Raw genomic sequence first — 56,130 nt, forward strand, 5'->3', positions numbered from 1 at the left:
TGGCGTCATGAATCGGATCCTCAACCGAGTACCGCACATCAATCTGAGCTGCCAGATGGAAAATCACCTCCGGGCGATGTTCAGCCAGGAACGCGTCGAAGTCCAACTCCAAGATGTCAGCTTCAACGAAAGTGCACTTCCCGGTGGCTTGGGCCGCGGCAAGGTTCTCGGTTCGACCGCGGCTGAGGTTATCCACCACAACGACATCGTGGCCCTTCTCAATCAACAGATCCGTCAAATGAGAACCAATAAACCCGGCCCCGCCGGTAACAAGAGTGCGCATGAGCTCCACCTTAGTGGAAATAGAAACCCCGAAACGGAAACACTCCCAGCCCACTACCAAAAGCAGGCCTCCCGGAAACCGGAAGACCTGCTTTTATTCTTGAGCCGCCTGCGAGAATCGAACTCGCGACCTTTTCATTACGAGGGTTGAACTTTAGGCGTTTCCCGATTTCCATGTGTGTAATGCTTGCCAGTTATTGCAGCTAGTAGCACCTTTTGCGTTTCAGGAAATTGGGGGCAACTTTTCGTGTAGCGGACTGTCAGCGGACTGACTACAGTCGCAATCCACTGTTCAGCACTCTAATGTCGCCACCTCGCGTAATTATGTGGTCAATATCTTCACCCGATTCAATTTTCTCCAGCAGGTATTCAATGTCGACACCTTCAGAGACAGCCAACGAAGCTGTCGAATGAAAATCAAGAATGCCCTCCATTAGCTTCAGCGACTCCTGAAGATGGGCATAAGCCCCTCGAAGAATGTTCAAATCCTCGGGCAACCGCTCGATCACCACCCTGATGCTCTTGTCGCTTTCATACTCGAGGCTTGAGTGGCGATCATTGAACCGATTCAGAAATTCCTCTACGACTTCAAATGACTTCATTGCTTGTTGCTTTACTGCCAGGACCGCCGAAAATTCCACATCCGTGATCCTCTCCAGCTCATCCTCGACAGATTGAGGGGCGAGCAAGTCAAAGAATGTCCTCCAGTCGATATTCAGGATGTCTGCAACCTGGACAGCTTCATCAAGGCCAATTGAACGTTCGCCGCGTTCAATCTTGCCGATAGTTGTTTGTATGATCTTGCCGTCAAGACGCTCATCCAATGAGGCCGCTAGATCAGATTGAGATAGTCCACGAGCTTCCCTCGCTTCGCGAATGATTTTTCCAATCGAGACTGCCTTTTCTTTCATAGCTCCATAGTGTCAGCCAACAGGTCAGTCAGCCTATTATCGGCCACCATTGCCTACCCCATATTAGGGCACATTACGCACATGAGCCTAAATTCGGTTAATTAGCCTCTGCCAGCATAAACAACACAAACTCCACCAATTGACACGCTGACACAAACCCATCATCGGCTATCAAGCCTTGTATCGGTCTACTTTCCAGCTAAAATAGTGCATATCGGAGCAAGTGCTTCGGTCGCCACCAGGGAAACGAAAGCTTCCAAGGCTGGGGTGTTAACCACAAGGCAAGGGAGATTTATATGTTCGACGTTTTAGAACTCACCAAGGCGGCAGCAGGATTTGCCGACAGCAACGGGATTGGCCTCGGATTCCAGCGCTGCCGAAAGATCGTGCTGAAGGAGATTCGGATTTACGAGCGCGAGGTTGAGCGCACGTCCGGGCTTTGCTTTGAGACATCTGATGATTACAAGACCACCACCTACAGCGACCCAACCGGCGAGACTGCGGTGCGGAATGCCATCCGCTCGCTTATCGCCCGGTCTGTTCGCGCCGAAAACCTCTAAGCCACCAAAACAAAACACAAGGAGAAAACAGATGCAACCACTACTCGGATCAAACGAAGTCGCACAGTACCTCGGCGTATCCCCAGCCACCCTACGAACCTGGCGCTCCCGCAACATCGGCCCAGCCAATTTCAAGATCGGACGAAAAGTCGTCTACAACCCCGAAGACCTCCAAAACTGGCTCAGCGAACAACGACACACCACTGCTCGCGGTGACGTTGCATAACTGAAATTAACAACAGCCAAAACCGCCAAGGGAAAAGAAAATCCTCGCTTGCACACCACTGCAAGCGAGGAACCAAGAAAAGGAATTAAACCAATAATGAGTGTACCAAACACTAAGGCGCTCGGAAATGTGCTGGAACAAGCAACAAAACTAATCCGAAAGTATGTCATCCTCCCCGGCGACCATGATGCAGAAGTCGCGGCGCTGTGGGCAGCACACACCTGGGTAACACCAGCGTTCTACACCACGCCACGGCTCGTGTTTTCAAGCCCCGTACCGGGCAGCGGAAAGACAAGGGCTATCGAAGTGCTGGAGCTAATCAGCTTCAATCCCCGGACTGTCATCTCATCTTCGCCAGCGGCACTATTTCGCAGCATCGGCAAAGCACACAAAGAAGGAGTGACACCACCAACGATCCTCTTCGATGAAATTGATGCAGTATTCGGCAATAGCAACCCTTCGGAAGGTTCCGAGCAACTACGGAGCATTATGAATGCCGGGTACAAGCGGGGAGCAACGGTCGCTCGATGTGAAGGCTCAGCGGAAGTCATGTCTGTGGTTGACTACCAAATCTTCTCAGCGCTTGCCCTCGCAGGGATCGCAGGGAAGCTCCCAGACACGATCCGCACCCGAGCAATCATCATGAACATGAAGAAGCGACTCCCCCACGAAAGAGTCTCCCCGTTCAAGTCTCACAAGGCCGCGAAAGAGGCTCAATCGATTGTCGCCGCATTTGACAGCTGGGCACCATCAGCGATCAGCACTCTGATGGATGTGGAGCCGGACATGCCCCCAGGCGTTGTGGATCGCCCAGCGGAGGTTTGGGAGCCACTCGTTGCTATCGCAGATATGGCGGGCGGTAAGTGGCCTGAGATTGTTCGGACAGCTTGCCTCGATCACATCCATGCGCCGAAAGATGATCGCGGTTCAATGAGTCTTGATTTACTCTCCGACATTCGGGATGTGATGGGGCATGGAAATGATGCGAACTATTTCCGAGTGGACAAAGTGAAGTCGAAAGAATTGCTCGGCCTGTTGCATCAGATGGAGGATTCTCAATGGGGTTCACTTCGTGGTGGTACGTCTCTTGATACTCGGTTCATGGCGAAGCTTTTGTCAGGCTACGACGTGCGCCCGATCAAGTTTAAGGACGATATAAATAAGGCTGTTTCGGGTTACACCTTATCGGCCGGACAAGGGCAGGCTGGACTTGCCGACGCATGGAGCCGATACCTGCCCGCCCCATCCACCCCAGAAAATGCGGTAACCACGGTAACCCAAGTAACCAAGCAGGTCAGAGGCCTAGAAGCGGTTCCCGAAAGTGGCCAGGTTACCGATGATCTAAGTAACCGAACACTGTTTGACAATGATTCCCAGCAAGGCGGTTCCCGCAAATCTCGGGTAACCAACACCAAAAAGGAACCAAAAAACATGCCCTCTACCAGCATGGTTACCGCAGTTACCGCAGTTACCGCAGATTCTGGGGGGCATCCATCAGGCGCGGGCGAAGAATACGCGGGAGGAGCTGTCAGCTGGTAAATCAAGACCCTCAAAACACGGCACTAAAAGCCGCAAATAAAGAAAAATGAAATCAAAAAGAATGCATTAAACAAAGGAGAATGAAATGCAAACTGTAAGCCAAATCGCAACGATTGCGCTAGGTGAATTGCTCGTTGGAAAGTATCTCACTTCCGAAGAACTGGATGCCGGGCAAGATGGCTCAAATCCGAGTCGCGAGCAACTGGAACGTGTCCTGAAAGCCAGCGGGTTGACGTGGCAAGATTTCACGTACCGAATGAGCCTCGTTATCGAGGATGCGGTCTAACGAAGATGATGCTCGATGGAATCGGGCTGCGGATTCTGATCCGTGACTCCAGGCTCTTGATTGAAGAATGGCGGACGTTGCGCGAAGCGCGGGAGTTGTGCGAAGACGGGCGTGGATTGTTTTATCGGTCATTGACAGATCAAGGCATCGACCGGGCCGATCTTGAGGGCCGCTATCTCGCCGAGTTGGGGCGTTACGCGTTGCAGTGCGGATATATCGAACCGCTAAGCCTTAATTGCTTTGTATGGCGCGGTGGTGAACGGTATGTAGGACTGCGGACGCTCGACCAGGATTGCTATCCCGGCTTGTTGCGTCTCGTCCGTGCGTTGCAGGATGCATCCGAGGCGCTGGCCGCTGATCCTCTCGTCGGTGAAATCTTGGAGGATTGGGATGTGGTTCATTGGTGGGCTGCTCAGGCGCTTCCCGGCTTCAACGATCCAAAGTGGCTCAGCGAAGCTCAGGCATGTCAATTGGTATGGCGTGGCCGCAGTACTTTGAAGCGCTGGCGACTGTCAGGAAAAGTGCGAAGCAAGGGAGAGGGCGCTCAGAGGCTTTACGCAATGGATGATTTGGTGACATGCGCCAACAATATGACAGAGAATCAGTTGACACCCCTCAAGCAATATTCGCAGGTCAAGACCGTTTAGTCCGGTCGTTGATAAAATGGAATTGTAGGGTTTTTGAGGAAGTGCAGGCTCCGAACTGGCCTTGCCTCAACTGTTGTTAATAAGTTGGGTTGACTCGCGCCCCCTGGAAAAGGGCGCGGGTCTTTTTTAATGCCCAATATCGACCAACGGAAATCAAGGGAGGTGAACCGTGAACAACGTCAATCAACTGCAACCAGCGGAAGAAGTGGCGGCAAGGCTCGCAGTATCAAGACAGACATTGCGACGCTGGACAAAACAGGGAACTTTCCCCGATTCAATCCGCATTGGCCGCAACAGCTACTACCCGCCTCAAACAGTAGAGCACTACTTAGAACACGCGCTTACAGGATAAGGAAAAACATGATCGTTGAAGCTACAGGACAACGAGGAACAATCGCCGTAATCATCGAGGATGACCTCAAGGAAAAGCAGAATCTGTTCATCAGAGCAACACGCGCTTACTCGTTGAACGAGCTACAGGCACGAAGTTTTGCCGACACTCTGAACCGAGCAATTTTTGAAAAGTGGGGCGAGGCATGACGCCCATTGCATTAGCACCAAAGAACAGTCTGCCAGCGGAAAACAAAGGAAAAGCTATGACACTCAACCCAATCCAAAAAGTTGAATACGCTATCGGTGAAGCAATCGCAGAGAACGGTATGTTCTTATTCGAGTCATGCTCCACGGGACACGGCACACATCGAAAGATCGCAGTGCGCATCTATGACGCCGATCATGAAGAAGCTCCGTTCGAAACTTTCGAGATGCCCTTGTCGATGGTTACTTCGATGCATCAAGATCAGTTGAACCGCCATGTCCGCCGCATCATCGCCCTAAAGTTCCCTCCTGCATGGTCTGGGGACTTCCTCCCAGTTTTCCGGGCCACACAGGAATTGCTATCGGAATTGAGCATTGGTTTTCCTCAATGGGGAGAGATCATGCTCAAGCATCAGCAGCATTACGAAAGTATGTGGGCAAATGCTTTTATGCGGATGGGTGAAACTCCGGAACAGATCGCTCGCATGGGCAAGGCGTACCTGAGCGCTAGTCCCGCCGACTCGATGCCACGCCCCGGCGATCTATTCCATGCGTATTACGACGAGCTGGAGCGTGCAGGAGCAGGGCAATGAGACAGCTAGCGCAACCTGACCCGCGTGGAGTGCTCGCACTCATCGAACTCACCAAAGACATTCGAGACGCCGAACTCGCAACCCAAGCCGCAGACAAACTACGCCCCGCCAACTGCACCATGTGGTCGGAACAGCACCAGCGCAATCTACCCGCACACAGGCGACAGGCCACCCCAACAGAGCTGCACCTACTTGAACAGCTCGGATACGACACCACCGGCATCGAAACCACCTACATGTGGTGGATCACCCCAGGGGTTCGGTTTCGTTGGTGGGCTGAGATTGACAAACAAAACAAGGAGAAACAACAATGACCAGCGAAAATGACGAAACTGCACAAGCCCCTCAGGCTGATTCAGAGGTACTAGCACCCCAAGGGGATACCTCCAACGCCTCTAACGGCGAATCTGACCAGGCAAAACAGGAAAACCATGTTGCCGAAGCGAAGAAGTACCGCAAGCGCGCCCAGGAAGCCGAAGCGCAACTTGAGACAGCCCAAGCACGATTCAACTCACTAGCGCGGTGCGTAATCGACGCTGAAGTTACCCGCCTCGGAATCAAGCCCGCCGCACTCTGGGCAACCGGCACCACCATAGAAACACTCCTAACCGAAGATGGCGGGATCGACTACACAGCCCTACAAACAGCGGTCGACACCACAGCCGAATCACTAGGCATCACCAGGGCACAACCCGCCTACAGCCCCAACCAAGGCAAAGGCACGGAACCTATCAAAACCGCCTCATGGGGATCAATCTTCACCCGCTAGCCCGTATCATCCCGCATCACCTCGTGGTGTGGGGTCATATGCGCTAGACACTGGCAGTCAGCCACCTCAAGCACATAAGCACACAGGGCAGTGAAGCCCTATCCGCCGCACGCAGTACGCCCGGCAGATCAAACCATTCACATTTTCTAGTGCCCTCGAAAGGACACATCATGCTTACTACCGATAAGGTAATCCTCTCCCCGGATCAGATTGAATCCCTGCTGATCAACCCGGTCTTGGAGAACTCCATCGCCGCACAGGTATCCGACACCATCAAGACTGACTCCCCTCGCGTCGTGTTCCCACGCATCGGAGACATCGCCGCCGATTGGGTACCAGAGGGCGAAGAAATCCCGCTCTCTGAACCAACTAAGAACGAGGTTCTTGTTGTCCCCCGCAAGGTTGCATCCCTGATCGTTACAACCACTGAAGGGCTTGATGACTCTGCCACCGGCTACTTCGACTCTGTAGGCTCCACGATGGTGAGCCAGCTCATCAACAAGGTCGATGAAGCATACTTCACTGCTGTAGCTGATCCCGCACCAAAGGGAATCGCCGCAGTCGCAGGCGTCACCCCACTTACGGGCGACCTCGCAGACCTTGACTTGTTCGCACAAGCCCGCGCCTCCATCGCGTCCGCTGGATTCGTGCCCGGCTTCTTTGCAATCAACCCCGCCGACGCTCTTACCCTGAGCACTCTCAAGGAAGCCACCGGCAGCAACAAAACCCTGCTCGATGTTGACCCAACTTCGCAGCGCTTCATCGTTGCAGGCACTCAGGTAATCGTGTCCAAGCACGTACCAAAGGGCACCGGATACGCAATCCCGAAGGGCGTTTCTAAGCTCGTTGTACGCCGTGACGCTGAAGTAACCGCCGACAAGTCCGCATTCTTCACCCGCGACAGCGTCGGCATCCGAGGCACCATGCGCGTTGGATTCGGATTCGTAGACGAAGCCTCCATCGTGAAGCTCACCTTCGGAGCAGCCGCCTAACAATAGGCAAACAGCGTGAGCGGCCCCCTCCCCGGTTCAAGGCCGGGGCACGCACATGTACAGCCACAAATACTCAGAGGGACAGGCCCACACACGAAGCATCAACATCAAGCCGCACAACGATACCCAAGGCCTACGAATCCGCATGAAATACGGCAAGAGAGCCACCTTCATCATCCTGCCTCATGAAGAAGCCATTGACCTCCACGCCACACTCACTGACCACCTCGAAGCCCTCTAACCAGAGGGCTTTTCCCTTACCTCGCAGGAGATACGCATTGACCTACGCGCCCTGGACATCCAAACGCACCATGAAGCGATACCTCGAAGACTTCAAGATGAGTGGCACATCCAAGCACGCTAAACGCCCCTCTAAACCCCCAACGGGTCGAACATAGGTTCGAGTATGGGGAACGCGAGAAAACCACCCCAGGGGGGCATAAAACGCCAAATAGAGGGCACACAGCCCGATGGCTTAGGCGTTCGTTGTTTCTACATATCTGGGGGTCATGGCTGAAAACTGTTTTCATTACTGATTTTGATTTGTGAGGTGTTGTTATGGCCGGGATTGGTGCCCCGCCTAAGCTCAATTCGATCCGCCGCAAAGGGCAGGGATTCCGCGTGTTTCACGGGAAACCGGGTGCTCAACCGTCTTTAGAGTCGGACTTTGGTGAACTTAACCCGGTTACACTCACGCGTTGGCATCCGTCGACCTTGAGGTTCTGGGATGAGTTGGGTGACCTTGAGGTAACGCGGGATTTGATGGATGCTCAGTGGTCGCTTCTGGCTCGCGCGGTGATGTTGGATGATGCGGTGCTCGCGGGGCGTGTGTCTTTGGCTTCGGAGGCTAGGCTACAGCTCCGAAAGTTCGGCATTGCGCCTAGTGATGCGCTTCGTCTGCGGCAGGGTGGATAAGGGTCGGCCCTGGCGGAGCCGGGGGGCTTCGACGCCAGGGCCTCGCCGCGTACGGGGGGATTGCGACTGTGTCTATTTTGGCATGAGCGTTGGAGTGTTGCACGGGGAACAATCCGAGCGGAAATATAGCACTGGCCAAATATGCCCCTGACCTGCGCTTTTATATCAGCTTATATGGCCCGTAGAGCGATTGACCCCACCTAGGGTACGCACTGCGGGCCTTCAAAGCCTTAAACAGCCTCCTAGAGACAGCATCTTCAGCTAAAAACAGACTCATAAATGTAGACAAAGGAAAAGTGATGGCACAGCAACGACGAACACCGGGAAATGTCCGCATCGAGGATCGGTGGAAGACGAAGGAAGGCAAACCAACCGTTCGCCACGGGAAGGGCAATCGGTGGATGGTCCGTTGGGTTGAACCGACCGGCGATGAGAAGTCGCGGAGCTTTTCCCGAAAGGCTGATGCCACGAATTATGCCGGTCACGTCACTACACAATTGACTCGTGGTGAGTACACATCACCGGAACTCAGACAAACGACTATCGGTGTCCTCTTTGAACAGTGGGAGGCGATCAAGGAGACGGAGGTGACCGGGCAGAGCATGATGGGGCGGCGGAGCGTCTGGAGGAACCACATTAAGCCCACTTGGGAGAAGGTTGAAGTAGGTGTGGTTCGCAAGGCTCATGTGACTTCCTGGATCGCTGAGAAACGCAAGGAAGGTGTGGGAGCATCAACGCTTCAGCTCGCTCTCGTTGTTCTTCGTGGCATCCTGGAGCACGCTGTTGATCTTGGGTACATCACGGCGAATCCTGCTCAGCGGGTCAAGGTTGCCAGCGAGGATAAGCCTCCCCGCAAGATTCTCACTGTGGCGCAGGTTGAAATGCTCGCTAACAAGGTGGATTATCTGCCCGAGTTGGTGCGGTTCCTGGCCTATACGGGGATGCGCTGGGGCGAGGCCACTGCCTTAACGGTTGATGATGTTGATCTGGAGAAGCGACGGATACGCATCATTAAGCGGGTTCAATCTGCGGGCGGGAAGCTCACGATTGCTCCTGCGACGAAGACCGGCGAGAACCGGGTTGTTGTGTACCCGGACGAACTGGACACCTCGATCCGAACTGTGCTCGATGGCCATGTTTGGGAGAACCGGTTGTTCAGTTCGGTTGAAGGGCACTTGCTACGCAATGGGCAGTACATGAAGAAGTTCTTCAAACCGGCACTGGAGGCATGCCAGGATGAGGTGGAGGGTTTTCCGGATGTGACTATCCATGACCTCCGACATACTGCCGCGTCTCTTGCTATCAGTGCCGGGGCTAATCCGAAGGCAGTTCAACGGTTGCTGGGCCATAAGTCGGCAACAGTGACTATGGATACATACTCGGACTTGTTCCCGGATGATCTTGATGATGTTGGGCTGCGGATGGGTGAGCTAATCCGTAGCGGACTGTCAGCGGACCAGGACGAAGATGGGAATGAGTAAACCCCAGGAGAAACAGTGTTCTACCTGGGGATTTAATGGAGCCGCCTGCGAGAATCGAACTCGCGACCTTTTCATTACGAGTGAAATGCTCTACCGACTGAGCTAAGGCGGCACCGATGCACACAGCATCGTCGTTAAAGCTTACCGCACGGTAGATTAGTTCAAAAAACAGCAGGTTACTGCACCTGGCATGCCTTCCGCAGTCGCCCCACTAAGCCACTGAGGGCAACCACTGGACGCACATTGTGCCCAAGTGATTCTCGGCAAAGATTGATCGCTTCGAGGCAATCAGTGAGCGCCTCCGGCGTATTTTTCCCAGCCAGGTCCGTGGACAGTCCATCAAAATCAGGATGAGTCAACTGTATCGACGCACCCGAAGCCTTCAAGAGGGCATCGCGGTAGAGGCCAGCAAGGTCGATCAACGCTAGATCAAAAGCATCGCGCTTGGCGCGAGTTTGTCGCTTCTTGTGCACTGCTTCCAGCGCCTTGACCTCCGTTTCCATCCCTTTTGTCATCCTCGCCGTGCCTTTACCCTTAACACCGGCTCCGAAGGCATTGCGTAGCTTATCCAGTTCTTGCTCTTCGGCGGGGGCAAGATCGGTCTTCACCTCATCCTCCACGGTCTTTACCAGTGCGCCGACCTCCTGGAAAGCCGCCTCCTTGTGGTACACCAGCTCCGCCAGATGTAACACCTGTGCTCGACGCGACTGGGCGGCCGCGGAGTGAGCCAAGTGTCGAGCGCGACCGATGTGGCCGGATGTTGCGGCAGCCGCCAGCCGAGCAGCTTCTTCGTTCACACCACCCTCCGCCAGCAGGATCCGGGTGGCGTCCTCAAGCGAAGGCGTGGGCACGTACACATGCCGACAGCGGGATCGCAAGGTAACGGAAATATCGCGGCGATCGGTGGAAGGAGCACACAACATGATCACTGTGCGGGCAGAAGGCTCTTCAACCGTCTTGAGCAATGCATTCGCGGCACCGTCCGATAGCCGGTCCGCATCCTCGATAATGATGACCCGCCAGTGCGCCAGTGTCGGCAGCGCAAGCGCCGGCCCCACTACCTTCTCTCGCATCAGATCTACGCCAATCGATAGCTCTGTGGGAACCACGTGGACAAGATCGGGGTGCTTGTCCGCCATCACATCGCGGCAATTCTGGCACGTTCCACAACCGACCTCGGTTGGGGAAGTACACATCAGCGCAGCAGCAAATGCCCGCGCCGCATTAGAACGACCGGACCCCGGAGGCCCCGTAAAGAGCCAAGAGTGGGTCATCGCCGCCGCAGTGGCCCCCTTTTCACCCCCGACGCCGGCAGCCAGCTGACGAGCTGCGGAGGCGGCGTCGATAAGCGTGCGGCGGAGTTGTTCGGCCCCGGATAGCCGATCAAAGACAGAATTTTCGCTCACCCAACCCACCCTATATTGCAAGCCAGATAAAGTAAGAGGCATGACTCGTTTTGTGCAGATCGTGAAGTGGCTATGGAAGACCTCCTGGCCGCTCTACGCTGCCACCATCTTCTTCTCCAATGTGCTGGGCGCCATCGCCACAATGATGTTCTTCCAATGGCTCATCCCGATGCCCGGAAAGAATGAATTCCTCAGCTTCAGCGGCCCTTTACCCACGGTCGGGATCGGGTACCTGGTTGTCGGCTCGCTGGTCGGGGCCGTGTTGTCTTTCCTGCTCTTCCGACCCGTACTGGCCTGGCAGCACAGCCCGGAAGACCACGATCCGAACATGATTCGCAACCTCGTCATGCGCATCCCCGTGTATCAGGCGATGCTCTGTGCCGCGATGTGGCTGATCGGAATCATCATCGTTACCCTCATGGCAACCACCCACGGTGGTCGAGTCGCACTGGTCCTCGGCTTGGCATCCCTGCTCGGAGGCTCCGTTGTCGTCCTGCTCACCTATCTGGAGGCAGAGCGGATCGTGCGCCCCGTCGCAGCTGAGGCACTAGCCAAACGTTTCGAGGACTCCACCCTAGAACCACCAGTTACACAGCGTCTTCGCTTCACCTGGCTCGTCACCTCAGCTGTACCGCTAATAGGGATCTGCCTCCTCGTCGTTGGACATCACTACCACTACTTCACCGATGACGCCGCCGACCTACTGCCCGCGATCCTTGCTCTTGGCGCTACCTCGCTCCTAGCCGGCTTCGCAGCACAAACGCTGGTGATTATGAGCGTGGTCGACCCCATTCATGAGTTGCAAAGCGCCATCAACCGAGTGCGACGCGGCGAACTCGACGTAGCCGTAGATATCTACGATGGTTCCGAGATCGGCGTGTTACAGGCAGGCTTCAATGAGATGATGCGCGGTCTACGGGAACGGCAGCGGGTGCGCGATCTCTTCGGACGCTACGTAGGTACCGAGGTTGCCCGCCGGGCCATGGAGGAACGCCCTACCCTAGGTGGTGAAGACCGCAGCGTCGCGGTGCTTTTTGTCGACGTCATTGGCTCCACCACCTTCGCCGTCAATCACACCCCAGAAGAGGTCGTTGCTGCACTCAACAAGTTCTTCGAAAAGGTCGTTGATGTTGTTCACGAACACAAGGGTGTCATCAACAAGTTCCAGGGTGATGCCGCGCTCGCGATCTTCGGCGCTCCGCTACTGCTTGCCGACGCCGCTGGCATGGCCCTCGCGGCCGCCCGAGAGCTCCGCATCGAACTCAAAGACATGGATCTAGCCGCGGGCATTGGCGTCGCCTCTGGGCACGTGGTCGCTGGCCACATTGGCGGACACGATCGCTTCGAATACACCGTCATCGGTGACGCGGTGAACCAGGCTGCGCGCCTGACCGAACTAGCCAAGGACACACCGGGCCGAGTGCTCACCTCCGCCTCTACCCTGCGCGCCGCCAACGAGGCCGAGCAGGCGCGCTGGACGGTCCTCAAATCGGTGGAGCTGCGCGGACGAGGCGAACTCACCCAGCTGGCCCGCCCGATCCGTCCGACGCTCGCAGACCGGTCTTAGGCTACTGTTCGCTACTTCCAACCTTTCCGATATAGATCGGGCAGGGCACACTTGGGTATCTCCCACTTATCCGACCACCCCTAATTGGCCTTTTACCTGCTATAAAGTTGGATTGATTCCAGAACATGCCCCTGCATCACTACTTCGATCTGGCGAGCAAGTTGCGCTGGGTCGTCAGCCATTCCGGTGGCAATCCAGTGCAGCAGATGCCCGACCACAGCCAGGGTGTAGTGATCGATGATGAACTGTCGATCCACCTCATCCAAATCGTATCCAGCGGAGAGCTCGGTCACGATGGCTGTCATCATTTCACGTAGCGATCGAAAGAAAAACTTCACTGTATTCCCAGTCTTGAGCGACTTGAGGATTGCCTGAACCTGGGTACGGTGTTCGTACATATACGTCATGAGCTGCTCAAATCCCTCGGCCCAAGCGTCGTAACGCGCATGAGCGAGGATATGCCGAGCAACCTCATCTTGGAATAGCCATTCGGCAGCATCGTATACGTCGTCGAAGTGATAGTAGAACGCCTGGCGAGTCACCCCAGCGCGAGTGGCAAGTCGGGCCACAGTGATGCGCGAAAGTTCGGTGTTGTGCAGCTCGCTTTTGAGCGCAGCAGCGAGAGCATCGCGAGCATCCATAGTTGCTACTTTACATAAGCGTCAAAATGTCTATATACAGTGCTTTCATCGAACCATAGGCTTAATAGATGAAATCACTTCCAACGGCGCGCTCCTTCTGGTCTGGGTGCAAGGCTCGCGCCCAAAATTCGAAATGAGGAACGTCATGTTCTTGTTTAGCGCCATCCCTTGGTATTCCTGGGGCGCCTGGCTACTAGTTCTAGCTGGTTTGATCGGGCTGAATGAAATTTCCCGTCGTTGGCGTGGCGCAGGTTGGGCTCTGTTCATAGCGCTGCCTATAGCGCTAACAATCTTCGTATGGCCTACTACTGCCGGCCCGGGATCATCCACCGGGACCTGGTTTCACTGGGTCAAAGTGTACTCCGCGCTGGCAGGATGTCTGGGTTTCATGGCGCTGCGCTACCACCCGAAGCTCGCAGCCAACAAGTGGGCGCAGGTTTTCCCTCCGTTCATCCTCGGGCTCAACATTCTGGAAGCCTGCATCCGTGACTTCCAAGTCGGCGCAATGAACGCGGACGGTGTGGTTGACGGCGTGTACATGGTGTCCGGCTCGTGGAACTATATGAACGGCATCGCCGGCCTGCTCAACCTCATCACAATTTGCGGCTGGACCGGCATCATTATCTCCCGCTCATCCACCAAAGACATGATCTGGCCTGACATGCTGTGGTTCTGGATCATCGCTTATGATCTGTGGAACTTCGCTTATGTGTACAACTGCGTCGGCGACCACTCGTTCTACGCAGGCGCTGCGTTGCTCATCTCCTGTACCATCCCGGCCTTCTTCATCAAAAAGGGCGCGTGGCTGCAGCATAGAGCTCACACCTTGGCATTCTGGATGATGTTCACGATGGCAGTGCCCAGCTTTGTGACAGATTCGAAGTTCTCCGTCGCAGCTTCACACGATCCGAAGGCTCTGTTCATCGTGTCCTTCATAGCGCTAGCAGCCAACATCGCTGTGTTCGGCTACCAGATGTATACCGCCATCACTCACAAGAAGAACCTGCTTCGGGACGAGCTATACACGCACCTTTCCGCCCATCACGATGTCCTCGTCTCCAATATTGCAGTTCCAGAATCATTCGAGGTTGCGGAATCTACAAAAAACAGAAAGCGCTCTGGCACCCATCTCATCTAATCGGTCACCCAGCAGCAAAACACCAACAGCCGCCCCGGGATAATTCACCAGGGGCGGCCAACGCTACTTCTTCCGCGCACCTGCTTTAACAACACGTTTAGTAGTCTGCTTCACGGCCTTCTTGGTTGGAGTCTTCTTCCGAGAGTTCTTTTTCGGAGCGCCTCCATCGGCAGCTTCTTTAGCCCGTCGCTCGGAAAGCAGCTCATTAGCACGCGCGTCGGTAAGCGTCTCTGGGTTGTCCCCCTTACGTAGGGATGCGTTGGTAGTGCCGTCGGTGACGTACGGCCCGAAACGGCCGTCCTTGACCTGCATTGGCTTTCCTGAGACATCGTTATCGCCAAGCACCTTCAGTGGTGCTGCAGCGGTGGCGCTGCGTCCACGACGCTTAGGCTCCGAGTAAATCCGGCGCGCTTCCTCCAAGGTTACGGTGAAGATTTGTTCTTCATTGGCCAGGGAGCGGGAGTCGCTGCCCTTCTTCAAATACGGGCCATAGCGACCATTCTGGGCTGTGATCGTCTCACCATCGGACGGATCAACGCCCACTTCGCGTGGCAAGGACAGCAGTCGCAGGGCATCTTCGAGAGTGACCGAGGATGGTTCCATGGTGGAAAACAGCGAAGCCGTTCCGGGTTTGAGGGTTTCCTCGATGATCTGGTTGATCCGCTTTTCTTTCTGCGTTGCCGCAGTCTTAGTGTCCCAGTTCTTAGCGCGCTTCCCCTCTGCTTTACGCTGCGCGTCTTCTTCGGCACGCTCTGCAGCCACGATCTCTTCAGCCTGCGCAGCAACGCGCTCGCGTTCCTCTGCCAAGACCTGCTCGGTCACATAGGGGCCATAACGGCCATCCTTTGCCACGATGGTGCGGCCATTCGCGGGATTAACTCCCAGTTCGCGGCCGCCTTGTGGGATGGCAAAAAGCTTCTCAGCGGCAGCGAGCGAAAGCTCATCAGGGGTAGTAGATTCCGGCAGATTTGCGCGCTGGTACTCCGGCTCGCCGTCAGCGTTCTTGCCAACGACCCGCTCCAGATACGGTCCGAAACGACCCACCCGGACCACGATGTCGCGGCCTTCAGAATCCACGAACAGGCGCAAAGAGTTCACTTCACGGGCGTCGATATGCTCGAGGTTGTCACCGACCAAGGACTTCAGACCGCCCTGGCGAGCAATCGAGTCAGCCATCTTTTCACTGGCCTCGGCGTTGCCGAAGTAAAAGCTGTTCAACCAGTCAGTTCGATCTTCATTACCAGCCGCGATCTCATCGAGTTCATCCTCCATCGAGGAAGTGAAGTCGTAGTCAACCAGGGAGGAGAAGTTTTGCTCCAGCAGCCCAACCACAGCGAAGGCGACCCAGGAAGGCACTAACGCATTACCGCGCGAGAACACATAGCCACGATCCTGGATCGTTTTGATGATCGACGCATAGGTCGATGGACGCCCGATACCGAGGTCCTCCATCTTCTTCACCAACGAAGCTTCGGTATAGCGGGCCGGCGGGTTCGTTGCGTGCCCTTCCGCCTTAATGTCCCGAGTGGCAAGAGCATCGCCCGCTGCCAGTGGAGGCAGGCGCTTCTCGGCGTTGTCAGCCACATCCCGACCATCCTCAAGCTGGGTGGTCTCCACATAGGCCTTGAGGAAGCCAGGGAAGGTGATGGTCCGGCCCGTGGCTGCGAATTCAACCCGTTCACCACTGGTTGCGGTACCCGCAATGGTCACCTTCATCGAGGTGCCGCGGGCATCGGCCATCTGGGAAGCGACGGTGCGCTGCCAGATTAGTTCATAAAGCTTGAATTCCTCGGCGTCGAGCTGGCCATGCAGCTGTCCCGGCGTAGCAAAAGTCTCGCCAGCTGGGCGGATCGCCTCGTGTGCTTCCTGCGAGTTCTTAACTTTGCGGGTGTACTGCCTTGGTTGGTCAGCCACGAACTTCTCGCCGTACAGCTCGCTGGCCTGCTGCCGCGCGGCCTGGATGCCGGACTGAGACAGCGTGGTCGAGTCGGTACGCATATAGGTGATGTGGCCGTTTTCGTAAAGCCGCTGCGCAATACGCATGGTGCGCTCCGAGGTGTAGTGGAGCTTGCGGCCGGCTTCCTGCTGCAGCGTCGACGTCATGAATGGTGGGTATGGGCGCCGCGTGTAAGGCTTCTCTTCGACGCTGTCCACCGACATGAGTTGGCCGTTCAGGGCGTCGGCAAGCTGCTTCGCTTTCGCCTCGTCGAGCACCACGACGCCCTTGCCCTTCAGCTCGCCGCGGTCGTTAAAGTCGCGCCCTTGGGCAACGCGCTGCTTATCGACGGCCGTCAGCCGCGCTGCGAATTCAGTCGGGTTCTCCGGGCTGGATTGCTTGTCCGTCGCGAGCTCGGCATTCAAATCCCAGTAACTTGCAGACTTGAAAGCCATCCGCTCGCGCTCCCGCTCCACGATGACGCGGGTGGCCACGGACTGCACTCGCCCGGCGGACAGTCGTGGCATGACTTTCTTCCACAACACCGGGGAGACTTCATAACCGTAGAGACGGTCTAGGATACGGCGGGTTTCTTGAGCATCGACGAGGTTATCGTCCAGCTCACGAGTATTTTCAGCCGCAGCAATAATCGCTGGCTTGGTGATCTCGTTAAACACCATGCGCTTTACCGGCACTTTAGGCTTGAGCACCTCAAGCAAATGCCAAGCAATGGCCTCGCCTTCACGGTCGGGGTCTGTTGCTAGCAGCAGCTCATCAACTTCTTTGAGCTTGGACTTAAGGTCCGCGACCTTCTTCTTCTTGTCCGAGCTGACCACGTACAGGGGCGCGAATCCATGGTCGGTGTCCACACCGAGACGAGCCCAGGATTCCTTCTTGTATTTGGTCGGCACATCCGCGGCACCCCGCGGAAGGTCTCGAATGTGACCGACGGACGCCTCGACGATGTAATCCTTACCCAGGTAAGGCTGGATCTTCTTCGCCTTAGTCGCCGACTCCACGATCACGAGGCGCTTGACGCCTGCATTCGAATCTGCCACCTTGCCAACTTTCTTTTCCGACTCCGGACCGAGCTTTTCTCCACTACCGTACACAGTTATATATGGCTCTACTACGCACTGGTCATGTTTTAGACAATTTCAGGGGCGAATATTGCTCGTCCGATCAACCAGAAAGGCCTTCGGTATCCGCTCCCAGGAGGGGTTCAGGCACAACAAAACCCGGCCCCTCCACAATGTGGAAGTGACCGGGCGATGCCAGAGAATTCTCTTAGATAGCGTTGACGTTCTGAGCCTGTGGGCCCTTTGCGCCTTCACCGATCTCGAACTCAACCTGCTGATTCTCCTCGAGGGTACGGAAACCGTTGCCCTGGATCTCGGAGTAGTGAACGAAGACATCTGCGGATCCATCAGCCGGAGCAATGAAACCAAAGCCCTTTTCAGCGTTGAACCACTTCACAGTACCCTGTGCCATATTAAAACCTTTTTCTTTCGAACGAAGCAGTATTCCCGCAATTTGAAGGGAGTACCGGGTCGTTGTGAACTCTCATTCACTCGAAAGAGAATGAGCGCTCGCAATAACAAAATCCTCTGCGAGCGCTATGTAACACTGCACTTGGAAAAGCTGCGACCGAGTTCCAGTGTGTCATGAAATTGGTGACGGCGATAGCCCTAAACTGGAAAAACAATCAAAAGCGCAGGTCAACACTCAAAAGAAATTTATTTCAACAGGCGAAAAAGGGACACTGATGGCCGAATTCCACACGATAGGCACTGAAATCGCTGACTTCATTCAGCGCCGGTACCCGCAATCCACCTGCACTCACCTGGAGACGATTCCGCCACGCCCTGCCGTCTATGCTGATTGGCCGGATTGGGTTTTTCCCGCCCTGCGGGCGCACCTAACAGACACCGGGATCAAGCAGTTGTTTTCCCATCAAGCCGAGGTGGCACAACGCGCCTTCGACGGGCAACACGCGGTGGTGTCCACTGGGACCTCCTCCGGCAAGTCGCTCGGCTACTTGCTACCGATCTTGTCTGCCCTGCAGGCAGATCCGACAGCGTGCGCATTGTATTTAACCCCCACAAAGGCCTTGGGCTCAGACCAGCTCAGCACCGCCTTGCGACTCACCAAGGACATCCCTGAGCTGCGCAACATCGCCCCTGCGCCTTATGACGGAGATACCCCAACCGACGCGCGCAGCGGCATTCGAGATTCCTCGCGATTCATTTTCAGCAACCCCGATATGGTGCACGCTTCACTGCTAGCAAACCATGTGCGGTGGGGGCGCCTGCTACGCCACTTAAAATTCGTGGTGATCGACGAATGCCACAGCTACCGCGGGGTGTTCGGGGCACATGTTGCCCTGGTCATCCGGCGCCTGCGACGTATTGCTGCCAGCTATGGCAGTGAGCCGGTTTTCATCCTCGCTTCCGCCACCGCCACGGACCCAGGCGAGCATGCGGAAAACCTCATTGGCTCCCCCGTGCATGCGGTCACCCAGGACGGCGCTCCAACAGGTGCGCGAACGGTCATGCTGTGGGAGCCCGGGCTTATCGACGGCGCAGAAGGAGAAAACGGGGCACCTGTGCGCCGTTCCGCGACGAGCGAAGCTGCAGGCATCATGGCCAGCGCCATTTCCGAGGGGGCTCGCACACTCACTTTTGTCCGTTCCCGCCGTGGGGCCGAAGTGGTGGCGCTGCGGACTGCCGAAGAACTCACACTGCTGGGAAAACCCGACTTTGCGCACCGTGTAGCTTCTTACCGGGCCGGCTATCTTGCGGAGGATCGACGCCGCCTCGAACACATGCTTGATGACGGCTCGTTGCTTGGTGTCGCCACAACCAATGCCCTCGAGCTAGGTATTGACATTGGTGGCTTGGATGCCGTCGTAACTGCCGGATTCCCCGGCACGATAGCCTCCTTCTGGCAGCAAGCTGGCCGGGCGGGTCGCCGTGGACAGGGATCGCTGGTGGTGTTTGTCGCCCGCGATGAGCCGCTGGACAACTACCTCATCCACCATCCGGAGGCGCTGCTTCAGCGTCCCATTGAGCGGGTCATCTTCGACCCAAAGAATCCATTCGTGTTGCGGGGCCATGTCTATTGCGCCGCAATCGAAAAGGCCCTCACAGCGGCCGACATTGCCATGTTTGGGGCAGCCGAAGTTGTCCGACAGCTTGAATCTGAGGGGCTGCTGCGGCGCCGCCCCCACGGTTGGTTTGCCGTGACTGCTGCAGATGCCAACGCCCTGTCCCCGGATACGGCCCATCAGCTGCTCGGTCTCCGCGGCAGCTCGACTGCCGAAGTACTGATCGTAGAATCCACCACCGGTCGAGTGTTGGGCACCATCGATTCCGAGCGTGCGCCTGCTCAGGTACACCCCGGTGCTGTGTACATGCACCAGGGTGAAACGTACGTGATTCAGGAACTACACCTCGACGATCACCTTGCCCTTGCTGACCCTGAGACCCCGGACTGGTCTACTTTCTCTCGCAGCAGCACCGACATTCGAATCATCGACGGCCCGGGAGAAAACATCCGGGAGCTCGGTGGCGGGGTATGGGTTGCCGCAGTGGATGTGGAAGTTACCACCCAGGTCACCTCTTATGTAACCAAGCTTGCCGACGGCACCGTGCTCGACTCCGTTGCACTCGACATGCCAGCGCAACGACTCATCACACGCGCTGTGACCTACACCGTGGACCCGCTGACGCTATCCTCGCTCGGCATCTCAGCAGCCGATATCCCCGGCACCCTGCATGCGGCAGAACACGCTGCGATCGGCATGCTGCCACTGCTAGCCACTTGCGACCGCTGGGATATCGGTGGGGTTTCCACCGCGCAACACCCAGACACGGGACTACCAACCGTCTTCGTTTACGACGGTCACCCCGGCGGGGCAGGCTTTGCCGACCACGGCTTCCAACGCTTCCAGGAGTGGATCACAGCCACTTTTGAGACAGTCCGCTCCTGCACTTGCGACAGTGGCTGCCCGTCGTGCGTGCAGTCTCCCAAGTGTGGGAACGGCAACCAGCCACTGAACAAGGCTGGCGCAATCAGTCTCCTCGGCGCCTTGGTATCACTGCACGCCTAGGACTCACACTGGCCCGGCGCGCGAGGTTGCTTGGCGCCCCCGGATCTCCGCTCTCACCTCCACATCCACGTTGTCCACCCGACACGAGGCCAGCTCGGCACCATTACGTTCAGCTGTCTCACGGGCTCGTTCGCATGGCTGCGAAGACGCATCGAAGGCCGCATGAGCCCCGGCTAGCGCTGCGCCTTCCGCTGCCACTTGAGCTTGGTGCGCAGCAATTACTCCGCGCGCAGCTACGGCGATGACTAACAGCAGCGCGATGAGCGCGGCAATTGCTCCCGCAGCAGTAATCGTGATGTTTCCTTCCTCACCACGCGCTGTCACGATGTGGCCATTTCTGCTGGGTACACCGCACTTGCGGAGATCGGCACCACGCCAGTGTCAATGGAAACCGTTGCAGTCGCCCACGTGCCGTCACTGCTCAGCGCCACCTCACCACGCTCGGGTTCAAAAGTCTCCCCTAGGGAATGTGCTCGCGCTGCGGCTCCCGCCATGTCCACGGCAGCGATGTAGCTAGCTAGCGTGATCATGGCGGACACCACCAGCAACGTCACGGTCACAATCCCCGCGAGGCCAAAGGCCGCTTCGATGGTGACTGAGCCGTTGTCGTCGAGAAGCGCGCTAGGCCGGTGTGTTGGACAGCGCATCTGTCAGGATGTTTTGGATAGCTGTTACCACTTGGTCGCCGTTGACAACGGTGTACAGCACTGCAGCCAGGGCGGCCGCCGCGAGGGAGCCCATCGCGTACTCAATTGTGCTCATACCCTCCTCGTCGCGGATGAACGTGGTTACGGTGCTTGAGATTTTTCGGAACATTGCTTTCTCCTTGGATTAGGGAATCATAGTGGCAGTTAGATTGATGACGATTGGTGCCAGCCCGAGAATGAAGAAGGCGGGCAGGAAACACAGGGCCAGCGGTAGGGCGATGAATACGCCTGCCCGCTCTGCGGCCGCGGTGGCGCTATCTGATGTTCGTTGCCTGATGTCCTCTGCGATGCGGACGCAGGAAGTTGCCAGTGCGCTGCCCGAACGTTCGGATATCTTTGCCACGCGGGCTACTTCCGCAAGCTCTGTGGCATCCCGCATGGGAGTCCAGGCAGTACGCGCATCGACGCCGATGGCCAGCATCGCGGCGACGCTGGACCACTGCTGCCGGGCCGTTCCACTCACGTCAGCTACTACTTCGGCAGCAACTGCAAGGGTGGCACCAGAAGCCAGGCAGGCGGCAAACAGTTCTATGTCAGCGGCATGGCTGAGGGCTTGGTACGGACCATCACGTGCCCGCACTGTTGGTTCGGCCCGCGTGCGTATTCTCGTGGCCGCCTTAGGGGCAGCGACGAGGAGGCTGAGGGCGCACCACACTGTCCACATCATCGCGTACCACCAGCTGCTCGAGTCACGATCAGTTCAACCCACACGAAGCCCGTGCAGGCCAAACTGGTGCCGCTGAGCAACAATGCGGCACCAGTAGTGGTCCCCGTCAAAAAACTCACCGGATTGGCGCCCATCGCGGCACCCATTCCGATACCTGCGAGTGGCAGCAGGGCCAAAATGGTCGCAGTTGCCCGTGGACCTTGTAGTGCGGCCACTGTGGCCCGCTCATGGCGCACTGCCGCATCAATGCGTTGCTGCATATGACGTAATAGGGTTGATACCCCGATGCCGCGTCGTTCTGCGACGGACCATAAGCGTCCCGTCGCGCGCAGGTCAGAGAACTCTGCTGGGGCCTCCAACAAAACGGTAGCGACACTCGCGCCTGCGGCGCAGCGCCGCGCAGCTAGTGTCACCACGTCGCGCATGGCCATCGGTATCGTTGCGGGCGGCTCGGACGCGACATGCGCCCACGACTGTTGCGGTGAAGCCCCACCCTTGATGTTTTCAGCCAGACTTCCCACTATCGCTGCGGTCGCTTCGGCTGCCTGACGACGCCGCTTTTCTTTTAGTCGTTGGCGCAGAATCCATCCGATTGTCAGGCCCACCATCAGAGCGCTGACGGCCACTCCAGCGCCGTGGTAGAGCACGAATCCCGCGAACGGTATCGCCAAGATCGGAGCTGCCGGAAGTCGGTTCTCCGATGGACGTATCCGGCGAATCGGGGCTGCCGCTTCAAGTATTTCCGCGATAGCCACCGCCATGAGCTGCATACTTATCATGTGGCAGTTCCCCGTAATGGAAATATCTGATCATCACTTTTCCATATAGTTTCTATCTGCAATGGAAAACCGGACACTTTCGCAATCTCTGAAACGCGTCGTCCCACATGGGACTTCTCCATCACAACGATGTAGCGCACAGCAGCCGAAAACTGCCGTTGCAACGCCTCCGCGCCAAGACCTCCTAACATCGCGAGCGCCTCCATTCGGGCAGGCACTTCACGAGCTGAGTTGGCATGCACCGTCCCGGCACCGCCGTCATGGCCGGTATTGAGCGCAGCAAGCAGATCCACTACCTCTGCGCCGCGAATCTCGCCCAACACAATACGATCTGGCCGCATCCTTAGCGCCTGCTTAAGCAGGTCCGCCATACTCACCGCACCCTCTCCCTCAATGTTCAAGTTGCGTGTCACCAAGTTGAGTACATGCGGATGCAGCGGGCGTAGCTCAGGGGTGTCCTCGATACAGATGATCCGCTCACGTTCAGGAACCTCGGCCAGCAGCGCCGAAAGGAGCGTTGTTTTACCAGATCCTGTACCTCCCACCACGAGAAAGGAATGCCGCTGCTCTATCACCGAGCGCAGCACCCCAGCTGCTTCAACCGTCACCGTGCCCGCGTCCACCAATTGGGTCAACCTAAGCGCGGCCTGGCGAAGCACCCGCAAGGAAATGCAGGTGCCGGCTTCGCTTAGTGGCGGGACAATGGCGTGGATTCGGATGCTCGTGCCGTCGTCACGCAATAGTCGCCCGTCTGCGTAGGGTTGGGCGTCGTCCAGGCGGCGACCACAGGCCACGGCGAGCCGAACTGCAAGCTGGCGTACTTGCTCCTCAGATTCAAAGGTGAGCTCGGCCTGCTCCAGCCCCTCACCGCGGTCAAACCACACTTCAGTGGCACCGTTAACCAGCACGTCTGTCACCCCCGGAATCCCCAGTATCCGATCAAGGGGCCCAGCGCCATGCGATTCTTGGCGGACAATTCGCAGCACATCGAGCAAATCAAGATCACTGATAACGCCAGCCTCCTCGCGCACAATTGCCGCAACATCGGCGGCATTTACCCCGCCGCCCTCCCGCGGCCGGGAAGCAAGCCGTACGTGGATGCGGTCTATCAACCCCGAATCAATACTCATTGGGAAGACACCGCCTCCCGCACCAACCGCGCCGCCTGCCGCAGTGATCGTGGGACACGTACCATGCCTCGCAACTCAATGCTCTTCGCTAGGCCAGCTACCGTAGGGATTGCTGCAGCTACCTCAACACCGCCTAGCGTTGCCACCTCCGCCTCATCCAATCCGGACCACCCGCGATGCCGCACAACACACACGATCGAGGCGCCGCAGCCCGCAGCCCGCAATGCGGTGAGCTCAGCGACCACAGCCGCTACCGCCCGCAGTTCTGCCGGGACGAGCACCACTAACGCACCGAGCTTTTGCACCACGTCCTGAGCCTCGAGCAAATGTCTTGGTAGATCCACCACTGTGGGCTGGCCCCGTACCGATTCCACAGCTGCGGCAACGGCGGAGGCAGAAACACTGGCAACTGTCCCTCTGCCGCGCGCCACGGTGAGCACCCTAACCCCCTGTGCCTCTGGCAAGGCCTGCAAGAGATCATCACCGTCGACCGGTCCGTGCTCCAAGCTCAGATCATTCCAACGCGCCCCGAGACACTCTTCAGCCCCAAGCAAAAGGTCAAGACCACCTGAAAATGGATCTGCGTCAATGAGCACCGCACCAGCACCAAGTTCTTGCGCCAGTGCCGATGCAAAAACACTGGTCCCGCAACCACCCACCGCGCCCACCACACCGATCGCCAAAGCTGAGGAATGCTGTTCTCGTGGCCGTTGCCCCAGTGCGCGCAGCAGGTCGGGCGCCTGTGCGGGAACTACGAAGCCATCAGTAGCTCCGCACCGTAGCGCCAGCTGCCAATCGACCGGCCCCGGATCCCCGGCAACGAAAAACACCCGTGGTTGTTCAAGTGCCATCCCCAATTCGCTGGCCATCTCCCTGTCCAGCAGCACTGCGTCAGCGCGAGGCGCAGCGCTCCGCAATGTGGCTACGGCAGTCGCGTCGACAATGCTGCGTCCCGTCGCTGCTGCGATGTGCATCACCTCAGGATGTAGGGCTGGATCTGCGACTGCAACCACAATGCTTGACTTCATGCAGCTAGGATGACGCAGCTTTTGCGCTCCGGGGCACCCCTGCGGCCAGAGCTGTGGATAACCCGAGCGATTGTGGCCAGTTCAACATTTCTTTGTGGATAACGCACCCCAGGTTCAGCCAAAGCACTTAGGGAGCGATTACAAAGAAAAGGCGACGGCCCGCGCTTCGGGGGGGTTGCGCGGGCCGTCTATTTTCTTACCCGACAACAGGGGGGTCGTGCCGGGGCTGGCCACACGGTATATCGGGGCCCTGCATCGGTAATTATACACGCCACATGAACCAACACAATGAACGGAATCGCTTTTGTCCTCACCTCAACCAAACTGTGATAACTGCAGGAAGTTGCTGACAGGAGCAGCGACGCCCGGCCAGCCAGCTACGACTCCAGTTACACTAGGTAGTTGTGAAATCCGAAGGCCTAAACACTGCCGTGACTGCAAGCACCGAGCTCCAGTCCCCACGTGTCGCTGCCTTTTTTGACCTGGACAAAACGATCATTGCCACGAGCTCCGCATACGCATTCGGCAAGGAGTTCATAGGCAGCGGGCTCATCTCGCCTCGCGCTGCCCTCCAAATGAGTTTGGCCCAAGCAACCTACATCCTTGCAGGCCACACCAGCGAACAGATGGACAACACCCGCGACCAGCTGACCACGATGATCGCGGGCTGGGAGATCGCACAAGTGCGCCAGATCGCGGAAGAGACGATGAAAAACGTGGTATCTCCGGCGATCTACGCAGAGGCCAGGGACCTCATCAACTTCCACCAGAACCTGGGCCATGACGTCATCATCATCTCCGCCTCTGCCACAGAGCTGGTGGCCCCCATCGCGAAAGAACTTGGAGTAGATCAGATCGTAGCCACCGAGCTTGCGACCAAGGACGGTGTCCTCACCGGCGAAGTGTTGTTCTACGCGAAAGGGCCCGCGAAGGCCAATGAGATCCGGAGACTCGCAAAAGAACACGGCTACGACCTCGACCGAAGCTTCGCCTATTCCGACTCCTCAACGGACATCCCGATGCTGGAATGCGTCGGCAATGCCGTGGCGGTGAACCCCGATCGTGCGTTGCGTCGTGCAGCAATCGCCAACAACTGGGAGATCAAGTCCTTTAAGAACCCAGTGCCCCTGTTTACTGTCCCAACCACGCGGGAAGTTTCTATCGGAACTGGAGTGGTTGCTGGCGTCGCCGCGCTCACGGCCGGCGGGATTTGGCTCTACAAAAACAACAAAGGCACAGCCTGAGCGGCACCCCAAAGTCAACCTCCACAGGAAACCTGCGTTTATAACCTCTGAGACTGTTACGTGTGCGAGTTGTTGCAAAGCTGCAACTTTGCAGTTCAGCTGGCCTGCGATATTTCCCGCAACGCTCCGCACGAAAACCGGCAACTAAACCATGAAGATGAGGCTAGCGAACGGCCGTGCCAGAAACGGTTTCTGCAGGTAGGACGTCGATAAGCGCGGCGGAAATCACTGCGCCGGGCCGCAACCAATTTCGTGCCCTCAAACCCACAGCACTGGAGGTACGGCGCCGGTAGCACCGCGGCGGTGCGCGCCCAGACACTAGGCTCTATCTCCCTGCCGATCGCTCTGCGCAGGCTAATATATAACTAGTTGTTCGCACCAGCGCGATTTTCGTGGCACGATTGACTGCAGGCTTTATAACAAACATCGCAAAACTGATTTTGGAGGATTACCGTGAGCAATGCCAAGGGGCTATACACCGCAGGCGACGATAACTTCGCCCCTCGGGTGAACGCTATCCCTCTTTCCGATGTGGATTCCCGCGCAGCGGGCCAGGGCTCCATTGGTGACCTGGTGAGCGACGCGACTGCACAAATGTCGAGCCTGTTCCGCGCCGAGGTGGAGCTCGCCAAGACCGAGATCGCCGACAGCGCTAAGAAGGGTGCCATCGGTGGAGGCTTGTTCGGCGCCGCAGGCACGATCGCGCTCTACAGCTCGTTCTTCTTTTTCTTCTTCCTCGCCGAGCTACTGGACCTGTGGGTACAAACCTGGGCCGCTTTCCTTATCGTCTTCCTGATCATGCTGGCTCTCGCGGGCATCCTCGCTTTCGTCGGCCTGAAGAAGGTCAAGCAGGTTAAGGCCCCGGCAAAGACGATCGAGTCTGTGCAGGAAATGAAGAACCTGGTCCCCGGACAGGCCACTAAGAAGCTCGAAGCTAAGAATCACGGCCTGTACTCCTAGGTACGAACGGCCCGCGCCCGCCTGCTGTTCAAGGTGGGCGTTTTTCGTGGCCACCCACAATTATGAAGAAGATTTCCCCCACCGAACTGGCGCTTCCGGGCCCTTTCGAACACGAGCTAGTGCACACCCGAGGCACACGGCTACATGCCGCCGTGGCGGGCGATACTGCCCGGCCGTTACTCCTGCTGCTGCATGACTGCCTCGGTGGCTGGTTCGATTTTCGCCACGCCATTGCGCCGGCTGCCCAGCACTTCCACGTCGCAGCGATGTCTGCCCGTGGCTTTGACCTGTCCGACAAACCACCTAGCGGCTATTCCATGCGGCACGCGGTGGGGGACGTCAACGGCATGATCCGAGCGCTGGGCCATGGCGCAGCTACTGTGGTGGCGGTGGGGTCCGCAGCCCGCGTGGCGACGACCCTCGCGGCCAATTACCCAGAACGCGTCCGCGGACTCCAGCTAATAGATCCCCTGACCCCACGCAACCCGCTACAAAGCCGCCTCCGCGTTCTGCACGCACGCGCCTGCCAACGGCTTCCCGAACAAGTAGCGCTCCGCTCATTACTCCCACATCACGACGCCGAACTCAGGCGTCTGCGCGCCCTGTCTTATGCAGTGGGCGGTACGCAACAACCTCGCGTCCGGCATGCGCGGCTCGCGCTAGTACCGCTGCCGCTGAATTGGACAGCCCAACCTGAGCTTCACATCCATCAGCTCACCGGGATGCCCTTCCTTAAGAATCCGGAAGAGTGGGCAGAGAGCCTGCGGACTATTTGAGTACGCATTCCTGGGTGTTCACGGTAGCGGTGAGCGCCGTGTAGTCACCAATGGTCTGCATGATTTCTTCCTTAGTCAACGCATATCCAGTATCGGTAGTGTCCGCGGCAGCGCCGAAGATCATTCCGAGCAGCTCACCATCTGCTGTAGTGAGCGGGCCACCCGAATTGCCCTGCCGCACGGAGCCGCGCAGTGTGTATGCCTCACGGTCCAGCCGGCTTCCTGCGTAGATATCTGGCCCGTTGATGGTGATGCGATCGCGGATGCGGGCCGAGGTAGCAGTGAAGGGGCCGGAGCCTGGGTAGCCCATGACAACGGCGTCGGCACCCGTTTCTGCCGGTTCCGATGCCCACTGCAGCGGCTCAAGTCCGAGGCCGGGCGCATGCAGCACTGCAACATCCACTCCTGGGTCATAAAGCACCACGGTGGCCTCTCGTACGCCCAGCACGGTATCCAGTTCCACAGACTCGGTACCGGCTACTACGTGGGCGTTAGTGAGCACATAGTCATCGGATACGACGAAGCCTGAGCCGGAGAGTGTGTGTCGGCATTTCGCTGCTTGTCCAGTAACGTGCACAACCGAATCGCGCAGGTCCTCGACCATGGCGCGGTTCTCCACCTCAATGCGTGGTGCTGCCACCTCGGCGGAGGATGCCGCCTCAAATGGAGAAAGCAGCGGCGGGAGACCGGACTCATTCAGCATGGCCGAGATCTGGTTCGGCAGTGCGTGCAGCTGCGCCGGGGCGAACCTGTCCACCCCTTGCAGAATCTTTGAGCCAGAGATACCCCGGGCTATGGACCCAGGAGCTGCGGTAGCGAGCGGGATCGCGATGAGCCAGGCAACGATCAATGTCGCCAGCACCTGAAAAACCGAGCCGACAGCGGAATCAATGCGCTGCGCAGACTTGGTCCGCATGTTCTGCCGCAGCCGTCCCCCGATGACTCCACCTAGCATGTTGCCGATGCCGATGAGCAGCAGCACTGTGCCGAGGGCAAGCAAGAAGCGAAAGGCAGTGCTTTCGGTATAGCTCATCACGAGCGGCGCGGCTGCGGCTCCGCACACCAGGCCGAGAATGACACCTATCGTTGACAGCACCGAGGAGAAAGCTCCTTGGCGCCAGCCCGTCACAAGTGCACCACACAGTGCGAGCCCCAAAAGCACATCGACGATCACACCGGGGTTGTCTGTTAGATAGGTGGGCACGAGACTCCTGCATCAGCCATGAACAAAAACTACTTGACTCATCTTACGGGTTTAAGGCTCATTGTTTCGAGAGCTACGCAACGCAGTCCGCAAATCTATTTCAATGGGGTCCCAGGGCTCCTCCCACCCCGCGAAGCGCATCGTCGCAGCTAACAAGCCGCCCGTGAAGCCCCACACCACATATCCTCGGTGCCAAAATGCAGGTCCGACCCAATCACCATTGCGCACCAAAAAACGATTGGTGGGGCGGGCAAGCTCGCTTATCGACGCCCGAAAGATGTCGTCGTTTTCCAGCGGGCTGACCACGGGCAATTCCCGCGGCTCATGCCAAAACCCGAGGACCGGCACCACCGGATTGCCAGTGGCATGTATCGCCAATGGTGCTAGTTCTGCGACTGGAGTGACGGTACGTCTATCCAAACCGGTCTCTTCCCAGGCCTCTCGAAGTGCACCATCAATCGCACCACTGTCGTCTGGATCAATACGGCCGCCGGGAAACGCGATCTGCCCAGAATGCGAACGCATAGTGGGCGTGCGATGAGTGAGTAAAATTTCCGCCTCTGCGGCGGTGCGTCCAGAAAAGAGCATGAGCACGGCAGACATCTGGGCTTGGGACCGTGCGGCCGCTCGTGCCCGCTGGCTCAGCCCACCGTGGATGCTCCCATCACGGGCGGTATCCACGAGGGTTTTCATCCAGGTAGGCGCATCAGCGGGACGCAATGCGGTGTTGAATCCAGGCAGATCGCTCATCGGCTCAGCGCCCCGCTCACCGCCCGATCCAGTTCCTCCGGGGAGACAAAGACAGCCGGGAATGACTGCAGCAACTCCCCCTCCGGGCTGATCACAACGGTGATGGGGACAACTCCCGGCAGGCCATGCGTGCCAGCAAACTGGTTCGCGTCGTCTTGGTAACTCGGAATCTTGATACCGAGTTCATTCAGCATGGCTGCCCCGTTGGCTGCGTTGGTGTCTGCATGGACCCCAACAACGTTCCACTCCGGGTGAGCCTCGGCGAGGGCGTCGAAAAGCGGCAGTTCCTGGCGGCACGGCCCGCACCACCACGCCCACACATTGACCACAGTCGGCTTGGCTTCCAACTGTTGTGTTTGTCCACCGAGGCATGGCAATTCCACCCGCCCTACGGAACCTGTTGGGCAATCGGGCCGCGGCTGGACTTCGGACTGTGGTTCGGGTTGCGCAGGCTCGGTATCAGTCTGCAGCATGCCAGGAACCACAAAGACCAGCGCAACCAGGATCGCCGCACTGACGATGACTGTCCACACCGTGGTCTTGTTCATTATTCCTCCGTCACCAGCCGCAGCAGATGCTCTCGTTCCGGTCCCTTGATCAATTTCGCCGCATCTACCAAGTCTGCTGGGCCCGCAATCCCAAAGCTAGGGCACAGCTTAGCGATGTAGCACGCACCGCACCCAGCCTTTCGACTATGGCACACGCGTCGACCATGGTAGATCAAGCGGTGCGACACCATGGTCCACTCGGATGGCTCGATGAGCTGCATGATGTGCTTTTCGACGGCCACCGGATCCTTTTCGGTTGTGAGTCCAAGCCGACGCACCAGGCGCCCGAAGTGAGTATCCACCGTCAGCCCTGGCACCCCGAAGGCATTGCCTAGCACTACGTTTGCTGTTTTCCGCCCCACCCCTGGCAGTGTGATTAACTCTGCCAGGGTGCGCGGCACCTCGCCACCAAAGTCATCACACAGTTGTTGTCCGAGGCTGATGAGGGCTTTTGCCTTGTTCCGATAGAAGCCGGTCGGCCGAATGAGCTCTTCTACCTCGGCCAACTGTGCCGATGCATAAGCCTCCGCTGTCGGATAGGTAGCAAAGAGTTTGGGGGTTACTTGATTTACCCGGACATCAGTGGTTTGCGCAGACAGCACCGTAGCTACCAGGAGCTCCAGCGGGTTACGGAAATCCAATTCCGCTTTGGCGTCTGGGTAGCAGGTGGCCAGCATACGATTGATGCGGCGCGCCCGTCGCTTCAGCGCCAGTGGGCTTTCCGGTTTCACCTGTTTCACCTTGGCCATAAGCCTTAGCTTAACCGCGCGGAGGCTGAGAACGTATAGTTGGCAATTATGGGCATTCTCTTCGCAATTCTCACCCCGGTTGTTGTCGCAGTTTTCGCGATGCAAATGGAGCGATTCGAGACGTTCTCAACCCGCTCTTCCGAACCTGTCACCGATCCTGCTGCATGAACGCTCACATGAGCGCTCTCGTGTTGCACTTGTCACAACACTTCGTGCACAATCTAAATAAGAACGAGTAAAGTCTTATCAGAGCTCTTGCGCGCGCCTCCAAAAAAGAGTAGTCACACTTTGACTACCGGCGCGCCATAGGTTTAGTAGAAGGAGAAGTGATTTGGAAGGCGTACAGGACATCCTGTCACGTGCTGGCATTTTCCAGGGCGTAGATCCAATCGCAGTAAACAGCTTGATCCGCGACCTGGAAACTGTCCGGTTCCCTCGCGGCACTACGATTTTCGAGGAAGGCGAACCCGGAGATCGCCTCTACATCATTACCTCCGGCAAGGTGAAGCTGGCCCGCCACGCAAACGACGGTCGTGAGAATCTCCTCACGGTGATGGGCCCATCCGACATGTTCGGTGAGCTTTCCATCTTCGACCCAGGCCCACGCACCTCTTCAGCCGTGTGTGTTACTGAAGTTCAGGCGGCAACCATGAACTCCGAGATGCTGCGCAGCTGGATCGCCCAGTACCCGGAGATCTCCGAGCAACTGCTCCGTGTCCTGGCCCGACGTCTCCGTCGCACCAATGCTTCTCTGGCTGACCTCATTTTCACCGATGTTCCTGGGCGCGTCGCCAAGACCCTCCTGCAGCTCGCCAATCGTTTTGGCGCGCAAGAAGGCAATGCGCTTCGTGTTAACCACGACCTCACGCAGGAAGAGATCGCCCAGCTGGTCGGCGCTTCTCGCGAAACCGTAAACAAGGCACTAGCAACCTTCGCGCAGCGTGGCTGGATCCGCCTCGAGGGCAAATCCGTGCTCATTACTGACGCTGAGCACTTGGCTAAGCGCGCTCGTTAATAGCCGCAAGCCCCTGCCGCCAGCCTTCATTGGGGCTGGCGGCTTTTGCGTCCCCAACCCAAAAATCCCGCTGCCGGCACAAAAGCCAGCAGCGGGACTATCCAAAAACTTAAGCTACAGCGAATCCAAATAACGCACGGTCACCCGGGTGGACTGCGCCGCAGCACCACGCAACACCGGATCAACGTCAGTATAGATGTGGTCAACGAGTTCTGCGATGCTCGCGTCGTCGCCAAGCGCAGCACGGGCGTCGCGCACCTGCTGGAGCCGTTGCTCACGGCGGTCGATGTACTTTCGCGCCAAAGCTGCAGCATTAGGGTTCTCTGGCCCATGGGCTGGCAACAACATGACGTTCTCCCCACGCTCTTCAAGCATGCGCAGCGAAGACAGGTAAGCACCAAGTTCGCCGTCAGTTTCAGAAATCATGGTGGTGTGCCGACCGACGATGGTGTCTCCGGAGACGATGCCCTCAAGAGTGGAGGAACCAACTTCCCCGCTCCAGATGAAGAAACAAGCGGAATCGCTGGTGTGCCCCGGGGTGTGCACGACCTCGATCTGCGGGGTCACGCCGGGCACAGAGATGATTTCACCATCAACCAGTTTTTCACCGCCGCGACAGTAGGAGACATCGAAGCCTCGCACCGGCACACCACTGAGCTGCCGAAACCTGTCGATGGAATCAGCGTGATCGTGGTGACGGTGGGTGATCAAGGTCAGCGCCACGTTGCCAGCTTTTTGTTGCACAACGTTAAGGTGGCCCTCGTCCTCAGGACCTGGATCAATGACGATGCTCGCTGCATCTTCAGGGGCGCGGATGACCCACGTATTAGTGCCCTCAAGTGAGCTGTACCCAGGGTTTGGGCACAGCACAACGGCAGCGGATTCAGTAACAGGACGTAGTTGACTGTAAGCAGGATGCTCCATAGATACCAGCTTAATCATTTACTCAGGATTAGCGACTGAGCTAACCGGCGATTTCAACCACAATCTCAATTTCTACTGGGGCTCCAAGCGGAAGCTCATACACCCCAACAGCCGAACGAGCATGACGGCCAGCCTCACCGAAGATCTCTCCCAACAAGTTGGACGCGCCGTTCACTACGCCTGGCTGCCCACCAAAGCCTTCAGCGGAGGCGACAAAGCCAACCACTTTGAGCACACGCGTGACGTTATCGATGCCCACCACGGCATCGATTGCGGCCAACGCATTCAGAGTGGCAGTGCGTGCCAGTTCTTCCGCTGCTTCCGGAGTTACTTCTGCCCCGACCTTGCCGGAAGCGAGTAACTGACCGTTCTTGAATGGCAGCTGGCCAGAAGTCCACACTTGGTTCCCCGCTTGGACAGCTGGAACATAAGACGCGACTGGTGCAGCTACTGCCGGCAGTTCGATGCCGAGTTCCTTGAGACGCTCAGAGATCACTGCTTCACTCGCTTCATGTAAGCGACGACATTCTCCGGGTTAGGACCAGGCACAACGGAGACGAGCTCCCAGCCATCTTCACCCCAAGTGTCAAGGATCTGTTTTGTTGCATGCGTCAACAGTGGAACGGTGGCGTATTCCCAAGTAGTCATGCTTATATTCCTACCAGTTCCCCTCCCGAGGCGAGATACTCGGCCCAACTAGTGATGTGTGGATTCTTGCGCAAGAGGGCGCGGCGCTGCCGCTCAGTCAGACCACCCCATACCCCGAACTCGACTCGGTTATCCAAGGCATCCGCGCGACACTGCAGCATGACAGGACAATGGCGGCAAATTGCTGCGGCGCGTCGTTGGGCTGCCCCGCGCACGAACAACGCGTCCGGATCCCCATCTCGACACTTCGCGAACGTGACCCACTCCCCACGGTCGATTAACTGCTGTTCAGACACTAACGATGCAGTCATGTCTCGGCCTCCTCGAGTCGCACACCAATATTATGCATGTAAGTGTATTCACTCGGTTTGCAGAATGTCGAGTGCGTCACACGAATGGGGGTCTGCCTTTTCAGGTTTATTGCGTAGGGTATTAGGGGTGTCCAGTTTGAAGTCAATGTCTAAGGCCCTCGGCGCAGTGGTCGTAGCCGGTGTTGCCGGTGCCCTCGCGCTTACCCCCGTTGCAAGCCTTTCGGGTGTGGCAATTGCCCAGACCGAAACAACGATGCAGTCGAACCTTTCGGATTTGACCGACGGAACAGCCCCAGGAGTGTCCACGATTACGGACATTTCTGGCGCTCCGATCGCTTGGGTATATGACCAATATCGCAGAGATGTCCCTTCAGAACAGATTTCTCCGAACATGAAAAAGGCGATTGTTGCCATCGAAGACCGCCGCTTCTACGAGCACGATGGCGTCGACTGGCGTGGCACCGCCCGCGCGATGGTGACAAACCTCACCTCCGGTTCCGTCGAACAGGGCGCATCCACACTCAACCAGCAGTACGTCAAAAATTATCTCCTGCTGGTCGATGCGGAAACCGAAGCGGAACAGGCCGCAGCCACCGAGACGAGCTACACCCGTAAATTACGGGAAATGCGCATGGCTTCCGATCTGGAAAAGCACCTGTCCAAGGACGAAATCCTCACCAGGTACCTCAATATCGTGCCTTATGGCAACGGCGCTTTCGGCATCGAAGCCGCTGCCCAAACCTACTTTGCTAAACCTGCCAGCCAACTCAGCGTTCCCGAATCAGCGCTACTCGCTGGCATCTTGCAGTCTTCCTCCGCGCTGAACCCGTTTACTAACCCCGAGGGGATGACGGAGCGCCGTAATCAGGTCCTCGATGCCATGGTCTCCACGGGCGATCTCACTCGGGAGCAGGCCGTCCAGTTCCAGGCCGAGCCACTTGGCATTCCGGAGGCTCCCAACCGGCTACCGAATGGTTGCATCGCTGCTGGCGATCGCGGTTTCTTCTGCGATTATGCACTGAAATACCTCGAGGGTCATGGCCTCGACCCGAAGCGGATTACGCGCGATGGCCTCACCATCAAAACAACCCTGGACCCACAGGTGCAGGATGCCGCCCACAAAGCGGTCACAGGGCAGACGAACCCCCAGGCTGCAGGGGTCGCGGAGGTCATGAATGTAGTCGAGCCGGGCACCGAATCTCGCCGCATCCTCGCGATGACCTCCTCGCGTGACTACGGCCTAGATCCCGAACAAAACCAAACGGTTCTCCCACAACCTGTCAGCCGCGTAGGCAACGGTGCCGGTTCAGTCTTTAAGATCTTCACCGCTGCTGCCGCGATCGAACAGGGCATGGGCATCGAGACGGTACTAGACGTGCCGAAGCGCGTAGAAGTGCGGGGGATGGGCAATGGCGGTGCGGACAACTGCCCTGCGGGCTCCTATTGCGTGGAAAACTCCGGCGCTTTCAAACCGCAGCTGACTCTCAAACAAGCGTTGGCGCAATCTCCTAACACCACCTTCATCAAGCTCATCGAGCAGGTGGGAGTTAAGGAATCTGTCGATATCGCGGTGCGCCTCGGCCTTCGCGATTACACAGAAGCCGGCAGTTTCGACGGCGAAGCCTCCATCGCGCAGTTCTTCACCGACAACAACTTGGGTTCATTCGTCCTCGGCCCAACGGCCGTAAATCCGCTGCAGCTCTCCAATGTTGCCGCCACTTTGGCATCCGACGGCACGTGGTGCGAACCCAGCCCGATTGAGGCCGTCACCGACCGTAATGGCGCCCCAGTAGAGCTTAAGAAGACTCCTTGCGAGCAGGCAGTGGAGCCCAAGGTTGCACATGCGCTTTCCGACGCCATGAGCGATGACATCAAAAACGGCACCGCAGCCCCCGCAGCAAGTAACTTCGGCTGGCGCGTGCCAACGGCTGGCAAGACCGGCACCACCGAGTCACACCAATCTGCCGCGTTTATGGGCTTTAACTCCAATTTTGCAGCTGTGCCGTACATCTACAACGATGGCACTCAAACCACGCCGCTGTGCACCGCACCAGTGCGACAGTGCTACGAAGGCACTCTCTTCGGAGGCATGGAACCGGCCGCGTCCTGGATGGCAGCAGCATCCAATACCCCCAACGCCGCCTCCGGCTCTCTGAATCGCGCGGCACCAGAGCTGGTCAAGGGTAAGACACAAGCCATTGCAGACCAGGTCACCGGCAAGGATCCGAATTCCGCTAAGGCGCTGCTACAGAGCCAGGGATACCAGGTAGACACAGAGACCGTAACCGGGCCTTCAAACCAGAAGGGCAAGGTCATCAACGTAAAGTTGGCCAACCTCCGGGACGCGAAGCCCGCAGTCACCCTGCTGGTATCTGACGGCTCCCAGCGAGCAGCTCCGGCGCCGCGAAACGAGATCCCGGGAGCTCCCGGGCCAGCACCGGCCCCGCCACCGATTCCGGATCTCGGCGCGATGCTCGATGACTTCTTAAGACAGAACGGACTGTAAGCCGAGCTAGGAAAGCGCCGCGCGCACCGCGGTGGACAGGCGTTTGCCGTCGACACGCCCGGCGGCCTGCTTGGTTGCAGCCTGCATGACAGGCCCCATCTTTGGCTCGTCCATGCCGGCGATGACGCTGGCGACCAGGGCTGCGAGCTCCTCGTCAGTGAGCTGTTGGGGCTGGTAAGCGGCCAGGATTTCAGCTTCTGCTTGCTCGTTATCGGCGAGTTCCTGTCGACCGGCATTGGCGTACACCTCGGCAGATTCCTTGCGCTTCTTGATCTCACGGGCGATCAGCTTGAGGATCGCCTCATCATCGATCTCATGCTTCGTGCCGGATACCTCCTCGGTTTGGATTGCAGCAAGCAGCATCCGCAGCGTATTGGTGCGCTGCTTCTCGCGGGCTTTCATCGCTTCTTTGAGATCTGCACGGATCTGGTTCTTTAGGTCGCTCATAACCTACAAGAATACGCACCGGTAGCATGGGGGCGTGAAGAAAATCCTGTTATCCCTCGTCAGTGTTGGTGGTTTCGGCGGACTCGCCGTGGCGGGCTGGGGGTTCTCCGAGCTCAGCAAGTTCCGCCTCAAGCATGAAACCGTGGCGCTCCTCGAGCCGGGCACGCTTGACGACGCCGAAGAGTTCACCATCCTGCACCTCTCCGACCTACATATGCTGCCCTCCCACCGCATCAAACAAGACTGGGTTGCGGCGCTGTCCGTGTTGCGGCCAGATCTGGTGGTCAACACCGGCGACAACCTCAGCTCAGCCGATGCCGTGCCAGCTGTTCTTCGAGCGCTAGCACCATTGCTCAAACGCCCCGGATTGTTCGTCTTCGGCAGCAACGACTACTTCGGGCCGCGACCGGTTAATCCCTTCAAGTACTTGGTAGAGAAGAAACGCAAGGTCAGCGAGGAGAAGCTACCGTGGGAAGGGATGCGTGCAGCATTCCTCGAACACGGCTGGCGCGATGCCACCCACCAACGCCACGAGTTTAAAATCGGCCCCGTACGAATCGCTGCCGCTGGTGTCGATGACCCGCACCATGACCTCGATGACTACGCCCAGATCGCAGGCGCCCCCAATATCGACGCCGATCTCGCCATAGCGCTGACCCATTCCCCAGAACCGCAGGTACTCGGACAGTTTGAGGCCGATGGCTACCAGCTCTCCCTCTCTGGCCATACCCACGGCGGCCAGCTTTGTCTTCCCGGAGAACGCGCGATTGTCACCAACTGTGGCATCGATCGGGCACGCGCAAGCGGGCTGCACAAATTCGGACGCATGTTTATGCACGTTTCCAATGGCCTCGGCACTTCGCCGTTTGTGCCATTCCGGGTATTCTGCCGGCCCTCAGCAACGTTGATACATGTCGTCGAAAAGCGCTGACCTGCTGATTTTGCCACTGTTTCGCACGGGCGTATGGTGAAAAAGCAGCGGGATATAGCGCAGCTTGGTAGCGCACGTCGTTCGGGACGACGGGGTCGCAGGTTCAAATCCTGTTATCCCGACTCTGTAAAAGCCACCTCTGAGGAGGTGGCTTTTCGCTATTTGCACGGCACTAGCACGCAAGCCGGCTAACAAGAGGGGCGGTCCACCAGAACGAGTTCTTCTGCTGGACCGCTTTCCATTTCGGCAGCTACGCCGCCGCAGTGTGCTTACTTGACCTCGAAGTTCTGCTTGCCGAGTTCAGTGAAGCCGAGATCTTCGCTGGCGACTAGGGTGACTGGGGTGGTCTCGTCGTTGAGGTAGTAGGCGGCGATGTTGGAGTGGGATTCTCCCTGCTTGATTGCAGCCAACTCGGCGAGCGCCAAATTGTCATCAGGGTTCGGGGCGATTTCGATTTCATTCGATTCGTCGGTTCCGCCCTGGTACGCGGTGACCACGAAAGTCCAGGAGACGCCTGGGACTACGTCATCGGCAGATTTAGAGGTCATGTCGTAGTAGAACGCGACCACTGGCTTGTTCCCATTCGTATTGCCCTTCTCGCCCGCCGGAATCACTTTGGTCTCGGTGATGGTGGCTACGAAGTCTTCGGTCTCTAAGACGCTGTCGGCGAATCCTGGCTTCCCGCTCGGCTGTGCCGCAGGCTTAGCTGCCGAGCTTCCGGAAGCTTTGTCTGCAGTGGTGGCTTGGGTTTCTTTCTTTGCCTCCGGCTCAGAGTCGCCGGAGCCACATGCGGCGAGCGTGAGTGGGGCGATCATAAACAGTGCAGCAATTGCAAGCTTGGATGGGGTTTTCATGAGGAGCTCCCAAAATTGTTCAACAAAAGGTGAAAGTCTTATATGTGGACACGACAAGAACAAGGTCATCTAACTGCACTGATGTCATACTTTCCTGTCGAAAACAATTTTAGAAGCATCTAATCAAAACTCATGACCCAAGGCGCACAATGTAATGAAATAGTTATAAATAGCTAATGCTAAGACGTTTAGAAGCAATAAGTGTTTACTTATACCCTGTGGTCATCAATGAACAGTCCCGTTCTAGCAGTGCGACTGCTCTAATCCATCCGCACAGCAGTCCTGCCAGATAGTCACATGTTCATCTCTCCAAAAGGAACCGCAACATCCTAGTGAGTATGGGAGGTTGGCCTACTTAACCAGGCGCCGAATGGCCGCCTTCGCCTCTTCGATTTTCTCGCTAGGATCGCCATTTCTTGCCGCATCGACAACGCAATGCTCGAGGTGATCGCCGAGCAGCGCCAGCGCCACATTCTCTAGGGCACTGTTAGCCGCAGAGATCTGCGTGAGGATATCGATGCAGTACTCGTCTTCCTCAACCATGCGATGAATACCGCGCACTTGCCCTTCGATTCGGCGCAGGCGGGTGAGGTATTTCTCTTTGTCCGGTGAATAGCCGTGGCTATGCATCGTGATCTGCCTCGATATCAACGGGCTCGAGCGCAGGCGCAGTCCCAGCTAGGCGGAGCGTGACCGCAGCGAGCACTACTAGGGCGGCGAGCACCCCACAAGACAGTCCGAGCACGATATTCGAACCCCCATTACCAAGCGCAGACATCGCAGAGGTGGCGTAGTGCATAGGCATCAGGTGCGTCAGCACGTTCAGAACCGGGGAAACACTATCGGTAGAAGCCAGCTTCCACACCCAGCCGACAACGCCAGCCTGGAGGAGCAATCCTACGTAGACAGCGATGCGACCAACACGTTCCCCAAACAAGCCCACGAGCGCGCGGCTCACTAGGGCCGAGACGAGGCCAGCCAACGCCACCACGCCAACCAGCCCCAGTCCCACCAGTGGAGAGAGGTCAGCCGCCATGATGAGAATGATCATCGCACCCAGGGCCACCGCTGCGAGCGCGCGCCAACGACTACTCAGCGCCGCGCCGACCATCACCAGGGCGGCGACAAAGAACCCGAAGAGCGGTACGAGCATCGGCTGTGGCTGCGTAGGTGTTGCTGGATCCGCAGGCAAAGCACGCTGCACGGCCCCGATCTTGTCCTTGTTGGACGTAGCCATGCCGTCAACCTTCACCGCGCCGTCCTTGAGCTCCCCGGCACCGGTGGCCGCCTCCGCCAGCCCCTTGTCTAACTCAGTAAGTCCGGTGGCGAGTTCTTTAGAACCCTTCGTCGCGGAATATATTCCGTCATGGTAGCCGTATCCAGGGACCGCAAGTTGATTGGCGATCTCCCGCGAGCCCGAGCGCAGCTGCGCCAATTGATCCACCACCGCTGCATCCAATTTGAAAGCTTCTACTTGAGTCTTGAACTCGGCTAGCTGCGCACGAAACGCGACGGATTCCGGATCCTTCTTCTTCGCCAGGTCCGCGTCCACTCGGTTAATTTCTTCGACGATGCGCCCCTGCACTAGGCCGATTCCCTGCACCTGGTCCACAGCCAGAGACACCCCGTCGGCTACTTTCACGGCGCCATCACCAAGTTGGCCGGTACCCGCTTGAATCTGGGTCATGCCGTTAGCCAGCTCGTTTGCCCCTGCCACAGCATCGGTGGAGCCACCCGCAAGCTGGTTGGTGCCGTCGGCAAGCTTGCCGGTGCCGTCGACAAGCCCGGTAGTACCCTGCTTCAGGAAGCCCGCCTGGGAACTCGCCTCGCCGGCCGCCCGGCGCGCAGGCACGAGGTCCACAGCCCCCGGCGCAGCGGCTGGCTCCTCCGACCATGAGGATGCAGGCTCGAGGGAAACCGTGGCTGAGTAAATCGCGCCACCGATCAGTGGCGCAAGCAGCATCAGGGTTAGGAGTACGCGGCGAAGCAGGCTCATACTCTATGAATCTAAGGAATTGTGGGACTGTCCACTGTTAGGCGCACCGATGTGACGGGCGTTCCACCTGGTAAGATTTTCCGTATTGCTTTCTTGGTCACCATGCCAAGTTTTTTTAAAGGGCTCAACAGGCCTGTACTGACCGCATTCGATCAAGCAAGGTGTGATTTTCACGTGACCCTGCTCCTCGTTCTTTTTCTTGCCGGGGCAGCTGTGGTAGCTTCTCCGCTACTCGTTCGCGTCATGGATAGGAAAGCCGGCTGGCCGCTGGCTGTACTTTTCTTGGCCGCCGCTACTGTGCTTGCGGGCCATCCGCCCGCAGTGAGTTTCCCATGGGCATTGGGGGCAAACTTCGCGTTAAAAGCCGACGGCTTATCCTTCTTCTTCGCAATGCTAGCTTTGCTCATCGGCGCGGTCGTTTTTTGCTATTCCGCCGCGTACCTACCGGCAAAAAAGGGCAACACCAGCTTCTACCTGATCATGTCAACGTTCATGTTGTCGGTACTACTACTCGTGCTTGCCGACGACGTCACTGTCCTGTTCGCAGGTTGGGAACTGGTTTCGCTCGCATCCTTCCTCCTTATTGCCCGTTCGGGATCAGGGGGTCAAGCGGGCGCATCCCGCACCCTCATCCTGACTTTCATCGGCGGGCTAACCTTGCTCACTGCGACCGCGATCGCGGTGTCTCAAACGCATACCACGAACCTGACTGCGATCCTCCACAGCGATGCCTGGGCTAACAACCCACTAACTCCGGTGATGGCAGTGCTGATCGCGGTGTCCGCATTTACCAAGGCCGCGCAGCTCCCCTTCCACTTCTGGCTCCCGGAAGCTATGGCTGCCGCCACCCCGGTCTCTGCGTTCCTGCATGCTGCCGCCGTAGTCAAAGCCGGCATCTACCTACTAATTCGCTTCTCCGCACTATTCCACGACGTTGCGATCTGGCAGCACCTACTCATGGGCGTGGGCATGACTACCGCGATCATGGCAGCGCTGTTTGCGATTCAGAAGACCGATCTGAAGCAACTGACGGCATACTCCACGGTGTCCCATTTGGGCTGGCTGGTGGCGGTAATTGGCGTCGGCACGCCGTTTGCACTCGCGGCGGCGCTGCTCCACACCCTTGCGCACGCAATGTTCAAGTCCTCGCTGTTCATGCTGATCGGCGTGGTGGATCACCAAACTGGTACGCGCGATATTCGACGCCTAGGCCCGTTGGTGCGGCAGATGCCCTTCACCTTCGCTTCGGTACTCATCGCGGCGTTGTCCATGGCATCCGTCCCACCGCTACTCGGATTCGTGTCCAAGGAGTCCATGTTGGCAGCCTTTGAGGAATACCCTCTCATGCTGGCGCTCGCCGCACTAGCCGCGTTGCTGACCTTCACTTATTCTGCGCGCATCGTATTTGGCGCGTTTATCGACGGCCCGCGCGACCTGAGCCACGTCCGCGAAGCGCCCGTCGCATTGTGGTTGCCAGCCGCCCTCCCCGGCCTTTTGTCCCTGCCGCTGGCATTCTTCGTTGGCGTCTTGGACACCCCAATTTCCGCTGCACTGGCAGACATTGGCCTGCCTTATGCGGCGCATCTCGCCCTGTGGCATGGTGTGAACACACCGCTGCTGGTGTCGTTGGCTGTGCTCGTGCTGGGCGTGGTCGGAGTAGTCTTCCGCAAGCAGCTCCTCGCCCCAATCACTGGGCGGCAGCTACTTCCTGTCACAGGATCTGCCCTCCTGGACTTGAAGGTTCGCTACCTCAAACGCGTCGGAACGTGGCTGGGGGGCATGGCTGACTCCTTCAGCCCAGCTCGCCACCTGGCGTGGCCATTTGTTGGGCTAGCCAGCCTGATGGCTTTCGGCTTCTTCACCCAGCTCGACGGTGCGGGTTTCGCCCCGCGAGTGCCTGGCATCGATCGGCCCTGGGACCTCATCCCGCTGGCAATAGTCGGTATTTCTGTTCCAGTGTTGTTGTTCGTGCGCTCGCGCCTGGCCGCCACCCTGCTGCTTTCCGCGGTAGGTGTCGGTGTTACTTTGCAGATCTTGTTCCTCGGTGCACCAGATGTTGCGCTGACCCAGTTCATGGTGGAACTGCTGGTCATCGTCATGATGATGATGGTGCTCCGCCACCACCCGCGCGGTTTCTACACCGTGTCAAAGAACCGCAAGTACTGGACCGGCGCCATCGCATTGGCTGCTGGATTGTCGAGCTTCTTCATCGTCTACGGCCTGCTTGGCCGGCATGAGCGCCCCGAACTCGCATTGTGGTACTTGAATGAAGCTCCCGGAATCTCCGGCGGTGCCAACGTGGTGAATACCATCCTGGTGGAATTCCGCGCACTAGACACCATGGGCGAGCTCACCGTGCTGGGTATGGCTGGTGTCGCTATTGCAGCAGTGGTGGGCTCCATGCCACGCCAGGACACACTCCGACTCTCCGAGTTTGAAGAGCCAAAGCGCAACGCACTCCCTCTGGAATACCTCCGAAAGCTGCTGATCCCAATCTTGATTGCGCTCTCCGTACTCATCTTCTTGCGGGGCCACAACGCTCCTGGTGGTGGCTTCATAGCCGCGCTGGTGGCTTCCAGCATCTTCATGCTGAAGTATCTCGCAGCCCCTAAGGACGCGCCGGTAGTACCTAAGAACGTGCCTTTCCTGCTCACCGGCTTGGGTGTCATCACTGCCTTGGTGGCCGGGTTCATTGGCATGACCCATGGCTCTTTCTTGTACGCCATTCACGGCCATATTGCTGGCGAACACGTCACCACCTCGATGATCTTTGACGCGGGTGTGTTCCTCGCGGTGCTTGGAATGATCACCCTAGGAATCAACATTCTGGGGCAAAGACTCCGGCCAGGTGTGGAACACACACCTTATGAGCGCCCCAAAGACAGTCCAGTGCCCGGACCACGTACCTCAGTTTCCACCGACCAGACCGCAGGAGGCCGCTCATGATAATGGCTCTCACCATTTCCATTCTCATGGCCGGGGGCGTGTACCTCGTCCTACAGCGCGGCATGTACCGGCTGATTCTGGGAATGTCCTTGATCGGCCACGCCGGAAACCTGACGATCCTAGCCCTCGGTATCCCCAAGTGGCGCGCCGAACCCATCAACTCACCACTGGAGTTGGCCGCAGATCCACTTCCCCAAGCCTTTGTGCTCACCGCTATTGTGATCGCGATGGCCACCACCACATTTATGCTTGCGCTGTCCGCAGTTGGCAACAACGATGACACCAAATCAAAGCGCGCCGCACACGTTGCGCTCGCACCTTTGATCACGACGGCGCGCAACGTCCGTCCACTGCCGGAGGATAGTGCACGCGTACGAAGGGTCCAGGCTGCTGAATCGGAGGCAGGCCAGTGATCTTGCCACTGTTTCTTGCCATTCCACTGTTCGCCGCGGCACTCAACGCGATGCTCCCGTGGCGGGCGGTGCGTGACTGCTTGCTACTTGCTGTTCCCTTCGCCGGAATCTGTGGTGGCGTATTCCTGTTCCAGCACGGAACGATCGCCCACTCCGTCGGTCTCTATGTCGGCGGTGTAGCCATCCCCTTTGTGTCGGACAAGTTCTCTGCGGTGATGATCATCGCGGCGTCGATAGTGGCGCTGTTCTCCTGCCTCTTCGCGGTCATCGTCGGGGAGACTCGAGCGCGCTTCTTCCCCGCACTGGCGCTCATGCTCTTAGGAGGCGTCTACGGCGCGCTACTGACCGCGGATCTGTTCAACCTGTTCGTCATGGTGGAGGTCATGCTGCTGCCTTCCTATGCGCTACTAGCGATGACAGGTGGCCGTTCCCGGTTGGCGGCGGGTCGCACCTTTGTGCTGTCTAACTTGCTAGCTTCCACGCTTCTCGTCATGGGCGTCGGCGTAGTGTACGGGGTGGCAGGGACCGTAAACATCGCAGCTTTGGCGGGCGCCGCCGACCAGGGTCCGATCGTGATCGCCATGGGCATCGTCGTGCTGGCGCTGAGCATCAAAGCGGGAGTGTTTCCAATGCACACCTGGCTGCCACGCACCTATCCTTCGACGAGCTCTGCGGTAATGGGCTTGTTCTCTGGTCTACACACCAAGGTCGCGGTGTACGCCTTGTACCGCATCTATGTGGTGATTTTCGATGCCTCCCCGCGCTGGGCTTGGTTCATCATCGGCGTGATGATGGTGTCAATGCTGGTCGGTGGCTTTGCCGGCCTAGGAGAAAACACCATCCGCCGCGTGATTGCGTACCAGATGGTGAACGGTATGCCCTTCATACTGGTGATGTTGGCATTCCCTTCCACTGGGGCGCTAGCAGCAGGAATCTTCTACACGATCCACCACATGGTCACGGTCGGTTCATTGATCCTCACCACGGGCGCGATCGAAGAAACTTACGGTACTAGCACGCTCTCCAAGCTGTCTGGCATCGCGCGCCGCGATCCCTGGACATCCACCATCTGGGCGGCTGGAGCCTTCTCTCTTGTCGGTTTCCCACCGTTTTCCGGCATGTGGGGCAAGGTAGGCATCATGTTTGAGGTCGCTACCGCAGGCGGCCCACGTGCCTGGCTCATCATCGGCACGATCGTCATCGCTTCCCTGGGCGCGCTCCTTTCCCTGCTGCGAGTATGGCGCAAGGTCTTCTGGGGAAAACCGCCCACTCGCTACCCATCGACGCTGGTTGTCATGCCAATCAAGGCGCTACCCGGTGGAACGCTGGCAGTGTTGTCCGTGCTGATGTTCTTGTGCGCCGGCCCAGTGACCTCCTGGTGTGCCGGCGCCTCGCAGGCGCTTCTCGACGTCCCCGCCTATAGCTCCGCCATCCTCGGCACCGACGCGATTGGAGTAGTCCGATGACCCTGTTGCGATTCGTCTTGTGGCTGATTGGCCAAATCATCGTGGGTGGCGCAGTCATCGTTCGTTCTGCCTTTTCTCGGGATGCTGGCATTGAACCCGTGGTGGTCTCATACCCGCTGCGAGTTACCTCTGACCGGCACATCTTCTGGTTTTCCACCTGCATCACCATCACCCCAGGCACGCTCTCCTTAGGACTGCGCGGCGATAGGCTCCTCGTCCACGCCGTATACGGCGCGGACCCCGCCGAAGTACTCGCAGGCCTGGCTGAAATGGAGGAACGCCTCGTGCCCGCTGTACGAGACATCGATAAGGGCGCTCCCGGCCAGGGGCTCGGCAACCCATTGCACTCTACATTCGTCGCCGGCCACTCGGACCATAACTACGGCCCCACCTCTACCGCCGAAATGGAGGACAACTCATGATTGCCTACCTAGTCATGGGCATTATTGCGCTGTGCTTGCTGGCGAATCTTATGCTGATCATCCTGCGTGACGACGCCACGCGAGGCGTCCTCGCCGACATGATTTTCTACCTCATGATTGCCATCTACTTGGTGTGGACCTTGGTGTGGCCGACCTCGATTGTCTACGAAGTTGTGGTTCTAGGATCCCTCTTAGGTCTCCTGTCAACCGTCTCCGTTGCCCGAATCCTGTCGAAGGGACGACGATGATTGTCAATATTCTGCTGATTATCGCTGCGGTGTTCATTCTGGGCACCACCGTCATCATGTGGCGTGCCCCTGATGCCCTGACCAGAATCAACCTAATGGGCCCCACGGTGGGGGTGGCGCTGCCGCTGCTTGTCGTTGCCCACCTGATTTCAGATCCTTTCGACTGGCACAACCTCGTGCGCGCGCTGCTCACCATCGCAGCGTTATGGGTCGTTGCTGCAGTGTCCTCGTTTTACATCGCCCGATCAGTGCACGATCTCTAAGACCCACAGCAAAACTGCACCCGGCCGAGTGAATGCGATTTTTCGGCCGGGTGCAGCTGTAGTTAACAGGGTGCGTGCTACTTCAAACCAGCGGTTGCGTCGAAGTCGCCGCGTACCGCGCGGGAGTACGGGCAGAATTCATGTGCCTTCTGCACGAGACCAGCGGGATCTTCCATGGCATCCTGATCTGCAAAAGCAACGAAGATCGAACCGGAAAGACGGAAACCGTCAGAAACCTTGTTGAGGTCCACCTCGGCAGTGACCGTCGGCGCGTGATCGGCTACGGAAACTCCCGCTTCCTTCATCGTCTTCTGCAGGGCGCCGTTGAAGCAGGCGGCCCAGGCTGCTGCGAATAGAGTCTCTGGATTGACGCCTTCGCCGGAGCCACCTAGTTCCTTGGGCGGACGAACATCAAAGTCGATCTGGCCATTGGTGGAGACTACGTGGCCATCGCGGCCACCACCGGTTGAGGTTACGGATGCGGTGTACAGCTTTTCAGACATTCAGTTCTCCTTTGGTCGGGGTTGCCCAGTGTAGCGAAAAGTCCGGCCCTTCGATCTTCCCCATCTCCAAAATAGTTGGCACGTCACCCAGGTCGGCTGTCTTTTAGTTTGGCGATCGCACCTGGTAGAGTAGGGTTTCATGAGTTTCAGACCCGAGCGCGACGATTCCTACGTCACCCGGCTCGCCTTGAAGGCCGGCCGGGGCGATCGGGGTGCCCTCAGCGAGTTCATCGAACTCACTCAAGGCGATGTGTGGCGGCTGCTCGCTCACCTCGGCGGCCGTGATATCGCCGATGATCTCACCCAGGAAACCTACCTCCGCGTCATTGGGGCGCTCCCCCGCTTCTCGGCCCGCAGCTCTGCTAAAACTTGGCTACTTTCCCTCGCGCGTCGCGTGTGGGTGGACAACATCCGCCACGACATGGCGCGGCCCCGCAAGTCCGCGACCGAGTTCGAGGATGCTGCTGCTGATACCGCCGCGTCCAGCAGCTGGGCAGAGCTTGTCGACGCCCGCATGCTTATCGACGCCCTCGACCCCGACCGTCGTGAAGCATTGATCCTTACCCAGGTGTTGGGCTACACCTACGAGGAAGCCGCACGAATCGCCGATGTTCGCGTGGGCACCATCCGCTCCCGCGTGGCACGTGCCAGGGCGGATATGATTGCGGCTTCCAAAATTCCATTAATTAAGGAAGCCTAAAACCTGAAAGTTCCTCCCCAGCATCGCGAAGAGGCACTTTGAGCTAGGCTCGACGTCGAGCGTACAGTGCGCCCACTCCGATCAACGACACGGCAAGCAACAGGTACACGAAGACACCATTACCCCCAGCTTTAGGTAGCTTACCAGTCTTAATGTCCGCAACTTTCAGCCAAATTTCATTTGTCGGCTTGTTAACGTCATCTTCGAACACCAAAGTACCGTCATTTTGAATCGTGGTGGTCCAGGCCTCACCAGTTGGGGCAATTTGAAAGCGCACAGGCGATGGAAGAAGCTGATAGCCAGCTGGTGACCTGGATTCGACTAACCAATACGTACCTGCCCCCAGCCCCTTAGCAGCAGTTTCGCCCGCTTTCAGAGTTAACAAAGGTACGCCAGAATAATCAGGCTTACCCTCCTTGTCTGGATAAACTACAAACTCAGCATTGGATCCATCAATGATTACATAGTTGTCTTTAGTAGCGTCTGAATCATAAGCAACTTTTGTGATTTTGAGCATTGCCTCCTGCGGTTTTTCCTGATTTCGTACGTCGCATTCGACATTGCGTACGGACGCCATCGTTTTGTCATAGGGCAGGATCACAGAGAACCCAACTCCAGCAGCATCACTCACGACACTCACCGGGGTCTTAGACATCACTCCTGTATTTGGATCTTCAGAAATGATGTTGCACACGGCATTCTCACCATGTTGTTTAAACAGAGCGTACCCAGAGCCTTCTGGGATCACTTCATTCACACTAATCTTCTGGTCGGTGGTGGAATCAATGTTGAAAATCACCTGACCGCGAGCATCGGTCATCTGTGATCGCTTGTCCGTCCTAGTTGACTTGCCGTCGACATCCGTATACACGATATTCTGCTGTGGAGAGTTAGCTGCATCAATTGCTGTGGCGTCGAATCGCCAGCCTTCACCGGGCATTAGCACGTTGCCGTTCACATCTACGATCGTCTTATTAACGATAAGCTTTCCAGCACAAGTGCTTGCGACCGCAGTCCGCAGGTTCTTCATGAAATTTGTAAGATCGGTAGAAGCGATGTCGAATCCACCGTCCACCTGATTTGGCCCCATCATCGACTGGATAATTTGCGTGCTACTGTAAGCACCCTCGCTCCACTTTGCAGAATCAGGCTCAATAGCTCCGGATCGATTTTTCACCCACGCTTTGCCGGATTTGATCAAGTCATATACGTTTTGATCGCTGTTACCGTTCTCGAGGTAGTAATTTCCTCGAGACCAATTGTCTGCTTGAGCTGCTTTAAGAGATGGATAGGTACCCTTAAGCAGATACTCTGTGCCACCAACACCGATCGGCACCGTAGTGATATGAGTGCCAAGTGCTTTCACATTGTTGGCCGCAGCGATAGCAGTGTCAAGGTCTGTCGCATCGGTCACGAAGTTTGGACTTGCGCCGTAAGGCATCCCCTGGCTGGAATTGGTTGGCAAGCCATCGGTCACAAAGTACACGGCATCATAAACAAACCCACCGCTCTGCTCTGCGGCAAGTACTGATTTAAGCGCTGCCTCCCAGTTAGTACCTTGAGTCGCATTTGGATTGTACGTATTCAAAGTTTGGATCGAGTTCTTTAGCGTCGTAACGTTCTTTGGATCACTCAAACTAAGCGGTGTTCTGACTTCAGCAACTGGAACGGTAGAAGCGCTGGTACCGAAGTTATATAGGCCCATTTTGGTCTGAGTTCCAGCCAGGGAGTTTATAGCCGCTGTCCCTGCATCCACAATAGAGGAAAGCCCGGTAGGCGTGCGTGTGATCGATGAAGAAAGGTCGAAGACAACGGCGATATTTTGGCCACAACGTTGTTGCAACGGAGGATTTTGCAGCGGGTCCTGCAAATTCAAAATCGCATCCGGAACGGGCTGTACGGTCACAAGCTGGGTACCGTAGAGTTCCAGGGTCGCGTCGATATCGGTTGAAACTCCGAAAAGCTCAGTAGCTAAGGACAACAATGCACCTTCCGGAATTACGGTAGATCCTACTCTCACACCGTTTTTTTCCGGGAAGAATTCAACCTCTACATAGTTGTCCTTTTGAGTAACTACTCGCTGCCCCAATTCCACTCCGGGCTCAATTTGATCGATACCAAACTTGAAAACCTTGTCCATTGCTCCAACATTTGCCAATTTTACCTTGACAACTGCTCGCTCAAACTGTGTAGCACTGACGACGTTAGTTTGCGTAGTAAAGGGATTCGTACCCGTCGTTGTAGAGGTACCGATCTCGATACCTCTAAGAGCAACCACTTTGAAATTTGCGGCCTGCCCGGCAGGGATTGGGGTTGGGGAGGGGATTGGGTTTGGGGATGGGGTAGCGGTTGCCGTCGGAGTTAAGGTTGGCGTCGAAGTAGCAACCGGAGTTGCCATAGGGGTTGACGAAATTGCCGGAGTTGAGGTTAGCGTAGCGGTTGCCGTCTGGGTTGGTCTAACCGCAGGCGTGGAAGTTGGCGCAGGACACACGCCAGTTAGAGCCATATTCGTGGATGTGATATTGATATCAGCGAGGAATCCTACCTGCACCATCACTGTTTGACCAGCATTGACATTAACAGCCGTTGGAAAATCAACCGTGATAGTACCGGTTGCGGGATCCCGCGCGATCGACAAGGTGAGCTCGCTAGCTTGAGCTGATGATTCTCGCGCTACAGTTTTACCACCTATTTGAACCAAATTGTAAGCGTAGGGGCTTGCCAACTTCGTACTGAGGTTATCAGGAAGATCAATAACAATTGACTCTATCGACCCTGTCATCGAAGCAGTCGCAGTAAAGGTTCTACGGTACTTCGCATCCGAAGAAGACACCTTGGCTGACGTGGTGGGGCCTACCGCAAGACAGCTCGCTACTTGCGCCTCCACACTAGGCCCGTTCATAGTATCAATAAAAAAGACTGCCGATAAAACGGTCAAGGCAGATAAGACAGCTGCGAGAATTCGTCTAAGCCCGTAGAGCCTTTGTTTGTTCATCATCGACATTCCTTAACTGCGGTGCTTGCTTCACATTGTTGAATTTTGTTAGAACTACGTCGCATGGATCGGATCCACAGCACTAGAAGCAGAATGATGAGGATCGAAGCCCCCACTATTACCCACATCCACCACTGCCAGTGAAATCCGCTGTCTTCGAAGAACTTCTCGTCTTCGGGATCCATGGTGGTACGCTCGGCGTGAACTAACAGCCGGTGACTGTTGATGCCATAAGGCGTGCAGGTGACAAGGGTGACAAGGTCTTTGCCCTCTTCCCGCTTCAGGCTTTCCACCTCAGTGGGCAGGACGGTGTCGATGTTGCGCACCCGGTATTTCATTTTTTGGCCCGCTGCTTGGATGTAGATGGCATCGCCAACCTTGACCTTGGAGAGGTTGTCAAAGAGCGTGGCATTCTGCAGTCCGGTGTGACCAGTCATCACTGCGTGGCGACTTTCCCCACCAACGGGCAGGTCAGTGCCGTACAGGTGGCCGACGCCCCGTTGCAGAGTTTCATGGCTGGTGCCGTGGTAGATGGGCAGGTTGATCTCTCCGGCTGGCACTACGAGGCGGGCCATGGCGTTCCAGGTAGAGAGCTGCTTTTTGTATTCCTGGTACCCGGGCTGCTGCTCGTCGATGACGTCCGTCCATGGATCAGTGGTGGCGGCCTGACCGAGGTTATCGTTATATGCCACAGCATCCACGAGCGATTGGTTAATTACCTCTGCAGGAATCTCCTGCTCAATTTTGGCGTATTCTTCAGCAACTTTAATTTGCCGAATGTTGTTCCACTGCGTGGCGACGACCGGGTACAGCAGCACACACAGTCCAGCGAGCACAAGTAGTACCGGGACAAGCACGCTGGTGAGACTGCGCTTTCCTGTTATCTCTTTGGCCTTAACTGCGGTGTGAGTACCCATTGTTTAACGTTCGTTCTTTCGCCGACGGACCAGGAAGATACCGATCACCATAAGGGCCACAGCTGCCGCGAAAACTCCGATTACTGCTGCACCGGTAGTTGCCAATGCGCGGCTAATGCCGAGCACCTGATCTTGCCTGGGGTCTCCGCCTCCGTTCGGGGCATTGTGAATTCCGCCCACCTCATCGGTTGGCGTGGTGGTTGGTGGTGGTGTGCCTGGCGTGGAGGTATCGGGATTTTTGGGATCGAAAGGTGGGTAGTCAGGAGTTGTTGTGCTTGGCGTAGTAGTGCTGGGAACTGGTTCAAATTTCGCGTTGATGATCGGTGTGCAGTTCCAGCCTTCATTGCTACCGGTCGGCAACGTGATGATGAACTCCTGGGGCTTCAAATGGTTGCCGTCGTTAGGCACGGTGGCGGAAACGTAGTACGCGCCGATGGGCAGCCCGGTGAAGTAGGCATGGCCGGTAGCGTCGGTAGTGGCGTGCCAGGAGCCGTCTTTGTGGGCATCGCGCACCTTATCGACGTCCATTCCTTTTACCTCGTCCCAGCCTGCCTGCGTGGCCAGATCGATGCCGGAGATCTTGTCGAGGGTGAACGTAGTGCCTTCGATGACGTCATGAGGGCGAGTCCGGTTGACCACCATGGTGACATCGATGGCACCGCACTGGGCGGTCTCTGCCACTTCGAGCCCAGAAATGCTACCGGTTACTGTGACAACGTCCGCGAGTGCTGGCGTGATTCCTAGTGCCGCGATGGTGACTGCGGCCGCAATTGCGATGCTCCTATTCATGGCCCTCGCCCTCCAACTCATACTTCCGGATGAGATCCATCGCGGATACGCCGTGGGATTCAGCGTGCTCCTTCTTCAGCTCTTTACGCAGCCAGTACAACAGTGCGGCTGCCACCGCAATCGCACCAGCGACGAGAGCCCACATCCACCACTGCCACTGCGATCCCTCGGCGTTTTCAATCGCTTTGAGATCCTCAGGATCCAGGTCAACGCGGTGTCCGCGGACCAGGAGACGATGCGAGTTAATGCCATAAGGTGTGCACGTCACCAGGGTGATCAAGTCTTTGCCTTCTTCGGGTCGCAGATCCTCGGTGACTTCCGGGAGCACGACCTTGACCTGATCCACCCGATATTTGAGCTTTTCGCCGGAGACCTGAACGTAGATGGCATCACCTTCTTTGACTTCCTTCAGGTTGTCAAAGAGCGTGGCATTAGACAGTCCGGTATGACCCGTGAGCACTGTGTGCGATCCGCTGCCGCCTACCGGCAGGTCTGATCCGAAGAGATGCCCGACACCCTTTTGCAACGTGTCGTCCTCTGTGCCGTGGTAGATCGGCAGATTGATCTGTCCTGTCGTGACGACCAAACGCGCCATAATTGGATGTTGGTTGAGCTGCTCTTCGTACATCCGGTAGTCCTGATTATCCTTTGCGATTTGAGCAAGCCAAGGATCAAGGATCGGACCAGTTTTCCGGCCTTCGTTGTACTTGCGAGCATCCTCCAGCATCTTGTTCAGCTGGGTAGGATCGGTCTCTTCTTCAAATTTCGCATACTCATCGGCCACACGTTGCTGTTCAATGTTGTTCCACTGGGTAGCAACTACCGGATACATCAGCACCAAGACTCCGAGCAGCACAAGGACTGCGGGCACCACAATGGACTTTAGGTCGCGCTTGGCATGCCCGCTACCCTCGACTGCCGGCTGTGGAGCCTCAGTGCTTAGCGTCATGATGTATCACTCTTGTCGGTTTCGGATGATAAGTGCAGATGAGGCGACCAGGACGGCCGCCTCATCGTGAGCGGAAAAGGCTGTGATTAGCCCTTGTTGGAGTTGCGACGTGCAAACCATGCACCGGCACCGACCAGCGCCGCACCGATCGCGGCCAGGACACCGATACCCGCGCCACCAGTAAGTGGCAGGTTAGGAGTTTCCGAGCGGACGTTCTTCACCGCAACAGAGATGGTATTTTCTGGAGCGCTTTCAACTGTCTTGGAATCAAAGTCACCCACCTGGATTTCACCATCTTGCTTGGCATAGCCTTCAGGCGCTTTGGTCTCCAGGAGGCAGAAGGTGGACGGAGAGGTGTCAGTCGCATTGTCTGCCACATCGGTAACGTGCAGGCCATCAATCGTGATGGTGCCGTCTTCTCCCGTAGCAAACTCTGAGATGCCATTGACAGCGATCGGAGTGGTGGTGCCACACTTGATAACCTGGAACTTTGCTCCAGCCAGCGGCTTGTCACCATTGGCGTCAGTCTTAACGATCTTCAGCTTTCCGTAGTAGGTCGTGACATCGTTTGTAGTGTTTTCGATGTCCGAACCACCGTTTGGATTATTGGTGATCACCGTTGCGTTGTTCACCACATCAATATCGCTAGCGTCACCGCTGGGAAGTACCTTGACGCTGAAGGTCAAGGACACGATCTCGCCAGGCTTGACCTTCGCAAGGCCGGAATCAGTCAGCTCAACCTGCAAGACCTGTGGGGTACCAGTTGCAGCAACCGTGTAGTCTCCGGCGCCCAAGTCAACACCGCTAGCGGTCTTGACGGAGATTTCAGCGTTTGCCTGGTCAAACTGGGTGCGCACGTCCAGAGTATCTTTAAACCAGAACTTGGATAGTGGCTTTTCCTTAGAGAACTGTGGCGCTTGACCCGTGATGGTGTAGGAGATCATATCGCCTACCTGCTTGTCGTCGTCCTTCACCGTCTTACTTACGTCAACCTGCGAGTTCTTCGGGTAAACGTTGACATCGTAATTCCAGCCCGTGCCGCCAGGATTCGTTGTAGGCACAAACACGACGAACGGTTGAGACGGCACCAGGGTGGTTACTGAAGGGTCGACAACCTCGGTGACCCGGTAGACGCCGATCGGCAGGTTAGCGAAGTTTGTACCTTCAGCGACGCTCTTCTGGCTGGAGTAGCCACCCGACTTCAACGGTGAATCGACGGTTGCCTTTGATGCGGCCGCGAAGTCCTTTGCCAGATCAAAGTCGAGCTGTTCCACCTTGAAGGAAACCTTGCCCTGCAGATCGGCAGGCAAATCAGCACCAGGAGCTGGGGCCATTGGAGTGCCAGAGTTGTTATCTTGCCCCTCAGCGCCGAGTCGCTTATGAATGTTGATGGAGCCAGTTTTGGCGAAATCAATATTTCCCGCAGCTGCCGGTGCGGTCTGCGCGAAGGCGACCGGGACACTTAAGCCAAATGTAAGCCCAACAACTGCAGCTGCGGTAGCACTGCGGAGTGCGACGGAATTCTTAATCATGGTTTCTTTCTTTGAAACGACAGAGTTGTTCTACAGTTCTTGTAGAACAAAATAATGAGCTTTGTGGTCGTTCCTAGCCGTCAACCCGAAAAAATCGGACGCCCTGCCGGACTCCACTATTAAGAACCCCTACTGGGATCCTTACGGCCAACACTTTACTGGCCCATTGATGATTCTAACCTCAAAAGTAGTTTCATGAGAAGATCCTTACCAAATTCCTTACAAAGTTAAGTATTCCACAACTCTCCTTAACCCATTTACCCTGCAGGATGTAGATTCATCACCAACAGATAATCAATTTGCATCAAATTAATAGGGTGGCAACCTGCCCGCATATGGGGGTAATCGTGCCCTTCCCCTACCTGCTTCACATCTTCTACCTCAGTTTCCTGAGTTTCAGCACAGAAACAAGCCTGCTTAAACACAGAAACCCCCTGACGTCAGTCCTCAAAGTTTCTGAGGGTTGGCGTCAGGGGGTTAAGAAAGTGGAGAAGCTTAAACCAGTAGTTCAGCGATCTGAATCGTATTCAGGGCAGCACCCTTGCGGAGGTTGTCCCCAGCCACCACGAGAACGAGGCCTCGATTATCGTCGACGGACTGATCTTGACGGATGCGTCCCACGAAGGAAGGATCCTTACCCGCGGCCATCAGCGGGGTAGGCACGTCCACAACCTCGACGCCGGGGGCGTCGACAAGCAGCTGCGCGGCCTCCTCCACCGTGATTGCTCGTGCAAACTCGGCATGGATCGTCAGAGTGTGTCCCGTGAACACTGGCACCCGCACGCAGGTTCCCGCCACCTTAAGATCAGGGATGTTGAGGATCTTGCGAGACTCATTGCGAAGCTTCTGCTCTTCATCGGTCTCGAGGGAGCCGTCGTCGACAAGGTTGCCGGCAAAGGGCAGGGCGTTGAAGGCAATCGGAGCCACATACGGGCCCAAATCTTCAGGAGCCAAGGCGGAACCATCATGAGCCAGCACGGTTGAATCAGACATACCCGCCACCTGGCTAGCCAATGCAGCTACGCCCGCCACGCCGGAACCGGAAACTGCTTGATAGGAGGACACGTGCAGGCGTTCAAGCCCAGCACGGTCATGCAATGGCTTTAGCACCGGCATCGCTGCCATCGTGGTGCAATTCGGGTTGGCGATGATGCCCTTCTTCAGCTCACGAGCCACCTCGGGGTTGACCTCAGAGACGATGAGCGGAACCTCATCATCCTTGCGCCACGCGGAGGAATTGTCCACCACAGTGGCACCGGCAGCAGCGAAAATAGGC

The 56,130-nt window shown here is 57.2% G+C and carries 62 protein-coding genes and 2 tRNA genes (1 of these 64 only partly in view); 31 read left to right on the top strand and 33 right to left on the bottom strand.

Translation table 11 applies throughout. The features are described 5' to 3' along the window. Both WG915_RS08845 and WG915_RS08850 read right to left on the bottom strand, forming a co-directional pair. Nucleotides 1-283 (bottom strand): GDP-mannose 4,6-dehydratase (locus tag WG915_RS08845; RefSeq protein WP_339565020.1); only part of this gene is annotated, 283 nt, incomplete at its 3' end. Between the two features lie 271 nt (nt 284-554). Continuing rightward, the gene (locus WG915_RS08850; RefSeq protein WP_339565021.1) at nt 555-1,193 is read right to left on the bottom strand and encodes a helix-turn-helix domain-containing protein; all 639 of its coding nucleotides are present in this window, start codon (nt 1,191-1,193) and stop codon (nt 555-557) included. A 296-nt stretch (nt 1,194-1,489) separates the two neighbouring features. Between WG915_RS08850 and WG915_RS08855 the strand changes: the two genes are divergently transcribed. The 14 genes from WG915_RS08855 (at nt 1,490) to WG915_RS08920 (ending at nt 9,738) form a co-directional block, all read left to right on the top strand. Further along, nucleotides 1,490-1,753, top strand: a complete 264-nt coding sequence (locus tag WG915_RS08855; protein WP_339565022.1) for a hypothetical protein — start codon at nt 1,490-1,492, stop codon at nt 1,751-1,753. A 31-nt stretch (nt 1,754-1,784) separates the two neighbouring features. Then, nucleotides 1,785-1,979: a helix-turn-helix domain-containing protein gene (locus tag WG915_RS08860; RefSeq protein ID WP_339565023.1), complete on the top strand. Its 195-nt coding sequence runs from the start codon at nt 1,785-1,787 to the stop codon at nt 1,977-1,979. Between the two features lie 96 nt (nt 1,980-2,075). Then, on the top strand, nt 2,076-3,518 hold the full coding sequence (locus WG915_RS08865; RefSeq protein WP_339565024.1) for a DUF3631 domain-containing protein: 1,443 nt from the start codon (nt 2,076-2,078) through the stop codon (nt 3,516-3,518). Nucleotides 3,519-3,603: 85 nt separating this feature from the next. Next, complete coding sequence (locus WG915_RS08870; RefSeq protein WP_339565025.1) at nt 3,604-3,804, top strand: hypothetical protein; 201 nt, start codon at nt 3,604-3,606, stop codon at nt 3,802-3,804. 5 nt (nt 3,805-3,809) lie between these two features. Further along, entirely contained in the window at nt 3,810-4,451 is a 642-nt protein-coding gene (locus WG915_RS08875; RefSeq protein WP_339565026.1) for a hypothetical protein, read from the top strand. 169 nt (nt 4,452-4,620) lie between these two features. Next, on the top strand, nt 4,621-4,803 hold the full coding sequence (locus WG915_RS08880) for a helix-turn-helix transcriptional regulator (RefSeq protein WP_339565027.1): 183 nt from the start codon (nt 4,621-4,623) through the stop codon (nt 4,801-4,803). 8 nt (nt 4,804-4,811) lie between these two features. Next, entirely contained in the window at nt 4,812-4,991 is a 180-nt protein-coding gene (locus tag WG915_RS08885) for a hypothetical protein (RefSeq protein WP_339565028.1), read from the top strand. Between the two features lie 56 nt (nt 4,992-5,047). Beyond that, nucleotides 5,048-5,581, top strand: coding sequence for a hypothetical protein (locus WG915_RS08890; RefSeq protein WP_339565029.1), 534 nt, complete (start codon nt 5,048-5,050; stop codon nt 5,579-5,581). Beyond that, nucleotides 5,578-5,895, top strand: coding sequence for a hypothetical protein (locus WG915_RS08895; protein WP_339565030.1), 318 nt, complete (start codon nt 5,578-5,580; stop codon nt 5,893-5,895). Before WG915_RS08890 ends, WG915_RS08895 begins: the two co-directional genes overlap by 4 nt. Further along, complete coding sequence (locus WG915_RS08900; RefSeq protein ID WP_339565031.1) at nt 5,892-6,350, top strand: hypothetical protein; 459 nt, start codon at nt 5,892-5,894, stop codon at nt 6,348-6,350. The genes WG915_RS08895 and WG915_RS08900 overlap by 4 nt, the downstream gene beginning before the upstream one ends. Before the next feature lie 170 nt (nt 6,351-6,520). Then, entirely contained in the window at nt 6,521-7,342 is an 822-nt protein-coding gene (locus tag WG915_RS08905; RefSeq protein ID WP_339565032.1) for a phage major capsid protein, read from the top strand. Nucleotides 7,343-7,397: 55 nt separating this feature from the next. Then, a complete protein-coding gene (locus WG915_RS08910) occupies nt 7,398-7,583 on the top strand; it encodes a hypothetical protein (RefSeq protein WP_339565033.1) in 186 nt (61 codons plus the stop codon). A 317-nt stretch (nt 7,584-7,900) separates the two neighbouring features. After that, nucleotides 7,901-8,257, top strand: a complete 357-nt coding sequence (locus WG915_RS08915) for a hypothetical protein (RefSeq protein WP_339565034.1) — start codon at nt 7,901-7,903, stop codon at nt 8,255-8,257. 299 nt (nt 8,258-8,556) lie between these two features. Continuing rightward, a complete protein-coding gene (locus WG915_RS08920; protein WP_339565035.1) occupies nt 8,557-9,738 on the top strand; it encodes a tyrosine-type recombinase/integrase in 1,182 nt (393 codons plus the stop codon). Nucleotides 9,739-9,774: 36 nt separating this feature from the next. On the opposite strand, the gene WG915_RS08925 is transcribed toward WG915_RS08920, so the two are convergent. Together WG915_RS08925 and WG915_RS08930 are read right to left on the bottom strand one after the other, a co-directional pair. Continuing rightward, nucleotides 9,775-9,850: transfer RNA gene (locus WG915_RS08925), tRNA-Thr, on the bottom strand. Nucleotides 9,851-9,914: 64 nt separating this feature from the next. After that, nucleotides 9,915-11,144, bottom strand: coding sequence for a DNA polymerase III subunit delta' (locus WG915_RS08930; RefSeq protein WP_339565036.1), 1,230 nt, complete (start codon nt 11,142-11,144; stop codon nt 9,915-9,917). Between the two features lie 40 nt (nt 11,145-11,184). Between WG915_RS08930 and WG915_RS08935 the strand changes: the two genes are divergently transcribed. After that, nucleotides 11,185-12,711 carry an adenylate/guanylate cyclase domain-containing protein gene (locus tag WG915_RS08935; protein WP_339565037.1) on the top strand — a complete coding sequence of 509 codons (1,527 nt, stop codon included), beginning with the start codon at nt 11,185-11,187 and terminating at the stop codon, nt 12,709-12,711. Between the two features lie 92 nt (nt 12,712-12,803). On the opposite strand, the gene WG915_RS08940 is transcribed toward WG915_RS08935, so the two are convergent. Next, entirely contained in the window at nt 12,804-13,352 is a 549-nt protein-coding gene (locus WG915_RS08940) for a TetR-like C-terminal domain-containing protein (protein ID WP_339565038.1), read from the bottom strand. A 145-nt stretch (nt 13,353-13,497) separates the two neighbouring features. Here WG915_RS08940 and WG915_RS08945 point away from each other — a divergent pair, with 145 nt between their 5' ends. Then, entirely contained in the window at nt 13,498-14,490 is a 993-nt protein-coding gene (locus tag WG915_RS08945; protein ID WP_339565039.1) for a DUF5692 family protein, read from the top strand. Nucleotides 14,491-14,553: 63 nt separating this feature from the next. Here WG915_RS08945 and topA read toward each other — a convergent pair whose 3' ends face one another. Both topA and WG915_RS08955 read right to left on the bottom strand, forming a co-directional pair. Beyond that, on the bottom strand, nt 14,554-17,484 hold the full coding sequence (gene topA / locus WG915_RS08950; RefSeq protein ID WP_339565040.1) for a type I DNA topoisomerase: 2,931 nt from the start codon (nt 17,482-17,484) through the stop codon (nt 14,554-14,556). 229 nt (nt 17,485-17,713) lie between these two features. After that, nucleotides 17,714-17,917 (bottom strand): cold-shock protein, encoded by a 204-nt coding sequence (locus WG915_RS08955; RefSeq protein ID WP_339565041.1) that lies wholly within the window; start codon nt 17,915-17,917, stop codon nt 17,714-17,716. A gap of 274 nt (nt 17,918-18,191) precedes the next feature. Here WG915_RS08955 and WG915_RS08960 point away from each other — a divergent pair, with 274 nt between their 5' ends. Next, the gene (locus tag WG915_RS08960; RefSeq protein WP_339565042.1) at nt 18,192-20,537 is read left to right on the top strand and encodes a DEAD/DEAH box helicase; all 2,346 of its coding nucleotides are present in this window, start codon (nt 18,192-18,194) and stop codon (nt 20,535-20,537) included. Between the two features lie 3 nt (nt 20,538-20,540). On the opposite strand, the gene WG915_RS08965 is transcribed toward WG915_RS08960, so the two are convergent. From WG915_RS08965 to ssd, 7 genes are read right to left on the bottom strand one after another with little or no spacing between them, the layout of a single operon-like run. Further along, nucleotides 20,541-20,861, bottom strand: a complete 321-nt coding sequence (locus WG915_RS08965; RefSeq protein ID WP_339565043.1) for an Rv3654c family TadE-like protein — start codon at nt 20,859-20,861, stop codon at nt 20,541-20,543. Continuing rightward, a complete protein-coding gene (locus tag WG915_RS08970) occupies nt 20,858-21,184 on the bottom strand; it encodes a hypothetical protein (protein WP_339565044.1) in 327 nt (108 codons plus the stop codon). Before WG915_RS08970 ends, WG915_RS08965 begins: the two co-directional genes overlap by 4 nt. Beyond that, complete coding sequence (locus WG915_RS08975) at nt 21,159-21,353, bottom strand: DUF4244 domain-containing protein (RefSeq protein WP_339565045.1); 195 nt, start codon at nt 21,351-21,353, stop codon at nt 21,159-21,161. The genes WG915_RS08970 and WG915_RS08975 overlap by 26 nt, the downstream gene beginning before the upstream one ends. Before the next feature lie 15 nt (nt 21,354-21,368). Continuing rightward, nucleotides 21,369-21,911, bottom strand: coding sequence for a type II secretion system F family protein (locus WG915_RS08980; RefSeq protein WP_339565046.1), 543 nt, complete (start codon nt 21,909-21,911; stop codon nt 21,369-21,371). Next, nucleotides 21,908-22,690 (bottom strand): type II secretion system F family protein, encoded by a 783-nt coding sequence (locus WG915_RS08985; protein ID WP_339565047.1) that lies wholly within the window; start codon nt 22,688-22,690, stop codon nt 21,908-21,910. Before WG915_RS08985 ends, WG915_RS08980 begins: the two co-directional genes overlap by 4 nt. After that, entirely contained in the window at nt 22,687-23,820 is a 1,134-nt protein-coding gene (locus tag WG915_RS08990; protein ID WP_339565048.1) for a TadA family conjugal transfer-associated ATPase, read from the bottom strand. The genes WG915_RS08985 and WG915_RS08990 overlap by 4 nt, the downstream gene beginning before the upstream one ends. Further along, the gene (ssd, locus tag WG915_RS08995) at nt 23,817-24,848 is read right to left on the bottom strand and encodes a septum site-determining protein Ssd (protein ID WP_339565049.1); all 1,032 of its coding nucleotides are present in this window, start codon (nt 24,846-24,848) and stop codon (nt 23,817-23,819) included. The genes WG915_RS08990 and ssd overlap by 4 nt, the downstream gene beginning before the upstream one ends. Nucleotides 24,849-25,252: 404 nt before the next feature. Here ssd and WG915_RS09000 point away from each other — a divergent pair, with 404 nt between their 5' ends. The 3 genes from WG915_RS09000 (at nt 25,253) to WG915_RS09010 (ending at nt 27,828) form a co-directional block, all read left to right on the top strand. Beyond that, nucleotides 25,253-26,092 (top strand): HAD family hydrolase, encoded by an 840-nt coding sequence (locus tag WG915_RS09000; protein WP_339565050.1) that lies wholly within the window; start codon nt 25,253-25,255, stop codon nt 26,090-26,092. A gap of 453 nt (nt 26,093-26,545) precedes the next feature. Then, nucleotides 26,546-27,052, top strand: a complete 507-nt coding sequence (locus WG915_RS09005) for a phage holin family protein (RefSeq protein WP_339565051.1) — start codon at nt 26,546-26,548, stop codon at nt 27,050-27,052. 62 nt (nt 27,053-27,114) lie between these two features. After that, nucleotides 27,115-27,828, top strand: coding sequence for an alpha/beta fold hydrolase (locus WG915_RS09010; RefSeq protein ID WP_339565052.1), 714 nt, complete (start codon nt 27,115-27,117; stop codon nt 27,826-27,828). Here WG915_RS09010 and WG915_RS09015 read toward each other — a convergent pair. From WG915_RS09015 to nth, 4 genes are all read right to left on the bottom strand, one after another. Next, nucleotides 27,821-29,002 carry a MarP family serine protease gene (locus WG915_RS09015; protein ID WP_339565125.1) on the bottom strand — a complete coding sequence of 394 codons (1,182 nt, stop codon included), beginning with the start codon at nt 29,000-29,002 and terminating at the stop codon, nt 27,821-27,823. The genes WG915_RS09010 and WG915_RS09015 overlap by 8 nt on opposite strands. 81 nt (nt 29,003-29,083) lie before the next feature. Next, nucleotides 29,084-29,782: an NUDIX hydrolase gene (locus tag WG915_RS09020; RefSeq protein WP_339565053.1), complete on the bottom strand. Its 699-nt coding sequence runs from the start codon at nt 29,780-29,782 to the stop codon at nt 29,084-29,086. Further along, nucleotides 29,779-30,330: a TlpA family protein disulfide reductase gene (locus tag WG915_RS09025; RefSeq protein WP_339565054.1), complete on the bottom strand. Its 552-nt coding sequence runs from the start codon at nt 30,328-30,330 to the stop codon at nt 29,779-29,781. Before WG915_RS09025 ends, WG915_RS09020 begins: the two co-directional genes overlap by 4 nt. After that, nucleotides 30,330-31,079, bottom strand: a complete 750-nt coding sequence (nth, locus tag WG915_RS09030; RefSeq protein WP_339565055.1) for an endonuclease III — start codon at nt 31,077-31,079, stop codon at nt 30,330-30,332. Before nth ends, WG915_RS09025 begins: the two co-directional genes overlap by 1 nt. A 331-nt stretch (nt 31,080-31,410) precedes the next feature. Between nth and glxR the strand changes: the two genes are divergently transcribed. Next, the gene (glxR, locus tag WG915_RS09035) at nt 31,411-32,094 is read left to right on the top strand and encodes a CRP-like cAMP-activated global transcriptional regulator GlxR (protein WP_339565056.1); all 684 of its coding nucleotides are present in this window, start codon (nt 31,411-31,413) and stop codon (nt 32,092-32,094) included. Between the two features lie 114 nt (nt 32,095-32,208). On the opposite strand, the gene WG915_RS09040 is transcribed toward glxR, so the two are convergent. Genes WG915_RS09040 through WG915_RS09055 form a run of 4 tightly spaced genes read right to left on the bottom strand, consistent with a single transcriptional unit; the run spans nt 32,209 to nt 33,977 of the window. Further along, a complete protein-coding gene (locus WG915_RS09040; RefSeq protein ID WP_339565057.1) occupies nt 32,209-33,036 on the bottom strand; it encodes an MBL fold metallo-hydrolase in 828 nt (275 codons plus the stop codon). Between the two features lie 22 nt (nt 33,037-33,058). Beyond that, the gene (locus WG915_RS09045) at nt 33,059-33,514 is read right to left on the bottom strand and encodes a RidA family protein (protein ID WP_339565058.1); all 456 of its coding nucleotides are present in this window, start codon (nt 33,512-33,514) and stop codon (nt 33,059-33,061) included. Beyond that, complete coding sequence (locus tag WG915_RS09050) at nt 33,511-33,666, bottom strand: hypothetical protein (protein ID WP_339565059.1); 156 nt, start codon at nt 33,664-33,666, stop codon at nt 33,511-33,513. Before WG915_RS09050 ends, WG915_RS09045 begins: the two co-directional genes overlap by 4 nt. Before the next feature lie 2 nt (nt 33,667-33,668). Next, nucleotides 33,669-33,977, bottom strand: a complete 309-nt coding sequence (locus WG915_RS09055; protein WP_339565060.1) for a WhiB family transcriptional regulator — start codon at nt 33,975-33,977, stop codon at nt 33,669-33,671. Between the two features lie 127 nt (nt 33,978-34,104). Here WG915_RS09055 and WG915_RS09060 point away from each other — a divergent pair, with 127 nt between their 5' ends. Then, nucleotides 34,105-36,483: a transglycosylase domain-containing protein gene (locus WG915_RS09060; protein WP_339565061.1), complete on the top strand. Its 2,379-nt coding sequence runs from the start codon at nt 34,105-34,107 to the stop codon at nt 36,481-36,483. Nucleotides 36,484-36,489: 6 nt separating this feature from the next. Here WG915_RS09060 and WG915_RS09065 read toward each other — a convergent pair whose 3' ends face one another. Further along, the gene (locus tag WG915_RS09065; RefSeq protein WP_339565062.1) at nt 36,490-36,930 is read right to left on the bottom strand and encodes a GatB/YqeY domain-containing protein; all 441 of its coding nucleotides are present in this window, start codon (nt 36,928-36,930) and stop codon (nt 36,490-36,492) included. Nucleotides 36,931-36,973: 43 nt separating this feature from the next. On the opposite strand from WG915_RS09065, the gene WG915_RS09070 reads away from it, so the two are divergent. Next, nucleotides 36,974-37,861 (top strand): metallophosphoesterase, encoded by an 888-nt coding sequence (locus tag WG915_RS09070; RefSeq protein WP_339565126.1) that lies wholly within the window; start codon nt 36,974-36,976, stop codon nt 37,859-37,861. 48 nt (nt 37,862-37,909) lie between these two features. Continuing rightward, nucleotides 37,910-37,983, top strand: a tRNA-Pro gene (locus tag WG915_RS09075). 147 nt (nt 37,984-38,130) lie between these two features. Here the strand turns inward: WG915_RS09075 and WG915_RS09080 are convergent. The 3 genes from WG915_RS09080 to WG915_RS09090 all read right to left on the bottom strand — a co-directional run bounded on the left by WG915_RS09080 (nt 38,131) and on the right by WG915_RS09090 (nt 40,711). Then, nucleotides 38,131-38,715 (bottom strand): DUF5067 domain-containing protein, encoded by a 585-nt coding sequence (locus WG915_RS09080; RefSeq protein WP_339565063.1) that lies wholly within the window; start codon nt 38,713-38,715, stop codon nt 38,131-38,133. Between the two features lie 351 nt (nt 38,716-39,066). Continuing rightward, nucleotides 39,067-39,345 carry a metal-sensitive transcriptional regulator gene (locus tag WG915_RS09085; protein ID WP_339565064.1) on the bottom strand — a complete coding sequence of 93 codons (279 nt, stop codon included), beginning with the start codon at nt 39,343-39,345 and terminating at the stop codon, nt 39,067-39,069. After that, the gene (locus WG915_RS09090) at nt 39,338-40,711 is read right to left on the bottom strand and encodes a hypothetical protein (protein WP_339565065.1); all 1,374 of its coding nucleotides are present in this window, start codon (nt 40,709-40,711) and stop codon (nt 39,338-39,340) included. Before WG915_RS09090 ends, WG915_RS09085 begins: the two co-directional genes overlap by 8 nt. Before the next feature lie 174 nt (nt 40,712-40,885). On the opposite strand from WG915_RS09090, the gene WG915_RS09095 reads away from it, so the two are divergent. From WG915_RS09095 to WG915_RS09120, 6 genes are read left to right on the top strand one after another with little or no spacing between them, the layout of a single operon-like run. Further along, nucleotides 40,886-43,657: a DUF4040 family protein gene (locus WG915_RS09095; RefSeq protein WP_339565066.1), complete on the top strand. Its 2,772-nt coding sequence runs from the start codon at nt 40,886-40,888 to the stop codon at nt 43,655-43,657. Further along, a complete protein-coding gene (locus WG915_RS09100; protein ID WP_339565067.1) occupies nt 43,654-44,070 on the top strand; it encodes a cation:proton antiporter subunit C in 417 nt (138 codons plus the stop codon). The genes WG915_RS09095 and WG915_RS09100 overlap by 4 nt, the downstream gene beginning before the upstream one ends. Before the next feature lie 50 nt (nt 44,071-44,120). Further along, the gene (locus tag WG915_RS09105; protein ID WP_339565127.1) at nt 44,121-45,536 is read left to right on the top strand and encodes a monovalent cation/H+ antiporter subunit D family protein; all 1,416 of its coding nucleotides are present in this window, start codon (nt 44,121-44,123) and stop codon (nt 45,534-45,536) included. After that, entirely contained in the window at nt 45,533-45,958 is a 426-nt protein-coding gene (locus WG915_RS09110) for a monovalent cation/H+ antiporter subunit E (protein WP_339565068.1), read from the top strand. The genes WG915_RS09105 and WG915_RS09110 overlap by 4 nt, the downstream gene beginning before the upstream one ends. Continuing rightward, a complete protein-coding gene (locus WG915_RS09115; RefSeq protein WP_339565069.1) occupies nt 45,955-46,206 on the top strand; it encodes a monovalent cation/H+ antiporter complex subunit F in 252 nt (83 codons plus the stop codon). Before WG915_RS09110 ends, WG915_RS09115 begins: the two co-directional genes overlap by 4 nt. After that, entirely contained in the window at nt 46,203-46,469 is a 267-nt protein-coding gene (locus WG915_RS09120) for a Na+/H+ antiporter subunit G (protein ID WP_339565070.1), read from the top strand. The genes WG915_RS09115 and WG915_RS09120 overlap by 4 nt, the downstream gene beginning before the upstream one ends. Before the next feature lie 77 nt (nt 46,470-46,546). Here WG915_RS09120 and WG915_RS09125 read toward each other — a convergent pair whose 3' ends face one another. Continuing rightward, nucleotides 46,547-46,972 (bottom strand): Ohr family peroxiredoxin, encoded by a 426-nt coding sequence (locus tag WG915_RS09125; RefSeq protein WP_339565071.1) that lies wholly within the window; start codon nt 46,970-46,972, stop codon nt 46,547-46,549. Between the two features lie 139 nt (nt 46,973-47,111). On the opposite strand from WG915_RS09125, the gene WG915_RS09130 reads away from it, so the two are divergent. Beyond that, nucleotides 47,112-47,672, top strand: coding sequence for an RNA polymerase sigma factor (locus tag WG915_RS09130; protein WP_339565072.1), 561 nt, complete (start codon nt 47,112-47,114; stop codon nt 47,670-47,672). A 43-nt stretch (nt 47,673-47,715) separates the two neighbouring features. Here WG915_RS09130 and WG915_RS09135 read toward each other — a convergent pair whose 3' ends face one another. The 6 genes from WG915_RS09135 to WG915_RS09160 form a co-directional block, all read right to left on the bottom strand. Continuing rightward, nucleotides 47,716-50,670: a SpaA isopeptide-forming pilin-related protein gene (locus WG915_RS09135; RefSeq protein WP_339565073.1), complete on the bottom strand. Its 2,955-nt coding sequence runs from the start codon at nt 50,668-50,670 to the stop codon at nt 47,716-47,718. Then, a complete protein-coding gene (locus tag WG915_RS09140; protein ID WP_339565074.1) occupies nt 50,667-51,584 on the bottom strand; it encodes a class C sortase in 918 nt (305 codons plus the stop codon). The genes WG915_RS09135 and WG915_RS09140 overlap by 4 nt, the downstream gene beginning before the upstream one ends. Before the next feature lie 3 nt (nt 51,585-51,587). Next, nucleotides 51,588-52,373: a SpaA isopeptide-forming pilin-related protein gene (locus tag WG915_RS09145; RefSeq protein WP_339565075.1), complete on the bottom strand. Its 786-nt coding sequence runs from the start codon at nt 52,371-52,373 to the stop codon at nt 51,588-51,590. Continuing rightward, the gene (locus WG915_RS09150; RefSeq protein WP_339565076.1) at nt 52,366-53,322 is read right to left on the bottom strand and encodes a class C sortase; all 957 of its coding nucleotides are present in this window, start codon (nt 53,320-53,322) and stop codon (nt 52,366-52,368) included. The genes WG915_RS09145 and WG915_RS09150 overlap by 8 nt, the downstream gene beginning before the upstream one ends. A gap of 86 nt (nt 53,323-53,408) precedes the next feature. Then, nucleotides 53,409-54,854, bottom strand: a complete 1,446-nt coding sequence (locus tag WG915_RS09155; protein ID WP_339565077.1) for a SpaH/EbpB family LPXTG-anchored major pilin — start codon at nt 54,852-54,854, stop codon at nt 53,409-53,411. A 495-nt stretch (nt 54,855-55,349) separates the two neighbouring features. Continuing rightward, nucleotides 55,350-56,130, bottom strand: the 3' portion of a protein-coding gene (locus WG915_RS09160; protein ID WP_339565078.1) for an aspartate-semialdehyde dehydrogenase. The gene runs 248 nt beyond the window's last position; only the last 781 of its 1,029 coding nucleotides appear in the window; its start codon lies beyond the right edge, outside the window; its stop codon occupies nt 55,350-55,352.

Origin of the sequence: Corynebacterium sp. H128 (assembly GCF_037482625.1) — a bacterium.
Taxonomy (GTDB): Bacteria; Actinomycetota; Actinomycetes; order Mycobacteriales; family Mycobacteriaceae; genus Corynebacterium.

Coding starts and splice junctions, on each gene's coding strand:
- WG915_RS08850 (WP_339565021.1), bottom strand. CDS start 1,193: ATGAAAGAAAAGGCAGTCTCGATTGGAAAAATCATTCGCGAAGCGAGG.
- WG915_RS08855 (WP_339565022.1), top strand. CDS start 1,490: ATGTTCGACGTTTTAGAACTCACCAAGGCGGCAGCAGGATTTGCCGAC.
- WG915_RS08860 (WP_339565023.1), top strand. CDS start 1,785: ATGCAACCACTACTCGGATCAAACGAAGTCGCACAGTACCTCGGCGTA.
- WG915_RS08865 (WP_339565024.1), top strand. CDS start 2,076: ATGAGTGTACCAAACACTAAGGCGCTCGGAAATGTGCTGGAACAAGCA.
- WG915_RS08870 (WP_339565025.1), top strand. CDS start 3,604: ATGCAAACTGTAAGCCAAATCGCAACGATTGCGCTAGGTGAATTGCTC.
- WG915_RS08875 (WP_339565026.1), top strand. CDS start 3,810: ATGATGCTCGATGGAATCGGGCTGCGGATTCTGATCCGTGACTCCAGG.
- WG915_RS08885 (WP_339565028.1), top strand. CDS start 4,812: ATGATCGTTGAAGCTACAGGACAACGAGGAACAATCGCCGTAATCATC.
- WG915_RS08890 (WP_339565029.1), top strand. CDS start 5,048: ATGACACTCAACCCAATCCAAAAAGTTGAATACGCTATCGGTGAAGCA.
- WG915_RS08895 (WP_339565030.1), top strand. CDS start 5,578: ATGAGACAGCTAGCGCAACCTGACCCGCGTGGAGTGCTCGCACTCATC.
- WG915_RS08900 (WP_339565031.1), top strand. CDS start 5,892: ATGACCAGCGAAAATGACGAAACTGCACAAGCCCCTCAGGCTGATTCA.
- WG915_RS08905 (WP_339565032.1), top strand. CDS start 6,521: ATGCTTACTACCGATAAGGTAATCCTCTCCCCGGATCAGATTGAATCC.
- WG915_RS08910 (WP_339565033.1), top strand. CDS start 7,398: ATGTACAGCCACAAATACTCAGAGGGACAGGCCCACACACGAAGCATC.
- WG915_RS08915 (WP_339565034.1), top strand. CDS start 7,901: ATGGCCGGGATTGGTGCCCCGCCTAAGCTCAATTCGATCCGCCGCAAA.
- WG915_RS08920 (WP_339565035.1), top strand. CDS start 8,557: ATGGCACAGCAACGACGAACACCGGGAAATGTCCGCATCGAGGATCGG.
- WG915_RS08935 (WP_339565037.1), top strand. CDS start 11,185: ATGACTCGTTTTGTGCAGATCGTGAAGTGGCTATGGAAGACCTCCTGG.
- WG915_RS08940 (WP_339565038.1), bottom strand. CDS start 13,352: ATGGATGCTCGCGATGCTCTCGCTGCTGCGCTCAAAAGCGAGCTGCAC.
- WG915_RS08945 (WP_339565039.1), top strand. CDS start 13,498: ATGTTCTTGTTTAGCGCCATCCCTTGGTATTCCTGGGGCGCCTGGCTA.
- WG915_RS08955 (WP_339565041.1), bottom strand. CDS start 17,917: ATGGCACAGGGTACTGTGAAGTGGTTCAACGCTGAAAAGGGCTTTGGT.
- WG915_RS08960 (WP_339565042.1), top strand. CDS start 18,192: ATGGCCGAATTCCACACGATAGGCACTGAAATCGCTGACTTCATTCAG.
- WG915_RS08970 (WP_339565044.1), bottom strand. CDS start 21,184: ATGCGCTGTCCAACACACCGGCCTAGCGCGCTTCTCGACGACAACGGC.
- WG915_RS08975 (WP_339565045.1), bottom strand. CDS start 21,353: ATGTTCCGAAAAATCTCAAGCACCGTAACCACGTTCATCCGCGACGAG.
- WG915_RS08980 (WP_339565046.1), bottom strand. CDS start 21,911: ATGATGTGGACAGTGTGGTGCGCCCTCAGCCTCCTCGTCGCTGCCCCT.
- WG915_RS08985 (WP_339565047.1), bottom strand. CDS start 22,690: ATGATAAGTATGCAGCTCATGGCGGTGGCTATCGCGGAAATACTTGAA.
- WG915_RS08990 (WP_339565048.1), bottom strand. CDS start 23,820: ATGAGTATTGATTCGGGGTTGATAGACCGCATCCACGTACGGCTTGCT.
- ssd (WP_339565049.1), bottom strand. CDS start 24,848: ATGAAGTCAAGCATTGTGGTTGCAGTCGCAGATCCAGCCCTACATCCT.
- WG915_RS09010 (WP_339565052.1), top strand. CDS start 27,115: ATGAAGAAGATTTCCCCCACCGAACTGGCGCTTCCGGGCCCTTTCGAA.
- WG915_RS09020 (WP_339565053.1), bottom strand. CDS start 29,782: ATGAGCGATCTGCCTGGATTCAACACCGCATTGCGTCCCGCTGATGCG.
- WG915_RS09025 (WP_339565054.1), bottom strand. CDS start 30,330: ATGAACAAGACCACGGTGTGGACAGTCATCGTCAGTGCGGCGATCCTG.
- nth (WP_339565055.1), bottom strand. CDS start 31,079: ATGGCCAAGGTGAAACAGGTGAAACCGGAAAGCCCACTGGCGCTGAAG.
- WG915_RS09040 (WP_339565057.1), bottom strand. CDS start 33,036: ATGATTAAGCTGGTATCTATGGAGCATCCTGCTTACAGTCAACTACGT.
- WG915_RS09050 (WP_339565059.1), bottom strand. CDS start 33,666: ATGACTACTTGGGAATACGCCACCGTTCCACTGTTGACGCATGCAACA.
- WG915_RS09055 (WP_339565060.1), bottom strand. CDS start 33,977: ATGACTGCATCGTTAGTGTCTGAACAGCAGTTAATCGACCGTGGGGAG.
- WG915_RS09065 (WP_339565062.1), bottom strand. CDS start 36,930: ATGAGCGACCTAAAGAACCAGATCCGTGCAGATCTCAAAGAAGCGATG.
- WG915_RS09080 (WP_339565063.1), bottom strand. CDS start 38,715: ATGAAAACCCCATCCAAGCTTGCAATTGCTGCACTGTTTATGATCGCC.
- WG915_RS09085 (WP_339565064.1), bottom strand. CDS start 39,345: ATGCATAGCCACGGCTATTCACCGGACAAAGAGAAATACCTCACCCGC.
- WG915_RS09090 (WP_339565065.1), bottom strand. CDS start 40,711: ATGAGCCTGCTTCGCCGCGTACTCCTAACCCTGATGCTGCTTGCGCCA.
- WG915_RS09100 (WP_339565067.1), top strand. CDS start 43,654: ATGATAATGGCTCTCACCATTTCCATTCTCATGGCCGGGGGCGTGTAC.
- WG915_RS09105 (WP_339565127.1), top strand. CDS start 44,121: ATGCTCCCGTGGCGGGCGGTGCGTGACTGCTTGCTACTTGCTGTTCCC.
- WG915_RS09110 (WP_339565068.1), top strand. CDS start 45,533: ATGACCCTGTTGCGATTCGTCTTGTGGCTGATTGGCCAAATCATCGTG.
- WG915_RS09115 (WP_339565069.1), top strand. CDS start 45,955: ATGATTGCCTACCTAGTCATGGGCATTATTGCGCTGTGCTTGCTGGCG.
- WG915_RS09120 (WP_339565070.1), top strand. CDS start 46,203: ATGATTGTCAATATTCTGCTGATTATCGCTGCGGTGTTCATTCTGGGC.
- WG915_RS09125 (WP_339565071.1), bottom strand. CDS start 46,972: ATGTCTGAAAAGCTGTACACCGCATCCGTAACCTCAACCGGTGGTGGC.
- WG915_RS09130 (WP_339565072.1), top strand. CDS start 47,112: ATGAGTTTCAGACCCGAGCGCGACGATTCCTACGTCACCCGGCTCGCC.
- WG915_RS09135 (WP_339565073.1), bottom strand. CDS start 50,670: ATGATGAACAAACAAAGGCTCTACGGGCTTAGACGAATTCTCGCAGCT.
- WG915_RS09140 (WP_339565074.1), bottom strand. CDS start 51,584: ATGGGTACTCACACCGCAGTTAAGGCCAAAGAGATAACAGGAAAGCGC.
- WG915_RS09145 (WP_339565075.1), bottom strand. CDS start 52,373: ATGAATAGGAGCATCGCAATTGCGGCCGCAGTCACCATCGCGGCACTA.
- WG915_RS09150 (WP_339565076.1), bottom strand. CDS start 53,322: ATGACGCTAAGCACTGAGGCTCCACAGCCGGCAGTCGAGGGTAGCGGG.
- WG915_RS09155 (WP_339565077.1), bottom strand. CDS start 54,854: ATGATTAAGAATTCCGTCGCACTCCGCAGTGCTACCGCAGCTGCAGTT.